The 54724-nt window shown below is 64.3% G+C and carries 53 protein-coding genes, 11 pseudogenes and 1 riboswitch (2 of these 65 only partly in view); of the genes and pseudogenes, 33 read left to right on the top strand and 31 right to left on the bottom strand.

Annotation, left to right across the window (positions count from 1 at the left end; all coding sequences use genetic code 11):
* Positions 1-761: pseudogene (locus ACVWW3_RS16850) on the top strand (tetratricopeptide repeat protein); it begins 2930 nt to the left of the window's first position.
* A gap of 75 nt (positions 762-836) precedes the next feature.
* Here ACVWW3_RS16850 and fliP read toward each other — a convergent pair.
* Complete coding sequence (gene fliP / locus ACVWW3_RS16845; RefSeq protein ID WP_247351949.1) at positions 837-1595, bottom strand: flagellar type III secretion system pore protein FliP; 759 nt, start codon at positions 1593-1595, stop codon at positions 837-839.
* Positions 1592-2549: pseudogene (locus ACVWW3_RS16840) on the bottom strand (flagellar biosynthetic protein FliO). Before ACVWW3_RS16840 ends, fliP begins: the two are co-directional and overlap by 4 nt.
* Positions 2550-2896: 347 nt before the next feature.
* On the opposite strand from ACVWW3_RS16840, the gene flgB reads away from it, so the two are divergent.
* The 10 genes and pseudogenes from flgB (at position 2897) to ACVWW3_RS16790 (ending at position 11422) form a co-directional block, all read left to right on the top strand.
* Positions 2897-3301 carry a flagellar basal body rod protein FlgB gene (gene flgB, locus ACVWW3_RS16835; protein WP_247351945.1) on the top strand — a complete coding sequence of 135 codons (405 nt, stop codon included), beginning with the start codon at positions 2897-2899 and terminating at the stop codon, positions 3299-3301.
* Between the two features lie 15 nt (positions 3302-3316).
* Positions 3317-3742 (top strand): flagellar basal body rod protein FlgC, encoded by a 426-nt coding sequence (gene flgC / locus ACVWW3_RS16830; RefSeq protein ID WP_027567607.1) that lies wholly within the window; start codon positions 3317-3319, stop codon positions 3740-3742.
* Between the two features lie 16 nt (positions 3743-3758).
* Positions 3759-4067 carry a flagellar hook-basal body complex protein FliE gene (gene fliE, locus ACVWW3_RS16825; RefSeq protein ID WP_007612285.1) on the top strand — a complete coding sequence of 103 codons (309 nt, stop codon included), beginning with the start codon at positions 3759-3761 and terminating at the stop codon, positions 4065-4067.
* A gap of 134 nt (positions 4068-4201) precedes the next feature.
* Positions 4202-4465 carry a flagellar biosynthesis protein FliQ gene (gene fliQ / locus ACVWW3_RS16820; protein ID WP_129268713.1) on the top strand — a complete coding sequence of 88 codons (264 nt, stop codon included), beginning with the start codon at positions 4202-4204 and terminating at the stop codon, positions 4463-4465.
* A 17-nt stretch (positions 4466-4482) separates the two neighbouring features.
* Positions 4483-5254: pseudogene (gene fliR / locus ACVWW3_RS16815) on the top strand (flagellar biosynthetic protein FliR).
* An 11-nt stretch (positions 5255-5265) separates the two neighbouring features.
* Complete coding sequence (flhB, locus tag ACVWW3_RS16810; RefSeq protein ID WP_456649296.1) at positions 5266-6345, top strand: flagellar biosynthesis protein FlhB; 1080 nt, start codon at positions 5266-5268, stop codon at positions 6343-6345.
* 154 nt (positions 6346-6499) lie between these two features.
* A complete protein-coding gene (gene cckA / locus ACVWW3_RS16805) occupies positions 6500-9070 on the top strand; it encodes a cell cycle histidine kinase CckA (RefSeq protein WP_456672026.1) in 2571 nt (856 codons plus the stop codon).
* 191 nt (positions 9071-9261) lie between these two features.
* On the top strand, positions 9262-10254 hold the full coding sequence (locus ACVWW3_RS16800) for a Tim44 domain-containing protein (RefSeq protein WP_456649297.1): 993 nt from the start codon (positions 9262-9264) through the stop codon (positions 10252-10254).
* 127 nt (positions 10255-10381) lie between these two features.
* Positions 10382-10631, top strand: a pseudogene (locus ACVWW3_RS16795) (lectin); the annotation flags it as partial.
* 83 nt (positions 10632-10714) lie between these two features.
* Complete coding sequence (locus ACVWW3_RS16790) at positions 10715-11422, top strand: glutathione S-transferase (protein ID WP_456649298.1); 708 nt, start codon at positions 10715-10717, stop codon at positions 11420-11422.
* A gap of 158 nt (positions 11423-11580) precedes the next feature.
* On the opposite strand, the gene ACVWW3_RS16785 is transcribed toward ACVWW3_RS16790, so the two are convergent.
* From ACVWW3_RS16785 to ACVWW3_RS16775, 3 genes are all read right to left on the bottom strand, one after another.
* Positions 11581-12255: a methyltransferase family protein gene (locus ACVWW3_RS16785; protein WP_354046200.1), complete on the bottom strand. Its 675-nt coding sequence runs from the start codon at positions 12253-12255 to the stop codon at positions 11581-11583.
* Between the two features lie 116 nt (positions 12256-12371).
* Positions 12372-12545: a hypothetical protein gene (locus tag ACVWW3_RS16780; protein ID WP_247351930.1), complete on the bottom strand. Its 174-nt coding sequence runs from the start codon at positions 12543-12545 to the stop codon at positions 12372-12374.
* A gap of 206 nt (positions 12546-12751) precedes the next feature.
* Positions 12752-13225 (bottom strand): hypothetical protein, encoded by a 474-nt coding sequence (locus tag ACVWW3_RS16775; protein WP_456649299.1) that lies wholly within the window; start codon positions 13223-13225, stop codon positions 12752-12754.
* Between the two features lie 247 nt (positions 13226-13472).
* Between ACVWW3_RS16775 and ACVWW3_RS16770 the strand changes: the two genes are divergently transcribed.
* A complete protein-coding gene (locus ACVWW3_RS16770) occupies positions 13473-15128 on the top strand; it encodes a fumarate hydratase (RefSeq protein ID WP_456649300.1) in 1656 nt (551 codons plus the stop codon).
* 134 nt (positions 15129-15262) lie between these two features.
* Here ACVWW3_RS16770 and ACVWW3_RS16765 read toward each other — a convergent pair whose 3' ends face one another.
* The 6 genes and pseudogenes from ACVWW3_RS16765 to ACVWW3_RS16740 form a co-directional block, all read right to left on the bottom strand.
* On the bottom strand, positions 15263-15412 hold the full coding sequence (locus ACVWW3_RS16765) for a hypothetical protein (protein ID WP_456649301.1): 150 nt from the start codon (positions 15410-15412) through the stop codon (positions 15263-15265).
* Between the two features lie 76 nt (positions 15413-15488).
* Positions 15489-15785: a hypothetical protein gene (locus ACVWW3_RS16760; RefSeq protein ID WP_247351923.1), complete on the bottom strand. Its 297-nt coding sequence runs from the start codon at positions 15783-15785 to the stop codon at positions 15489-15491.
* A gap of 104 nt (positions 15786-15889) precedes the next feature.
* The gene (locus tag ACVWW3_RS16755; protein ID WP_354103892.1) at positions 15890-16444 is read right to left on the bottom strand and encodes an inner membrane-spanning protein YciB; all 555 of its coding nucleotides are present in this window, start codon (positions 16442-16444) and stop codon (positions 15890-15892) included.
* A gap of 12 nt (positions 16445-16456) precedes the next feature.
* A pseudogene (locus ACVWW3_RS16750) lies at positions 16457-17031 on the bottom strand (hypothetical protein).
* Between the two features lie 77 nt (positions 17032-17108).
* Positions 17109-17372 carry a hypothetical protein gene (locus ACVWW3_RS16745; protein ID WP_456649302.1) on the bottom strand — a complete coding sequence of 88 codons (264 nt, stop codon included), beginning with the start codon at positions 17370-17372 and terminating at the stop codon, positions 17109-17111.
* A complete protein-coding gene (locus ACVWW3_RS16740) occupies positions 17372-18811 on the bottom strand; it encodes a carotenoid oxygenase family protein (RefSeq protein ID WP_456672025.1) in 1440 nt (479 codons plus the stop codon). Before ACVWW3_RS16740 ends, ACVWW3_RS16745 begins: the two co-directional genes overlap by 1 nt.
* 106 nt (positions 18812-18917) lie before the next feature.
* On the opposite strand from ACVWW3_RS16740, the gene ACVWW3_RS16735 reads away from it, so the two are divergent.
* Positions 18918-19652, top strand: coding sequence for a TetR/AcrR family transcriptional regulator (locus ACVWW3_RS16735; protein WP_354046211.1), 735 nt, complete (start codon positions 18918-18920; stop codon positions 19650-19652).
* Positions 19653-19681: 29 nt separating this feature from the next.
* On the opposite strand, the gene ACVWW3_RS16730 is transcribed toward ACVWW3_RS16735, so the two are convergent.
* Entirely contained in the window at positions 19682-20287 is a 606-nt protein-coding gene (locus ACVWW3_RS16730; RefSeq protein WP_456649304.1) for a hypothetical protein, read from the bottom strand.
* Between the two features lie 164 nt (positions 20288-20451).
* Between ACVWW3_RS16730 and ACVWW3_RS16725 the strand changes: the two genes are divergently transcribed.
* Positions 20452-21015, top strand: coding sequence for an SET domain-containing protein (locus tag ACVWW3_RS16725; protein WP_456649817.1), 564 nt, complete (start codon positions 20452-20454; stop codon positions 21013-21015).
* 157 nt (positions 21016-21172) lie between these two features.
* On the opposite strand, the gene ACVWW3_RS16720 is transcribed toward ACVWW3_RS16725, so the two are convergent.
* On the bottom strand, positions 21173-21571 hold the full coding sequence (locus ACVWW3_RS16720; protein WP_456649305.1) for a hypothetical protein: 399 nt from the start codon (positions 21569-21571) through the stop codon (positions 21173-21175).
* A 37-nt stretch (positions 21572-21608) separates the two neighbouring features.
* Positions 21609-21839, bottom strand: a complete 231-nt coding sequence (locus tag ACVWW3_RS16715) for a hypothetical protein (protein ID WP_354046215.1) — start codon at positions 21837-21839, stop codon at positions 21609-21611.
* Positions 21840-21940: 101 nt separating this feature from the next.
* On the opposite strand from ACVWW3_RS16715, the gene ACVWW3_RS16710 reads away from it, so the two are divergent.
* Both ACVWW3_RS16710 and ACVWW3_RS16705 read left to right on the top strand, forming a co-directional pair.
* Positions 21941-22762: a helix-turn-helix domain-containing protein gene (locus ACVWW3_RS16710; protein WP_456649306.1), complete on the top strand. Its 822-nt coding sequence runs from the start codon at positions 21941-21943 to the stop codon at positions 22760-22762.
* 84 nt (positions 22763-22846) lie between these two features.
* Entirely contained in the window at positions 22847-23512 is a 666-nt protein-coding gene (locus ACVWW3_RS16705) for a DsbA family oxidoreductase (protein WP_354046219.1), read from the top strand.
* A gap of 7 nt (positions 23513-23519) precedes the next feature.
* Here ACVWW3_RS16705 and ACVWW3_RS16700 read toward each other — a convergent pair whose 3' ends face one another.
* On the bottom strand, positions 23520-24689 hold the full coding sequence (locus ACVWW3_RS16700; protein ID WP_456649307.1) for a GNAT family N-acetyltransferase: 1170 nt from the start codon (positions 24687-24689) through the stop codon (positions 23520-23522).
* Positions 24690-24860: 171 nt separating this feature from the next.
* On the opposite strand from ACVWW3_RS16700, the gene ACVWW3_RS16695 reads away from it, so the two are divergent.
* Both ACVWW3_RS16695 and ACVWW3_RS16690 read left to right on the top strand, forming a co-directional pair.
* Positions 24861-25289 (top strand): YeeE/YedE family protein, encoded by a 429-nt coding sequence (locus ACVWW3_RS16695; protein ID WP_456649308.1) that lies wholly within the window; start codon positions 24861-24863, stop codon positions 25287-25289.
* Positions 25290-25294: 5 nt separating this feature from the next.
* A complete protein-coding gene (locus tag ACVWW3_RS16690; RefSeq protein ID WP_456649309.1) occupies positions 25295-25762 on the top strand; it encodes a DUF6691 family protein in 468 nt (155 codons plus the stop codon).
* A 71-nt stretch (positions 25763-25833) separates the two neighbouring features.
* Here ACVWW3_RS16690 and ACVWW3_RS16685 read toward each other — a convergent pair whose 3' ends face one another.
* Together ACVWW3_RS16685 and ACVWW3_RS16680 are read right to left on the bottom strand one after the other, a co-directional pair.
* Positions 25834-26163, bottom strand: coding sequence for a hypothetical protein (locus ACVWW3_RS16685; RefSeq protein ID WP_456649310.1), 330 nt, complete (start codon positions 26161-26163; stop codon positions 25834-25836).
* Between the two features lie 114 nt (positions 26164-26277).
* Positions 26278-26682 carry a hypothetical protein gene (locus ACVWW3_RS16680; RefSeq protein ID WP_247444437.1) on the bottom strand — a complete coding sequence of 135 codons (405 nt, stop codon included), beginning with the start codon at positions 26680-26682 and terminating at the stop codon, positions 26278-26280.
* 162 nt (positions 26683-26844) lie between these two features.
* Between ACVWW3_RS16680 and ACVWW3_RS16675 the strand changes: the two are divergent.
* Positions 26845-27079 (top strand): annotated as a pseudogene (locus ACVWW3_RS16675) (hypothetical protein).
* A complete protein-coding gene (locus ACVWW3_RS16670) occupies positions 27080-29128 on the top strand; it encodes a pyrroloquinoline quinone-dependent dehydrogenase (protein ID WP_456649311.1) in 2049 nt (682 codons plus the stop codon).
* Positions 29129-29172: 44 nt separating this feature from the next.
* On the opposite strand, the gene ACVWW3_RS16665 is transcribed toward ACVWW3_RS16670, so the two are convergent.
* Positions 29173-29415: a PilZ domain-containing protein gene (locus tag ACVWW3_RS16665; RefSeq protein WP_456649312.1), complete on the bottom strand. Its 243-nt coding sequence runs from the start codon at positions 29413-29415 to the stop codon at positions 29173-29175.
* A 180-nt stretch (positions 29416-29595) separates the two neighbouring features.
* Between ACVWW3_RS16665 and ACVWW3_RS16660 the strand changes: the two genes are divergently transcribed.
* A complete protein-coding gene (locus ACVWW3_RS16660; protein WP_247444439.1) occupies positions 29596-29889 on the top strand; it encodes an HdeA/HdeB family chaperone in 294 nt (97 codons plus the stop codon).
* Between the two features lie 111 nt (positions 29890-30000).
* On the opposite strand, the gene ACVWW3_RS16655 is transcribed toward ACVWW3_RS16660, so the two are convergent.
* Positions 30001-30465 carry a PaaI family thioesterase gene (locus tag ACVWW3_RS16655; protein WP_456649313.1) on the bottom strand — a complete coding sequence of 155 codons (465 nt, stop codon included), beginning with the start codon at positions 30463-30465 and terminating at the stop codon, positions 30001-30003.
* Between the two features lie 370 nt (positions 30466-30835).
* On the opposite strand from ACVWW3_RS16655, the gene ACVWW3_RS16650 reads away from it, so the two are divergent.
* Complete coding sequence (locus tag ACVWW3_RS16650; protein ID WP_247444440.1) at positions 30836-31147, top strand: hypothetical protein; 312 nt, start codon at positions 30836-30838, stop codon at positions 31145-31147.
* 101 nt (positions 31148-31248) lie between these two features.
* A pseudogene (locus ACVWW3_RS16645) lies at positions 31249-31504 on the top strand (hypothetical protein).
* 8 nt (positions 31505-31512) lie between these two features.
* Here the strand turns inward: ACVWW3_RS16645 and ACVWW3_RS16640 are convergent.
* The gene (locus ACVWW3_RS16640; protein ID WP_247351877.1) at positions 31513-31746 is read right to left on the bottom strand and encodes a DUF6894 family protein; all 234 of its coding nucleotides are present in this window, start codon (positions 31744-31746) and stop codon (positions 31513-31515) included.
* 248 nt (positions 31747-31994) lie between these two features.
* Between ACVWW3_RS16640 and ACVWW3_RS16635 the strand changes: the two genes are divergently transcribed.
* Entirely contained in the window at positions 31995-32252 is a 258-nt protein-coding gene (locus tag ACVWW3_RS16635) for a DUF2798 domain-containing protein (protein WP_354046556.1), read from the top strand.
* Between the two features lie 833 nt (positions 32253-33085).
* On the opposite strand, the gene ACVWW3_RS16630 is transcribed toward ACVWW3_RS16635, so the two are convergent.
* Positions 33086-33250 (bottom strand): hypothetical protein, encoded by a 165-nt coding sequence (locus tag ACVWW3_RS16630; RefSeq protein ID WP_456649314.1) that lies wholly within the window; start codon positions 33248-33250, stop codon positions 33086-33088.
* A gap of 710 nt (positions 33251-33960) precedes the next feature.
* On the opposite strand from ACVWW3_RS16630, the gene recA reads away from it, so the two are divergent.
* On the top strand, positions 33961-35049 hold the full coding sequence (recA, locus tag ACVWW3_RS16625; protein WP_456649315.1) for a recombinase RecA: 1089 nt from the start codon (positions 33961-33963) through the stop codon (positions 35047-35049).
* Positions 35050-35225: 176 nt separating this feature from the next.
* Here recA and ACVWW3_RS16620 read toward each other — a convergent pair whose 3' ends face one another.
* Positions 35226-35678: a hypothetical protein gene (locus tag ACVWW3_RS16620; RefSeq protein ID WP_456672024.1), complete on the bottom strand. Its 453-nt coding sequence runs from the start codon at positions 35676-35678 to the stop codon at positions 35226-35228.
* Positions 35679-35925: 247 nt separating this feature from the next.
* On the opposite strand from ACVWW3_RS16620, the gene ACVWW3_RS16615 reads away from it, so the two are divergent.
* From ACVWW3_RS16615 to ACVWW3_RS16600, 4 genes are all read left to right on the top strand, one after another.
* Positions 35926-36141: a hypothetical protein gene (locus ACVWW3_RS16615; protein WP_456672023.1), complete on the top strand. Its 216-nt coding sequence runs from the start codon at positions 35926-35928 to the stop codon at positions 36139-36141.
* A 10-nt stretch (positions 36142-36151) separates the two neighbouring features.
* The gene (locus tag ACVWW3_RS16610) at positions 36152-37012 is read left to right on the top strand and encodes a hypothetical protein (protein WP_456672022.1); all 861 of its coding nucleotides are present in this window, start codon (positions 36152-36154) and stop codon (positions 37010-37012) included.
* Entirely contained in the window at positions 36999-37154 is a 156-nt protein-coding gene (locus ACVWW3_RS16605) for a hypothetical protein (RefSeq protein WP_456672021.1), read from the top strand. Before ACVWW3_RS16610 ends, ACVWW3_RS16605 begins: the two co-directional genes overlap by 14 nt.
* A 141-nt stretch (positions 37155-37295) precedes the next feature.
* Complete coding sequence (locus ACVWW3_RS16600; protein WP_456672020.1) at positions 37296-38000, top strand: hypothetical protein; 705 nt, start codon at positions 37296-37298, stop codon at positions 37998-38000.
* A 325-nt stretch (positions 38001-38325) separates the two neighbouring features.
* Here the strand turns inward: ACVWW3_RS16600 and gcvP are convergent, their stop codons facing one another.
* The 3 genes and pseudogenes from gcvP to gcvT all read right to left on the bottom strand — a co-directional run bounded on the left by gcvP (position 38326) and on the right by gcvT (position 42736).
* A complete protein-coding gene (gene gcvP, locus ACVWW3_RS16595; protein ID WP_456649317.1) occupies positions 38326-41190 on the bottom strand; it encodes an aminomethyl-transferring glycine dehydrogenase in 2865 nt (954 codons plus the stop codon).
* Between the two features lie 17 nt (positions 41191-41207).
* Positions 41208-41576: a glycine cleavage system protein GcvH gene (gene gcvH, locus ACVWW3_RS16590; protein WP_247339164.1), complete on the bottom strand. Its 369-nt coding sequence runs from the start codon at positions 41574-41576 to the stop codon at positions 41208-41210.
* Between the two features lie 10 nt (positions 41577-41586).
* Positions 41587-42736: pseudogene (gcvT, locus tag ACVWW3_RS16585) on the bottom strand (glycine cleavage system aminomethyltransferase GcvT).
* Positions 42737-42902: 166 nt separating this feature from the next.
* Positions 42903-42994: riboswitch (glycine riboswitch) on the bottom strand.
* 222 nt (positions 42995-43216) lie between these two features.
* Between gcvT and alaS the strand changes: the two are divergent.
* Positions 43217-45890 (top strand): annotated as a pseudogene (alaS, locus tag ACVWW3_RS16580) (alanine--tRNA ligase).
* A 20-nt stretch (positions 45891-45910) separates the two neighbouring features.
* On the opposite strand, the gene ACVWW3_RS16575 reads toward alaS, so the two are convergent.
* Entirely contained in the window at positions 45911-46405 is a 495-nt protein-coding gene (locus ACVWW3_RS16575) for a DUF3455 domain-containing protein (RefSeq protein ID WP_456649319.1), read from the bottom strand.
* Between the two features lie 92 nt (positions 46406-46497).
* On the bottom strand, positions 46498-47709 hold the full coding sequence (locus tag ACVWW3_RS16570) for an NADP-dependent isocitrate dehydrogenase (protein WP_456649320.1): 1212 nt from the start codon (positions 47707-47709) through the stop codon (positions 46498-46500).
* Between the two features lie 336 nt (positions 47710-48045).
* Between ACVWW3_RS16570 and ACVWW3_RS16565 the strand changes: the two genes are divergently transcribed.
* Positions 48046-49245 (top strand): TrmH family RNA methyltransferase, encoded by a 1200-nt coding sequence (locus tag ACVWW3_RS16565; RefSeq protein WP_456672019.1) that lies wholly within the window; start codon positions 48046-48048, stop codon positions 49243-49245.
* 147 nt (positions 49246-49392) lie between these two features.
* Here the strand turns inward: ACVWW3_RS16565 and ACVWW3_RS16560 are convergent, their stop codons facing one another.
* From ACVWW3_RS16560 to mddA, 4 genes and pseudogenes are all read right to left on the bottom strand, one after another.
* Positions 49393-50145, bottom strand: coding sequence for a PaaI family thioesterase (locus ACVWW3_RS16560; RefSeq protein WP_456649322.1), 753 nt, complete (start codon positions 50143-50145; stop codon positions 49393-49395).
* Positions 50146-50169: 24 nt separating this feature from the next.
* Positions 50170-51147, bottom strand: a complete 978-nt coding sequence (locus ACVWW3_RS16555; RefSeq protein WP_456649323.1) for an NADPH:quinone oxidoreductase family protein — start codon at positions 51145-51147, stop codon at positions 50170-50172.
* Positions 51144-51815, bottom strand: a complete 672-nt coding sequence (locus ACVWW3_RS16550) for a helix-turn-helix transcriptional regulator (protein WP_456649324.1) — start codon at positions 51813-51815, stop codon at positions 51144-51146. Before ACVWW3_RS16550 ends, ACVWW3_RS16555 begins: the two co-directional genes overlap by 4 nt.
* Positions 51812-52581, bottom strand: a pseudogene (gene mddA, locus ACVWW3_RS16545) (methanethiol S-methyltransferase). The gene ACVWW3_RS16550 and the pseudogene mddA overlap by 4 nt, the downstream one beginning before the upstream one ends.
* 147 nt (positions 52582-52728) lie before the next feature.
* Between mddA and ACVWW3_RS16540 the strand changes: the two are divergent.
* Positions 52729-54298, top strand: a pseudogene (locus tag ACVWW3_RS16540) (alpha/beta fold hydrolase).
* Between the two features lie 88 nt (positions 54299-54386).
* A protein-coding gene (gene cynS / locus ACVWW3_RS16535) for a cyanase (protein WP_456649326.1) crosses the window boundary here: on the top strand, positions 54387-54724 show its 5' portion. Its footprint extends 151 nt past the window's final position; the window shows 338 of its 489 coding nt (coding positions 1-338); it begins with the start codon at positions 54387-54389; the stop codon falls past the right edge of the window.

The following is a 54724-nucleotide window of genomic DNA, read 5'->3' as shown; positions in this document are numbered from 1 at the left end:
TCGCCGACCGTCTCGCCTCGATCGATCTGCTCGACCAGGCCGCCGAACTCCTGCAATACCAGGTCGACCACCGCCTCGAAGGCGCGGCGCGTGCACAAGTTGCCGCGCGCCTCTCCATGATCTATCTCGCCAACCGCAGACCCGACATGGCGATTACGGCGCTGCGCGCGAGCCGCATCAGCGACCTCTCCGGCGAGCTCAGGCAGCAGCGCCTGCTGCTGGAGGCGCGCGCGCAGAGCGACGTCGGCCGCCACGATCTCGCGCTCGACATCGTCTCCAACGTCTCGGGACGCGAAGTGTTGCGCTTGCGCTCCGACATCTTCTGGGCCGCGCGGCGCTGGCGTGAATCCGCCGAGCAGATCGAGCTCTATTACGGCGAGCGTTTCCGTGACTTCAAGCCGCTCAACACGGTGGAGAAAAGCGACATCATTCGCGCTGCCGTCGGTTATGCGCTGGCTGACGACTCGATCGGCGTGTCGCGCTTCCGCGAGAAATACGCGCCGCTGATGAGCGAGAGTGCCGATCGGCTCGCCTTCGACATCGCGAGCAAGCCGTCCGGCGCCTCCAGCGCCGAATTCGCCGAGATCGCCAAGCTGGCTGCCAGCGTCGACACGCTCGACGGCTTCCTGCGCGAGATGAAGCAGCGCTTCCCCGACGCCACCGCCCGCGCGCCGGCCTCGCCGCAGGCCAAGGACGAGTCCGACCACACCGGTTCGCTGCCCACGATCCCCGTCGTGCGGCAGATCAAGATGACGCGGTAGGAGTCCTGCTACCTCTCGCCTCACGACAGGTGCCGCGCGAGGCGGCAACCTTCGCGGGCATGACGGCGGTGGAGATCACCCCCCGTAGCTCTGCACAAGGCTTCCCGCTACCAGCGACCAGCCGTCGACCAGCACGAAGAAGATCAGCTTGAACGGCAGCGAGATGGTTGCCGGCGGCAGCATCATCATGCCCATCGACATCAGCACGGAGGCGACGACGAGGTCGATGATCAGGAAGGGGAGGAACAGCAGGAAGCCGATCTCGAAGGCGCGCTTCAGCTCGGAGATCATGAAGGCGGGGACCAGGATGCGTAAGCCGAGTTCGTCGGGGGTGGCGGGTGGCGGCTCGCCGGAGAGATCCAGGAACAGCTTGAGGTCCTTCTCGCGCACGTTCTTCTGCATGAAGCCGCGCAGGGGAACGGAGGCGCGCTGAAGCGCGTCCTCGACGCTGAGCTGATTGGCGACGAGCGGGCGGATGCCCTCGTCGTAGGATTTCTGCAACACCGGTCCCATCACGAAGAAGGTAAGGAACATCGCCAGCGCGATGATCACCGAGTTCGGCGGAGCGGTCGCCGTGCCCATCGCGGTGCGCAGCAGCGACAGCACGACCACGATGCGCGTGAACGACGTCATCATGATCAGGATCGACGGTGCGATCGACAGCACCGTCAGCAGCGCGATCAGCTGAATCGCACGCTCGGTGACGCCGCCGCCGCCCGGACTGCCGCCGAGATTAATGCTGATGTCCTGCGCATGCGCCGGCATCGCGAGCGATGCCGCGCCGATCAGGATAGAAAGAAAAAAAACTCTACGCGGGAGGGCCGGCAGCCTCACGAAGACGGCTTTGGACGGCCAAGCAGCGAGGCCATTTCGTCTTCGAGATTTTCAAAGCTGGTCTTTTCCGGGGCCGGCTTTGCGGGTGAGGCCGGTGGTGCCGGCGGTTCGCTGCGGGCCGCACGCGGGGGCTCCGGCGCGACCGGAGGGGCAAGCGTCTCGCCGGCAGGGCGGCGCAGCGCAGCTTCGAGCCGCTGCGCCATCTCGGCGAGATTCTGCTCGGCGCTCGATGGCGCCGCAGGAGCGGGCGCCGGCGGCGGAACGGGCGGAGCCTGCGGCACAGGCGGAGGAGGCGGCGGCGCGGCTGCGCGCTCGGGAGGCACCTTCACGGGCTCGCTCTGGCGCGGCGGACGCGGCATCAGAGGGGGTTCGTTGCGGGCAACGCGCGGCGGAATAGGTTCGGGACGCAGCTCGCGCTCGGGGCGCGGCGCGAGCGGCTCGGACATGAAGCCGCCCCGCGGCGGCTCGTTGCGGCGTTCGGCCATGGCGGGAGCGGGCCGGCGCACTTCGTCGGCGAAGGACGGGCGCGCGGGCCGCGGCGGCGGCTCGGGCATCTGCGGTTCGGGATGATCGAGCAGTTCGGGCCGCGGTGCTTCGTCGGCCCAGCCGCTGGTATCAGGCATTGGCGCAAGACGCGGCGGCTCGGCGGCATTGGGACGCTGCGGGAGCTGGTCGCGGCCGGGCGCTGCGCGCACGATGTTGGGCTCGACGACGATGTCGGTGGGGCCGCCGATCATCAGCAGATGCTCGACATTGTCACGCCGGACCAGCACGAGGCGGCGGCGGCCGTCGACCGCGGCGGCATCGATCACGGCGAGCCGGGGGCATGCGGCCGCGCTGGGTGTTGGCGCCGAGCCGGCTGGTGGCGAATCGGCGAACCAGCCATGCAGCGACGCCGATCAACGCCAGAACGACGATGAACGCGACGATGAAGGTGATAGGGCTGCCTTGCATACTTGTCCCCGACAATGGCGCTTCTCTCGTGCCCGTGGTCAGATGCGCCAACCACCGGCATACGATGCCCCAAACTGCGATTTCTTAACGTCCCACGGCAAGTTTTGCCGTCCCCAACTCTTAATAACCTATGAATCGCTCGATCCAAAACGACTTCTTGGCCTGTGCACGCGCCGCCAAGGGGTTGGGTTAATGCCGTTTTGGAAGGCGTAGAATCACGGGGGCGCGCATTCGTGTTCCGGCGGGGGACATCCGCCCGTGACGTCCTTAACCAGCTGTTAACCATACACGCGGCAAATTCTGCCTAGCTTCGGACTTTGGTCCGTGAGGCGGAAGGAGCCGCAACGATGTCAATCAACGATCTCCCGGTGCTGTCGGCGCTTCGCACCAAGATGCAATGGCACCAGGAGCGCCAGCGCGTCCTGTCCGAGAACGTCTCCAATTCCGACACGCCCAAATTCCGGCCACGCGACCTGGTCGAGCCGAAACTGGACAAGGCCGGCGCCGTCACGGGTTCGATGGGCCCCCTGGCGCTCACCCGCACCAGCGGTTCCCACATCGCGCCATCAGGCGGGGCCTCCGGATTCGACCAGAACAAGAATGCGGGTTTTGAGACCCGCCCCGCGGGCAACGCCGTCAATCTCGAAGAGGAGATGATGAAGGCCGCCAGCAACCAGATGGATTATGCGGCGGCGACCTCGCTCTATTCGAAGAGCCTGCATCTGCTCAAGACCGCGATCGGCAAAGGCTAGGGCTGGAGGTAGATCATGGCGAATGACAGCAGCGACTTTGCCCGCTCCATGGCGATTGCGACCTCCGGTCTGCGGGCGCAGGCCGGGCGCATGCGGGTGATCTCGGAGAACATCGCGAACGCGGATTCGACGTCGCAGAGTGCCGGCGGCGATCCCTACCGGCGCAAGGTGCCGACTTTCTCCTCCGCGCTCGACCGAACGCTCGACGCGCAGGTCGTCACCCTCGGCCGGATCAAGCCCGACCAGTCGAACTTCCGCACCAAATACGAGCCGAACAATCCGGCGGCGGATGCGACCGGCAATGTCAAATATCCCAACGTGAACTCGGTGGTCGAGATGACCGACATGCGCGACGCGCAGCGGTCCTACGAGGCCAATCTCAACATCATCAGTGCGACGCGCCGGATGATCCAGCGCACCCTCGACATCCTCAAGAGCTGAACAGGACATTTGAGCCATGGCAACACCGACAATTGCCGCCAACGCCTACGCAAACCTCGCCCGCGTGCTGGAGAACAGCGGTGCCGGCAAGGGCAGCGAGCCGAGCGGGCAGTCCTTCGCCTCGCTTCTGAAAGACACCGTCGGCAGCGTCCTGGAGTCCGGCCGCAAATCCGATGCGCAGACGGTGGCGATGGCCGCTGGCAAGGCCAACGTGATGGACGTGGTGACGGCGGTCGCGGACACCGACGTCGCGGTGTCCACGCTGGTCTCCGTCCGCGACCGTGTGATCGCGGCCTATGAAGACATCATGAAGATGCCGATCTGATTTCGACCTCCGTCGTCATTGCGAATCTTTCCAGGGCGGCAGCCTGGATTGCTTCGCTGCGCTCGCAATGACGGGGAGGGGGCGTTCGATCACCGCGAGGCGCGGAGATGAGACTTGAACAAAGGAAGTTTGCAATGACCGGACCGGAAACCCTCGACGTCGCGCGTGATGCGATCTGGACCATCGTGATCGTGTCGTCGCCCCTGATGATCGTGGGGCTCGTGGTCGGCGTCGTCGTGTCGCTGTTCCAGGCGCTGACGCAGATCCAGGAGCAGACGCTGATCTACGTGCCGAAGATTTTGGCGATCTTTGCCACAATGCTGCTGGCACTGCCGTTCATGGCCGACGCACTGCATTCCCACATGCTGCGGATATCGTCGCGAATCATCGGCGGCTGAGGCACAATGCGCCGGTCATGCGCATCGACGTCTCGCTGCTGCCGGCGCTTGCCGCCTCCTTCATGCTCGCCTTCGCCCGGGTCGGCGCGATGGTGATGCTGTTGCCGGGCCTGGGCGAGACCAATATCCCGACGCGGATCAAGCTGTCGATCGCGCTGCTGCTCACGCTGATCATCCTGCCGCTGCATCGGAGCGCCTACCACGTCGACATGGAATCGATCGCGGCGCTGCTCGTCCTGATGCTGCATGAGATCGTGATCGGCATCGTGCTTGGGGCGACCGCGCGGGTGACGTTGTCGGCGCTGCAGGTTGCCGGTGCCGTGATCGCGCAGCAGATGGGGCTCGGTTTCGTCACCTCGGTCGATCCGACGCAGGGGCAACAGGGTGTGCTGGTCGGCAACTTCCTGACGATGCTGGGGGTGACGCTGCTGTTCGCCACCGACAGTCATCATTCTGGTGATCGCGGCGCTGAACGACAGCTACGCGATCTTTGCGCCCGGCGAGACCGTGTCGAGCGGCGATGTCGCCGCGCTGGCGACGCGCGCCTTCGCCGCCGCATTCCGCTTGGGTTTGCAGCTTTCCGGCCCGTTCCTGGTGTTCGGCCTCGTCTTCAACATCGGGCTTGGCGTGCTGGCGCGGCTGATGCCGCAGATGCAGGTCTATTTCGTCGGCGTGCCGCTCTCGATCTTCGCCGGTTTCCTGGTGCTCGCCGTGGTGCTCACGGCGATGATGGGCACCTATCTCGACTATTTCATCGGTGTCATGCACCAGATGATGCCACTCAAGTGACCGGGTGATCGATGGCGGAAGACAACGATCCAGAGAGTCAAACAGAAGACCCGACGCAAAAACGTCTCGAAGATGCGCTCGAACGCGGTGACGTTGCCAAGAGCCAGGAGATCAACACCTGGTTTATGATCGCGGGCGCTACGCTCGTGGTATCGAGCTTCTCAGGCTCGGTCGGCAGCGGGCTGATGACGCCGATGCGCAACCTGCTTGCCAATTCCTGGATGATCAAGACCGACGGCCGGGCTCTGCTCGCCCTGATGCAGCAGATCGAAGTCGCGGTGCTCGCGGCGGTCGGCGTGCCGCTGCTGATGCTGGTGCTGGCGGCAATTGCGGGCAACATGCTGCAGCACCGCCTGGTGTGGTCGGCCGAATCCCTCAAGCCCAAATTCAGCAAGCTGTCGCCCGCCGAAGGCCTCAAGCGCATCTTCGGCAAGCAAGCGGCTGCGAACTTCCTCAAGGGTCTGGGCAAACTGATCGTGCTCGGCGCGGTCATGACCACGATCCTGTGGCCGGAGCGGCATCGTATGGAGGCGATGGTCAGGCTCGATCCGGCCGCCATGCTCGGCGCCACCACCAGCCTGACCATTCATCTGCTCGGCGCGGTGGTCGCGGCGCTCGCGATCATCGCCATTGGCGATTATTTTTTCCAGTATCGCAGCTGGTTCCAGCGGCAGAAGATGTCGCTCCAGGAGATCAAGGAAGAGTTCAAGCAGTCCGAAGGCGACCCGCACATCAAAGGCAAGCTCAGGCAGCTGCGCCAGCAGCGCTCCAAGAAGCGCATGATGGCGGCGGTTCCCAAGGCCTCCGTGATCATCACCAACCCGACCCACTATTCGATCGCGCTGTCCTACGAGCGCGGCATGTCGGCGCCGATCTGCGTCGCCAAGGGCGTCGACAACCTCGCTTTCAAGATCCGGGAGATCGCGCGCGAGCACGACATCCCGATCGTCGAGAACGTGCCGCTCGCCCGCGCGCTCTACGCCACCGTCGAGATCGACCAGGAAATCCCGACCGAGCACTACCATGCAGTCGCCGAAGTCATCGGCTACGTCATGCGTCTGAAGAGCGGATTCGGCGCCAGCCGGCAATAAAACCCCTGAAAAGTACTGGAAATGGCCGTAATCTGGGAATCAGCGTACCTTTCGCCCCTGCTGCCCTTGCGCCTGCGGGTCCGATTCAGGCAGGGAGGACCCCACGCGCCCTGTAGCGCGTTGATTCTCTGCCGACAGGCTGCGCCAGCTTGAGATGACTGCTGAGACCGACCACGACCTCACACGCGAGCCCGTTGCGGCGCCCGAACCGTCGCCGCGCTCGGGTAGCATTGCGCTGGTGCTGCTGGTGGCCGCCGGCCTCGTCGCCGTCGCCATCGGGCTGATGACGCTCGGGCGCGCGCAGGCGCAGCCCTATATCCTCGGCATCCTCGCCGTGCTGGCGATGATCGGCCTGTTCAACCTGTTCGCCTTTGCGGCCGGCATCATCCGCTTCGTCGATCGCAATCTCGACGACCCCGTGATGGGGCGCATCGCCGACCACGCCTTCGATGGCCTGGCCGTGACCGACCCGCGCGGCCATGTGGTCTATTCCAACGCCGCCTATCTGACGCTGACCGGCGCCACCGGCCCGCAGGAGGTGCGCCCCGTCGAGCGCGTCTTCATCGGCAACCCCGACGTCTCCGAAGCCGTGTTCCGCCTGTTGAAAGCCGCGCGCGAAGGCAAGCGGCAGCAGGAAGAGGTGCGGATCTCCGGCCAGGACGGCAGCCAGGGCCGCTGGCTGCGCATGCGGGTGCGGCCCCTTGGCACGGGAAAGCGCGAGACGAAATACGCGGTGTGGTCGATCGCCGACATCACCCGCGACCGCGAGCGCCAGGAGGACGTGTTCCAGGAACTCCAGCACGCGATCGAATATCTCGATCACGCGCCCTGCGGCTTCTTCTCGGTCAATCCGGCCGGCGAGCTCGCTTATGTCAACGCGACGCTGGCGAACTGGCTCGACCACGACCTCGCCGAGATCGGCTCGGGCGGGCTGAAGCTCACCGACATCGTCTCCGGCGACGGCGCTTCGCTGCTCACCGCGATCGTGGCGGTGCCGGGCGAGGTGAAGACCGAAGTCTTCGACATCGACCTGCGCATGCGCACCGGCAAGACCATGCCGGTGCGGCTCTATCACAAGCTCGCCTTCGGCGCCGACGGTGCGCCGGGGCCGTCGCGCACGCTGGTGATCAGCCGTGCCCGCGATGAGCGCAGCGATCCGGACCGCGCCGCCGAAGTGCGCTTCATGCGCTTCTTCGACCATACGCCGATGGCGATCGCGACGGTGGACCGCGGCGGCAACGTCGTGCGCTCCAATGCGCGCTACGCCAAGCTCGGGCAGGCGCTGGGGCTCGACAGCGCCAGCAAGTCGATCTTCCGCGCAGTCAGTTCGCGCGACCGGCACCTTTTGATCGCGGCCATCAACCAGGCCGCGGAGGGACAGGCCGATGTCGCGCCGGTCGAAGTCGCACTCGAAGGCACCAAGGAGCGCTGGGGCCAGTTCTTCGTTACGCCGGTGGACGCGGCCGAGAACGACGCCGAAGCCGCCATCGTGCACATGCTCGAGACCACCGAGCGGCGCGCGCTGGAGAACCAGATCAACCAGTCGCAGAAGATGGAGACGGTCGGCCAACTCGCCGGCGGCATCGCTCACGACTTCAACAACGTGCTCTCCGCCATCATGATGGCGAACGACTTCCTGCTGAACGCGCACAAGCCGACCGATCCGTCGTTCCAGGATATCATGCAGATCAAGCAGAACGCGACGCGCGCCGCCACGCTGGTGCGGCAGTTGCTGGCGTTCTCGCGGCGACAGACGCTGCGGCCGCAGGTGCTCGATCTCGGCGACGCACTTTCCGACCTCGCGATGCTGCTGCGTCGGCTGATCGGCGAGAAGGTCAAGCAGGAGACCATCCACGGCCGCGATCTCTGGCCGGTCAAGGTCGACGTCTCCCAGTTCGAGCAGGTGGTCGTCAATCTCGCGGTCAACGCGCGCGACGCCATGCCGGAAGGCGGCAAGCTGATCATCCGCACCGCCAACGTCACCACAGAGGAAGCCGCCAGGCTCGCCTACAAGGGCATGCCGGCCGCGGACTATGTGCGGATCGAGGTCGCCGACACCGGCACCGGCATTCCCGCCGACATCCGCGACAAGATCTTCGAGCCGTTCTTCTCGACCAAGGAAGTCGGCAAGGGCACCGGCCTCGGGCTCTCCACCGTCTACGGCATCGTCAAGCAGACCGGCGGCTTCATTTACGTGGACTCCGAGCCGGGGCAGGGCACCTCGTTCCACATCTTCCTGCCGCGGCATCACGCCGAGCCTGAAGAGCAGGTCGAGCAGCCCGCGGCGGTCGTTGGTGCGGCGAAGGAGGCCGGGCTTGCGGCGGAAGCCAAGCCCCGCACCGATCTCACCGGGCAGGGCACCATCCTCCTGGTCGAGGACGAAGAGGGCCTGCGCGCGCTCAACGCACGCGGCCTGCGCTCGCGCGGCTACACCGTGGTCGAGGCCGAGAATGGCGTCGAGGCCATGGAGTTGCTGGACGAGCAGAGCGGCGGCATCGATCTCGTCGTCTCCGATGTCGTGATGCCGGAGATGGACGGCCCGACCCTGCTCAAGGCGATGCGCGAGAAGAATCCCGACATCAAGTTCATCTTCGTCTCCGGCTATGCCGAGGACGCGTTCGAGAAGAGCTTGCCCCAAGGCCAGCAGTTCGACTTCCTGCCAAAGCCTTTCACGCTCAGCCAACTCGTGGCGGCTGTGAAGGAGACGATGACGAAGGTAGGGTGAGGCTTTGAGGAAAAAGCGGAATTCTCCCCTCCAAGCCGCCGGTAACCCGTGACCACAGTTCCTCGCACACCCGGCCAAGCGCCCGCCAAATATGGGCTTTTGCCACATCCCCGCGACTGAGGGCCGCAGCCATAAGTTCCGAAACCATCTTCACTTTTCGGGAAGTCTGCCCATCTTAAGGACACGTCCCCATGCCGGGGATTTGGGAAACGCACATGAAGTTCTCGCAACGCTCCCGCAGTCTCTTCAAGACGATCGCTGTCGTGCTGGCGCTTGCGCTGCCGACCGCGCTGGCGATCTCGTCAGCCGACGCGCGCGTCGGCGGCGGCATGTCGTCCGGTTCGCGCGGCTCGCGGACCTATTCGGCCCCGCCGTCGACCACGACCGCGCCGGGTTCGACGTCGCAGTTCAATCGCACCTACACCCAGCCCGGTGCAGGCATGAATTCGGCCGCAACCGCGCCTGCGCGCGGCGGCCTGTTCGGCCGCGGCGGTGGCTTCCTGGGCGGCCTTGCGGCCGGGTTCCTCGGCGCGGGCCTGCTCGGCATGCTGTTCGGCGGTGGCCTGTTCGGCGGCCTTGGCGGCCTGTCCTCGATCCTGGGCCTGATCATCCAGATCGTGCTGGTGGTAGTCGTGGTGCGGCTGGCGATGTCGTGGTGGCAGCGCCGCCACACGCCGCAGGCTGCCTATGCCAACGCGAATGCCGGTGCCGGCCCGGGACCTGATACGAACTCCCGCATTGGTCTTGGCACTGGCTTCGGCTTTGGTGCCAACAACGCGCCGCTCGAGATCAAGCCGGCGGACTATGAGGCGTTCGAGCGTCTGCTCGGCGACGTCCAGGCCGCTTGGTCCAACGAGGACGTGGCCAAGCTGCACACGCTCGCGACGCCGGAAATGGTCTCCTATTTCGAGCAGGACCTCGGCCAGAACCGCGGGCGCAACGTCGTCAACAAGGTCAGCGATGTGAAGCTGTTGCAGGGCGACCTCGCGGAATCCTGGCGCGAAGGCGAGACCGACTACGCGACAGTGGCGCTGCGCTTCGCGCTCACGGACAAGACGCTCGACCGCAACACCGGCGCGATTGTCGCCGGCAGCGAGCAGCCGGGCGAGGCCACCGAAGTCTGGACCTTTGCCCGACGCCCGGGCAGCGGCTGGGAATTGTCGGCGATCCAGCAGACCAACTGATCGCAGACGACATGAAAAGCCAAGGCGTCGTGCTTCTTGCACGGCGCCGTTTTCTTTTGGGACGTCTCGTATCGCGGAACCGGAATAAGCGGGCGCGCCTCGGGTTGAAATCCGGCGGCCAACGATAAACATCCTCACGGCCTCGCAAGCTGACGGCACCCGATTTTCCCGCGGGTGACGACAAGATCTGCAAGAACTGGACGTCGAGCACGCAAGGCGCGGCGGTTGTCGGCCGCGCCGATCGTCAAGGCCTGTGCGATGACGAACCATCGAAATCGTGGAACAGTTCGCATCCCTCGCGCGGCCCCGATGGCGGCTGCTCGCAGGCCGATCTGAAGAGCACCGGCGGCGACGGCTTGCTGTATTGCTTCGCGGCGATTGAGACGCGGAACTCTCTCCCCCGTCATGGCGTTCGTGGTTGCGTGCTACACTCGCCGCAACGCAATCACGGACCCCTCCCATGAAGTACGAACTCTACTATTGGCCCGAGATCCAGGGCCGCGGCGAATATGTGCGGCTGGCGCTGGAAGAGGCGGGGGCGGCCTACGTCGACGTGGCGCGCGGTCCGCACGGCATGGCTGCGATGATGAAGATGATGGACGCGCACAAGGGCACGCCGCCCTTTGCGCCGCCGTTTCTCAAAGCGGGAAAACTCATCGTCGGCCAGACCGCCAACATCCTGCTCTATCTCGGCGCCCGCCACGCCCTCGCCCCGAAGACGGAGGCCGGCCAACTCTGGCTGCATCAGCTTCAGCTCACGATCACCGACCTTGTGGTCGAGATTCACGACACCCATCATCCGCTCGGACCCTCGCTCTATTACGAAGACCAGAAGCCGACGGCGAAGAAGCGCACGGCGGATTTCTGGGGCGAGCGCGTGCCGAAATATCTCGGCTATTTCGAAGACCTTTTCGCCGGCAATGGCGGCGCCTATATCACCGGCCGCAAGCTGACCTATGTCGATCTCTCGCTGTTTCAGATCGTCGACGGCCTGCGCTACGCGTTCCCGAAGCGCATGAAGGCGTTCGAGAAAGATATCCCGGGCCTCGTCGGCCTGCGCGATCGGGTCGCCGCGCGGCCGAACATCAAGGCTTATCTCGAAAGCGAGCGCCGTATTCCCTTCAACGAGCAGGGCATCTTCCGTCGGTATAAAGAGCTCGATAATTAGCCGGTCCGGAGGGAGGCTGGCGGCAGCCCCCGTTCCGGACCGGCCGTTTCGGGCGCGATCAATCGCCCGAACACGTCGTGGCTTTCGAGCGCTTGCCAACGCTTCGGAACATCGTCGCGTCTTCCTTCCGTGCATCGCACAGGAGAGTGATGCGCAACTCACCACGCGCCGGGCAACAAGCGATAGCGCACGCGCGTCATATAATCGGAGTAGCCCGGCAGGCCTTCGCGCAACGTGCGTTCCTCGATGCGAATGCGGGCTGCAAACAATACGAGGACGAGCGGCACCATCAGAAGTCCCCACCACGAGCCCAGCAGCAGCGGCACGCCGGCGAAGAACAGGATCATGCCGCTGTACATGGGATGGCGCACATGCGCGTAAGGCCCCGTCGAGATCACGCGCTGCGCGCGCTCGGCTTGCAGCTTCACCACGGGCGCGGCGAACGAGTTCTCGCGGAAGACCCAGAGGATGAAGAGCGTCGAGAGCAGGAACAGTGCGAGGCCGAGCATCTGCAGCGCGAGCGGCATGTCGGAGGATAGCGTGCGCCGGTCGAGCCCCATCGCGGCCAGCCAGACCAGCATCACGACGACGAAGGCGATCATGAACACCTTGTCGGCGGCCGGCTGGTCCTTTTGCAGGACAGGCCGCAGACGTTCGGCGAGCAAGGCAGGGTCGATCCGGTAGAGCCACCAGCCGCAGAGCGGGCCGAGCAGGGCGCAGGTGGCAAGGAACACCCAGGCCGAAGGCCAACGCATCGTCCCGGCGCAAGCGAACAGCAGCGCGCCCATTGCGACAGTGGTAATCGTGTTCTGTAGCAGCAGTTTTGCGATCATGCGCAGGTCTCAGGGTAGACGCGCACGATATTGGTCCCATTATCCGGCAAAGATGCGGCCGGACGCGCGAAAGGCCCGATCGAGCGGATCGGGCGCTTTATTGCGAAACGGACGGATCAGGCGAGCTGATCGATCCGCGTACCCTGACCCGGCGGCAGCGGCGCAGGCGGCGGCGGCTTATAGGTCGGGTCGTTGTCCTTGGTCTTGGTCTGATCGTCCTGCTGCTTGGTCGCGTCGTAGCTCGGCACCACGATCGCGATCGGCGGCGGCGAAACGGTAGAAACGCTCATCCACAAATCCTCACGCATGGAAACAATTGACCTTGCACCGCGAGGCGCGAAATTTCCTTCAAGGCAATCGTTAAAATGCGAACGATCCGGCGCGCTGGGATGTGCTCTCGGACCTCTCCTCGTCATTGCGAGGAGCCCTTGCGACGAAGCAATCCAGTCTGTCACCGCGGAGACAGTTTGGATGTGCTTCGCTACGCTCGCCCCGCCTATTCGTCCTTGCCGCGCGTGATCGTGATGGACGCGTCGGTTTTGGTGCGGGTGCATTCCATGTTGAGACGCCGATAACGCATGCTGATCTTGTCGCCGCGCAGGAGTCCCATCCGCTTCAGGCAGCGTGTCGCGCCCGTCGTCGTATCGTCCTTCGTCACGGTGAAGACGATCGCCGCCATCGACCCCACCAGCGCGAAGAACTCCGGCTTGGGCTTGCGATCGCCTTTGGCATAGAGCTCGATCGAATATTTGTCGCCACGGCAGGCCACAGACAATTCCTTGGCCGCGGGGTGCGTCAGGTAGACGACATTGGCGGCGCGGAAATTCACCTTGAGGCGATCGACCTGGTTCGCCAGCTCCTTGGCGCTGTCGTCGCAGCGGTCGGCGCGTGCGGGCGAGGCGAGGGTCACAAGGCCGGTGATGGCGGCGGCGACCAGGATCGCGCCGCGGACGTTCAAGTTCAATGCCATGATAAAAAGCCCCTTATGGGCGTATTCAAGCGTCGTCCCGCGCGTAGCGCAAGGGGTGCGCCCAGGGTCTTCACCGGCATCATGAGGGACACGTGTCCGCCCGAGAGCCGCCGAAAAAGGATCGCCATGCCGCCGAATCGGGATGCCCCGACCGCACCAGACCGCCTTCCCTTTGCGGCAAAAAAGCTTAGAACGCTTCTATGAAAGGGGCCCATGCGAGGGCCCCAAAACCTCGAGATTTCAGCCCATGAACGCTCCTACCGCCTTCCCCGACCCGTCAAAACCCGTTCCGCCCTACAAGCACACGCCGCTGTTTCCGCTGGGCAGGGACGAGACGCCCTACAAGAAGATCACGGCCGAGGGCGTGCGGGTCGAGAAGGTCCTGGGGAAAGACATGCTGGTGGTGTCGCGTGAGGCGCTGCGGGCACTGTCCGAGGCGGCTTTCGGCGACATCAACCACTATTTGCGGCCGGGGCATCTGAAGCAGCTCCGCGCGATCCTGGAGGACGGCGAGGCGAGCCCGAACGACAAGTTCGTCGCGCTGGATTTTCTGAAGAACGCCAACATCGCGGCCGGCGGCGTGCTGCCGATGTGTCAGGACACCGGCACCGCGATCATCATGGGCAAGAAGGGCTGCAACGTCATCAGCGACGGCGACGACGAGGCCGCGCTCTCGGAAGGCGCGCGCGATGCTTACCTGCGCCGCAATTTGCGCTACTCGCAGGTCGCGCCGCTCTCGATGTACGAGGAGAAGAACACCGCCAACAACATGCCGGCGCAGTGCGAGATCTACGCCGAGGGCGATGACGCCTACAAGTTCATGTTCATGGCGAAGGGCGGCGGCAGCGCCAACAAGAGCTTCCTGTTCCAGGCCACGCCCTCGGTGCTGACCAAGGACCGGCTGCTCGCCTTCCTGAAGGAGAAAGTGTTGACGCTGGGCACTGCGGCGTGCCCGCCCTATCACCTCGCCATCGTGATCGGCGGCACCTCGGCCGAACTCTGCATGAAGACGGTGAAGCTCGCCTCGGCTCGTTATCTCGACGCGCTGCCGACCCACGGTTCGCCCGACGGCAACGCGTTCCGCGATCTCGAAATGGAGCAGGAAATTCTGAAGATGACGCAGTCGCTCGGCGTCGGCGCGCAGTTCGGCGGCAAGTATTTCTGCCACGACGTGCGCGTGATCCGTCTGCCGCGTCATGGCGCCTCGTTGCCCATCGGGCTCGGCGTGTCCTGCTCCGCTGACCGCCAGGTGCTCGGCAAGATCACGAAGGACGGCGTCTATCTCGAAGAGCTCGAGCACAACCCGGCGCAGTATCTGCCGCAGGTGGAGCAGGCGCTCGGCGGCGAGGTCGTCAAGATCGACCTCAACCAGCCGATGAAGGATATTTTGGCGACGTTCTCGAAGTATCCGACCAAGACACGGGTCTCGATGAGCGGCACCATGATTGTCGCGCGCGATTCCGCGCATGCCAAGCTGCGCGAGCGGTTGGATAAGAGCGAGCCGCTGCCGGACTATTTCAAGAACCACCCGGTCTATTACGCCGGGCCCGCCAAGACGCCCGAGGGCTACGCCTCCGGCGCGTTCGGCCCGACCACCGCAGGCCGCATGGATTCCTTCGTCGACCAATTCCAGGCTGCCGGCGGTTCGATGGTGATGGTCGCCAAGGGCAACCGGGCACCTGCCGTGCGCGAGGCCTGCAAGAAGTATGGCGGCTTCTATCTCGGCTCGATTGGTGGCGCCGCGGCGAACCTTGCCGAGCACTGCATCAAGAAGGTGGAGGTGCTCGAATATCCCGAGCTCGGCATGGAAGCGATCTGGCGCATCGAAGTCGTCGACTTCCCGGCGTTCATCATCATCGACGACAAGGGCAACGACTTCTTCAAGGAGTTGAATTTGGGCTGAGGCGGCGTTCCCCGGATGCTGCGCAGCATGAAATGATGCGCTGCTGATCCGGGGTCCATTTTGGCAGCATGGGTCCCGGCTCTGCGACGCACCGCTTCGCGCTGCATCGCGTCCGAGACACGAGACTTACGCGCTCAGCTACAATTGGTGACCTGGTTGGAGCACAGCGCGCGCCACCAGCCACGGACGCCGTCCTGGCTCTCGACAAGGCCCCGGAGGCTGCGCTTCGGCCCGCCGTCGGTGGTCCGATAGGCCGTGCCGGCGACATAGCCTGCCGGCACCATAGCGAGCGCGCTTGCCTGCCACGCCGGTTCGGCATCGTCCGCGCGCGCCGAGTGCGCGCACGGTTGCCGCGCAACCTTACGCGCGCGTGCCGGTGAACGGGAAGCTGCCCATCGGGCCGATGCCCATCTCCCCGCTCATGCTGTCGCCGGAGACGGTTCCGATGAATTCGAGCGTCAATGGCATCGGATTGGTGATCGAGACCTTCCAGTTGACGGCATCTCCGCTGACGGCGCCGTCGAAAATCTCGGCGGTATTGCCTTCCGCACCCTGCGTGCCGTTGAGCGTGCCGCCGGCGGCCGTGAGGCTCAGCGTCGCCTTGCGCTCGCCCATGGGCGTCGTCATGGTCAGAGTCCAGTTGCCGTCCACGGCCATTCGGGTCTCCCAAAATTCCGGCGGACCGCGACGATCCGCGGGCCAGTCCCGGGTCGAGCGTATAGCGCAACTCGCAGCAGCTGCCTACGCTCCGTTGGAGGCATTCAGGCGCGGGCGGCCGCGCGTCGTCGGCTGGTGACGATGAGGCGAAGCACGACATACTGCACGGCAAAGGCGAGGATCTTGGCGCCGCCTGCGACCACCGTGATGTAGAACACCCACAGCTTCAGATCGCCTGTGGAGGCGACCGCGATCATGCCGGCACCGATCACGAACATCAGCCCCGCCCAGGCATAGCCCGCGGCCGTCACATATTCCGGGACGGTCTCGACGACGATCGCCGGCATGTAGCGCAGCATCCAGCCGCGCTTGAGCATGATGAGGCCGATCGCGAAATGCGCGATCGAGGGCTTCGCCAGCATGAAGCGGGGATCGTTGGTCAGCAGCGTGACCGTGCCCAGCACCACGACGAGCGCGACGCTCGCATAGGTCATGTAGTTGAGCTGCTGTCCCTTGACGCGGGCGTAGATCACCTGCGCGATTGCTCCGGCAATCGCAGCCGACGTTGCCAGGACGATGTTGTCGGTGATGAGGTAGATGACCAGGAAGACGATGGCGGAGAGGAAGTCGGAAGCGAGGCGGGCGAATACGTCCTTCATCGTCGATCCTGTTCAGCGTGTGTGGAGCATTGCGCTGGATGGCGTAGCGTACTTGATCTGGCGATACTCCGGATACCATTTTGTGAAATAGATCGCGCTGTTGCGGGCCGCGAAGGCGACCGCAAGGCTCGACCACAGCGGCAGGCCGGGGACATAGAGCAGCACGAGATTGGCGGCCGCCATCAACAGCGCGGCCGCGGTCCATGCGCCGGTGATGACGTAATTGGCATTGAGAAAGACGGGCAACGCCGCGGTCTCGGCCGGCACGGACTCGAGCGCGTATTGCAGCGTGAAGGGACGGCGGACCAGCATCGAACCGAGCGAGATGACGAAGATGCCGATGTCGACCGACAGCTTGACACCGAGCGTGCCGAGCGCCGGGTCGAACAGCGCGAGGTGGAGGCCGATCGCGGCAAACAGCAGCGCCGAGCCCATGGCCAGGATCTTCACGGAGCGGCCGCGCACGCATCGATCGCGACGGTGGCGAGACAGATTGCCGCGGCCACGAACACGCTGATCGTGGCCGATGTCGTCAGCATCAGGAAGGTGTAGGCGCCGTAGGGCGCGAGGATCAGGAAAATCGCCATGGTCCGCCTCGGTCAGGCCAAATCTTTACGATGTAAAGATAAATAGTTCAGGGACGAAGCAGGGTCAAGCGATATCTTTACAGTGTCAAAATTACGTAAGCGACTTCCAAAAACTGAATTGTTGCAACGGCTTGCTCGGTGATTTCGTCAGCGAATTCCGCCCAGGGCAGGCGCGATAGGACGGGTAGCGCGCAGGCGATCGAGAGGCCGAGGGCGAGCAAGATACCGCCGTTGAAGATGGTTTGGCCGCTCCGCCTCAGCCGGATCATCTGGAGTGAGAGCGCGGCGCAGATCAGGATGAGGACGACGAGACAGTCCGCAGTGATCGAGGGCATGTGCATCAGAGACCTCTACGGTGATATCCGCGATGACGAGGGATAGCTACTCGCGCGCCGACCCAATTGCCGTGAAAGCCATCGGGCACGCGGTGGCCGAGCTGCACCAGTGCGACGGGGCCGGCCTCGACATCGGTGGCATTGAAGGCGGCGAGGTCGCTGCGGTTCTCTCGCGCACGCCAGACCACTGCGAGCAGCCAGCCGTCGCCTTCCGCTGCATCCGTCGATCGCTCGACGAACACCGGTTCGGAAATGGTGTCGCCGGCCGGCAGCAGATAATGGCCGAGGCGCTTTCCATTGCCGTCGACATGGACGATGCCGGACAGCGCGCCGAACATCGGCAGCCGCGGATTGGCGCAGGCGTACCAGCCGTGACGGTTCATCAGTCCGGCGCGGCGGTCGTCGATGCGCGGGAATTCGCCGGTGAGATCGTCGAGATAGGTCTGCTGGAAGCGGTCGGTATTCCCCGAGAGATCGAAGGTCCAGCGGCAGTGCCGGGCAAACGATTTCTTGGGATCGGTGGGTGTGCCGTCGGGATGGGTAAATAGCGGTGCTTCCTCGAACTGCATGACGTCGGCGATGATGCGGTCGCCGTCCTCCCACGCATTCATGACGTGGAAGACGTAGCAGGCTTCAGCGCGAAACCAGACGATGTCCTTCGCGCTGCCCTTGCGCTTGACCACGCCGACATAGGCGCCCTTGTCCGGCTCCCAGGCATAGGGCGGCCGCCCGCTCATCGCACGCTCCATGCTGCCGGTGACGGGCAGGATCGGAAACAACACATGGTTCGCGGTGACGATGAAGTCGTGTACCATGCTGGCATAAGGCGCTTCGAACCGTTCGAAGCGCGTCGCCTTGCCGGACGCGTCGATCGACCCGTAGGAGAGGGCAGGCGTCAGCGGTCCCGCGGCGTTGTAGCCGAAGAACACCAACTCGCCGGTGACGGGATCGACCTTGGGATGGGCTGTAAAACTGCCCGCGACGCGGCCCTGATAATTGTGATAGCCGCGCGTCGCGAGCGTGCCCGGCTCGATCTCGGTCGGCAGGTGCGCTTCTTCCAGCGCCAGCAGCTTGCCGGCATGGAAGATGATGTTGGTATTCGCGACGCCGCCGTCGATGAGGTTCGCTGGCGCATCCGGCAGCTTGCGGCCGAAGCCGCCGAACAATGCGCGGCCGGCATCGTGCTCGGCCAGCCATTTCGGCGTGCGGACCCAGCGGTTGCGATAGCTGGCGCGGCCGTGATCGAGGTGAAAGGCGTGCAGCATGCCGTCGCCGACGAACCAGTGCGCGCCGGGCGCGTCGAACTGGGGATTGGGGCCGTTGCGATAGAGCGTGCCGTTCAACTCGCGCGGCAATTCGCCGATGATCTTGAGGAACGGTGCGTCGGCCTCGAATGGAATCGGCGCGAGGTTGTGGCGGCGTTCGGCAACGGCGTCCTGCTGCACGGTCTATCCCTCCGTATCTTTACATCGTAAAGATGAAATAGTTCCGATCGTCGCGGCCGTCAAGTGAAATCTTTACACTGTCAATATTGCGTCTTATAGCTTGCTGATGGGCAAGAGCGATACCAGGACCGAATCCCCGCGGCGCGCGCGCACGTCGCGAAAGACATCGTCGGCAGCGACACCGCCGCGTTCCGCGCGACGGCCGGCGAGCGTCAAGACCGAGGCGCCATATCACCACGGCGCGCTGCGCGAGGCGCTGCTCCGGGCCGCCGAACGGGTGCTGGAGCGCGAGGGGCTCGCCGGCCTGACATTGCGCGCGGTGGCGCGCGAGGCGGGCGTCTCGCATGCCGCGCCCACCCATCATTTCGGCGACCTCACGGGACTTCTCAGTGAGCTCGCGGCGGTCGGCTTCCGCCAGTTCAATGCGGCGATGGCGTCATCCTGTGACGCCGCTACCACGCCGCTCGCGCGCGCGCTGGCGCGGCCGAAAGCCTATGTCGCCTATGCCCAGGCTCATCCCGGCATGTACGGCATCATGTTCCGCACCGAGCGCCTCGACTATTCCAGGCCGTCGCTGCACGAGGCGGCCGAGGCTTCTTTCGCCGGGCTCGCCAATGCCGTCGGCATGATGCGGCAGGAGCAGATCAGCGGCGATGCGCTGACGCTCAATCAGGGCGCCGCGATCGCACGCGCCTGGTCGATGGTGCACGGTTTTACCACGCTGCTGCTCGACGGACGGCTTTCGGACATTCTGGGACGGCTGCCCGAGGGGACGACGGCCGAACGCCTGCTCGAGGCGATGCTGATGGCACCCATAACCGGGAAGCCGCCGGGTCCCTGATCAATTGGGACATGATGCCAGGCGAACGCCTAGCGCATCGTCGCCAGCTCCACGGCGCGGCCGCGGGCGCCGATGATCTTCACCTCGTCCTTGCCGCAGCGAAAACTGCGGGCAGAATCGTCTGCGGCCTTGCGGGCGAGTTCATTGCTGTTCGGGTTGGCGATCGCGTCGATATAGGCGACGTGGCAGACCGGTCCCGGCGGCAGCCGGGTCACGACGAGCATGGCCTTGGTGTTCGGCCGCCCCTGCTTGTCGGGGTCGGTGCCATCGGCGATGTGCCAGCGCTGAATGATCGCAAACGGTTTTGCGGCCGCTGTGCGCCACTCGACGGTGGTTTCGGACGAGTTGAACGGGCCGAACCAGACTTTTGCCGCCGGTTCCTCGGCCGCCGCCTTGCGATTGCGGCCGACGGAAACGATTTCGCGAAGATCGTCCTCGGCGATCAGGACCACGAGACCATCCTTGCCCTTGCAGACCCGCGTGGTGCTGCCGTCGAGCTCGCCGGGCTTGCCGATTTGACGGCAATCCTTCGGCGCCGTCGAGGTGTAGGCGCTGCCTATGGATTGGGCTGCGGCGCAGTCGAGACCGGTGCACAACAGCAACACGGCCATGCCTGCGGTGGTGATGTGGTTCATGACAACGCCTTTGATCGAGCGGGAACTCCGTACCATCAGACGTCTTGATTGTGGGCAAGGTTCAAACAGCGTCGACAGACACCTGACAGCGGCGCGGAATCGTTCTAGAAGGGCGGCTTCGCTTGAGGCATCGGGCCTCGTTCGCGGTCCTCTTTCTCCTGATCATGACAGCCATCTCCTCGCAAAAATCCTATCGTGTCGGCCGCTCGAAAACCGGGCTCGGCCTCTTCGCCACTCAGCCGATCAAGAAGGGCACCCGGATCATCCGTTATTACGGACCGATCCTGGACTCGCGGATTCCCGAGCAGGACGACATCGAGAACAAATACCTGTTCGAGCTCAACGGCCGCTGGACCATCGACGGCTCGGTGCGCAAGAACCTCGCGCGCTACATCAACCATTCGTGCCGGCCCAACGCCGAATCCGACGTCCGGCCGCGCGAGCGCAAGGTCTTCATCCGCGCCATCAAGAACATCGAGCCGGGCGACGAGATCAACTATGACTACGGCACCGACTATTTCAAAGCCTATCTGAAGCCGATCGGCTGCAAATGCGCCTCGTGCGAGAAGAAGCGCAAGAAGCTTCGCGCGGAAGCGCGGGTCGAGCGCGCCAAGGTGAAGGCGCGCGCGGAACGTAAAGCGCAGAAGGCGGGGGCGAAGGCCGCCAAAAAGAAGAAGCTCAACGGCCACGCGGTTGGCAAGAAGAAGAACGGCCGCGCGCGGGCGTAGCCTGCACTTGCGCAGCTGGCTCCGCTGTCATGCCCCGGCTTGACCGGGACATCCAGGGCGCCGCGGCTTATCCGCATACGTCCACTGTCTCTGGAATACTGTCTCTGGAAGAATGCGTCGCCCGGTTAAACCGGGCGACGACTGGCAGCGATAAGCCTTACGCCGCCACCACGCTGCCGCTCTTGCGCAATCCCACATACTGCAGCTCGGCAAACACGCCGGTCGCAATCGCCTGCGCCACGACCATGAGCTCGCCGGCAAGGTTCGGCGATACCGCGCCTGAGAACAGCAACGCGATGCTGCCGACCGTCCAGGCCGCGTTGCCGACCACGACCAGCAGCACGAGCGGCTTCGCCACAGAGGCGCGCGAGGCAAGCCAGCCGACGAGCGCGGCATAGGCGATCAGGAACAGGCCGGCCTCGCGCAGCAGCGCTTCGGGCAGGTTGAACAGCGACGCGAATGCGCCGGCGCCGAAAGTGAGACCGAGAGCGGAGACGCCGCTGAAGATTGCGTCGGCAAGAAGCGCGCGGCGGAGGAAGCTGGATGCGTCGATCATCGTGGTCTCCATGGTTGGGTTGGGCTCGAGGTGAAACTCAGTGCAATCCGCGCCACCAGGCGCGGAGCAGGCGGGCGAGGCGGAACGGGCAGAGCGTCCTGCCGACGCTGTGCTCGAAGGCTGTGACCTGCGCGACGACATAGTCGCCGGTCGAATGCACCAGCGGCTCGGGCATGTTGAGGCTGCGCGCCAGCATCCGGGTTGCGAACGCCATGGCCCAGGGAACAAGGTGGTCTGCGACGGTCCGGTAGAGCAGCAATGCGATCATGGTCGTCTCCTGTTGCGACCGAAGATGCGCCGGCCCGTGGCCCAATTCGATTACCTCCGACGTAATGGAAGAGCCGAAATCCGCGTGCTAGGTTTTCGACCATGAACGCACATGCATCCACAGCACAGGCCGAACCCAACCAGCCAGTCCATATCGGCGACCATCTGCGCGAATGGCGGCAGCGCCGCCGCATGAGCCAGCTCGATCTCGCGGGCGAAGCCGAGATCTCGGCGCGGCATTTGAGTTTCGTCGAGACCGGCCGCGCCGCACCCTCGCGTGACATGGTGCTGAGGCTCGCCGAACGCCTCGACGTGCCCTTGCGCGAACGCAACGTGCTGCTGGTCGCGGCCGGCTATGCCCCGGCCTTTCCGCAGCGCCCGCTGGAGGATCCCGCCTTGAAATCAGCCCGCCAGGCGATCGACCTCGTCCTCAAAGCGCATGAACCCAACCCGGCGCTGGCTTATGACAGGCACTGGAATCTGGTCTCCGCCAACCGCATGCTGGCGCCGCTGCTCGCCGGCATCCCGGAGCGGCTGCTGGGCCCGCCCTTGAACGTGCTGCGGCTCGCCTTGCATCCCGAGGCGCTGGCGCCGCGCACGGTCAACCTCGCGGAATGGTACGGGCATCTTTTGGAGCGGCTGCACCGGCAATGCGAGGCAACCGCCGATCCCGAGCTGATCAGGCTCCACAACGACCTGAAGAGCTATCCGATCCCGGCGCGCGCGGCGCCGCTGTCGAGCGACAATGTCGCGATCCCCTTCAAGCTGCGCCATGATGGAGAGATACTAAGTTTCTTCTCCACCACCATGGTGTTCGGCACGCCCGTCGACATCACGCTGTCGGAGCTGGCGCTCGAGACGTTCTTTCCGGCCGACGAGCGCACAGCCGAACGGCTGAAGCAGATGGCGGCAGCCATGACCTAGCACCCATGACCTAGCACCCTTGCCTCGGGGCGGGTTCGGCTTATCTTGGGGCGAACCCGCGAAGTGCCCGAAGGAGGCCCTGATATGAGCACGCTAAAGCCGCTCCAGATCGACGTCGTCTCCGACGTGGTGTGCCCCTGGTGCTATATCGGCAAGCACCGGATCGAGAGCGCGCTGGCGCTGGTGCCCGACGTTCCGGTCAAGCTGCAATTCCGCCCCTTCTTTCTCAATCCCTGGGTGCCGCGCGAAGGCATCAGCCGCGAGGCCTATCTCACCCAGAAATTCGGCTCGGTCGAGGCTTATAAGGGCATTGCCGGCCGTGTGGTCGCGGCCGCAAGCGAAGAGGGCCTCACTTACAAGCCCGAGCTTGTCGCGCGTCAGCCCAACACGACCGACTGCCACCGCCTGATCCTCTGGGCCGAGACGATCGGCAAGGCACCCGAGATGAAGCAGCGCCTGATGGAGCTGTACTTCCGCGACGGCGGCGACCTCACCGATGTGAGCGTGCTGGTGCAGGCGGCTGCCGATGTCGGCCTCGACGCCGACGACGTGCGCAAGCGCCTTGCCACCGACGAGGACGTCGCGCGCGTTTCGGCGGACGCACAGGAAGCCGCCGAGAAGGGCATCTCCGGCGTGCCGACCTATGTGTTTGCGCAGAAATACGCCGTCTCCGGCGCACAGGATCCCAACATGCTCGCGCGTGCCATCCGTGAGGTCTCGGCGGAGATCAACGCCCAGGCGGCGGAGTAGCTTTCTCTTATTTGCGGAGCAGGCGGACCGCGCGTCGCGCGGTCTCGTGCGCGACGTTGAGGCCGATCAGCGCTCCATGAACAAGCGCCACGATCGGATCGTTCCGCCGCAGCGGGATCAGCACATCGCCGATTGCGAAGCGCCCGCGCCAGATCGGGTTGATCATGGGGTGGTCAGCGCTCGCGGTCGAATCCGCGCTGGCGATGGCGGGATCGGCGCAGAGGTGGCGGGTGAGCTCGAGAGTGAGCTGCACGCCTGGCGAATATTTTGCAAAGCGTTCGTCGATGCCGAGCTTGAAGAAGAAGGCGCGGTCCTGATGACGCAGCACGATGCCGGCGGCCACCGGTATCGCACCGGCGCGCAAGGTCACAATCTCGCACTGCGCGGTCTCTGCCAGCGCCGCTACGGCACGGCGGATGAAGGTCGCATCGCCCGCATGCTGGATCAGCGCGGTGCCGCGCTTGCCTTTCCAGCCGCTGGCCTCGAGCTGCAGGAACGTTTCGAGCGCAGGTCCGATCTCGTCGGGCCGCCGTGCGACGTCGAACGCGACGGCGCCATGCTCTTCGAGACGATGGCGCTGGCGGCGCAGCTCCTTGAGCTTCCTGGCGCCGTGCGCCTCGCGCAACAGCGTCTCGCCATCCTGCGTCGCATCGAGGCTGGCGCGGATGTAGGAGCTGAGGATTTTCGGCTGCAGGCCGTCGCGATGCAGGACCTGATTGAGGGCGGTCATCGCCGCCCCGTCGAGCGCGACGTCGTTGAGCACGAGCGCATGCGCTCCGGCTTCGCGCGCCCGCTGCAACAGACGCGTGGCGGCTTCCATCGGAGCGTCGCGGTCGATCAGCGGGCTGCACAGCGTCCCATAGGGATGCGCGCTCACCAGCGCAGGCAGGGGGATATTCCACGCGCGCCAGAGCGAGGTCACCGGCATCAGCCCGATCAGCCGGGCCGAGGCTCCGTCGAAAGCGGGAAGCGCCGAGGCATCCGTGCGGCCGCGCGCGGATGCGCTCACGGCGAGCTCCCAGCCCGGCAAATAATATCCATTCGGTTCGATCGCGCGCTGCGCGAGTGCGCGCCATTGGCCGGGTTCGATCGCCGTAACAGGGACGCGCGCGTGCGACGCCGCGGCATGCTTTGCCGATGCCGGATTGATCGCAGCCTGGTGCGCAATATCGACCACGTCCCGTCGTCCCCGTTCAGGAGGCCATGTTTAGCGCAAAGATTGGAAAATACAGTTGGGACGCCGCTTCAATTCGAGTGGTAATATTAACGTCTGATTGAGCATGAGGGCGCTCGGCGGCCGGACGCCCCGATGGATACGCCGGAATTGCTCTCGACCCGGAGGATCATCATGGTTGCCACACCTTTCACGCCGATTGCGTCGCTCCTTGGTGGCGCATTGATCGGTCTCGCCGCCGTGCTCCTGATGTGGGCGGCGGGTCGGATCGCCGGAGTCAGCGGTATCGTGGCGCGGCTGTTTCCGCCTTACGAGGATCGGCAATTCGCCGGCCGGCTCGCCTTCGTCGCTGGCCTCGTCATCGCGCCCATCCTGGTGCGCCTAGTCACGGGAAGCCTGCCGGCGCAAACGATCGCGGCGGCAACGCCGCTTCTGATTGTCGCCGGATTGCTCACCGGCTTCGGCGCGGTGTGGGGCAGCGGCTGCACCTCCGGCCATGGCGTCTGCGGCCTGTCGCGGCTGTCGGTGCGCTCGCTGGTCGCGACCATCACCTTCATGGCGACCGGCGTGGCGACGGTTTTCGCGATGCGGCACTGGAGCTGATCGCGATGGCCATTCTCGTTCAATTCGCGATCGGCCTGATCTTCGGCCTCGGCCTCATCGTCTCCGGCATGTCGAACCCGGCAAAGGTGCTGAATTTTCTGGACGTCGGCGGCATTCCCGCAGGGACCTGGGATGCGAGCCTCGCTTTCGTGATGGCCGGCGCGGTCGCGGTGACCTTCATCGGCTTCAGCCGCGTCTTGAAGCTCGCGCGGCCTGTCTTCGCCGACCGCTTCTACATTCCCACGCGAAGAGACATCGACCCCAAGATTATCGCCGGTCCCGCCATCTTCGGAATCGGCTGGGGCCTTGGTGGCTTTTGTCCAGGGCCGGCTTTGACCGCGCTTGGATTCGGTTCGGCCTCCGCGTTCATCTTCGTCGTTGCGATGTGCGCCGGCATGGTGCTCGCCCGCTTCATCGCGCAGCTCACGTCGTCAACGCGCATCGTCGCGCCGACCGATCCGCTCGAAACCTGAGCTCGAAACCTGACATGGAACAGGACCGGGCGAGTTGTCTCGTCCGGTCCTGCCCATTTCAATCTTATTGACTACCAGCGGTCCCCGCCGACACCGACGCCCACGCTGACGCCGGGTGTGCGAATGCCGACGCCGCCGCGCGGACCATCGTCCCAGTCGCGATGGCTGCGGCGCTCGTAATAGCGCTCGCGCGGCATGGTGTTATAGGAATCGCGCACGATCACGCGCGCACCGCCACGGCTGCGGTAGCAATTGCCGGAATCATCGCAGACGAGCCGGACCTGCTGAACGAGATCGGGGCTGGTGTATTCGCTGGTCGTGTAGATGTCGGCGGCCTTCGCGCCGCTCGCTGTGGCCAGGGCCCCGACGCCGGCCAGCAGTGCAATCGTGAATATCCTCATCGTGTCCTCCTCCGAAACTGCCCTCGGCGGTAACAAGAAGGGGAGGCGGTGATCGTTCCCGGCCGTCATGCTGGTTTTTCCCGGAACCGGATCGCGTGTCGGCGTGATTTGTTCCTAGATCGGCTGGTAGCTTTCCGACCCGCAGATGTCGTCCGCTTCAGCGCGCCGGCGATCGACCACTTTTCCGCCGGTGATGGTCACGATGTAGGTCTGGGCGCCGAGCGCCGAGCCGGTCGCGGAGGTCAGCTGGGCGCGGACGCAGGCTGTCCAGCCTGGTCCCCTCACCTCACGATGGGGCGTGGCGACATGCACCTCGCGGGGATTGGACGTGCTGAGGAAAACGAATTCGATCTGCTCGCGCACGACGCGCTTGACGTCGGGCGGCGATTCGGGTGGCGCCTGCTCGGCTTCTTTGATGCGCATGAACTCCGGCACCGGTGCGCGGCTATCGGCAAAGCCGCACGCACCGAGCGCGAGCACGCCGGCCAGCAGCGCTGCTTGAGCAATAATCCGCAACATCCGTGAAGGTCCCCTGCGGGCCAACAGATAGGCACGAATGCGATCCGACGAAGTCCCGGCCGATCAAGATTTCCTGAAGGCAAGATTCCTGAGGGCCTGGAACCCGTAGTATTTGCTATTCCGGGATTGCAGGCTAGTTTGTACCCAGACGGTGGGGAGCCAATGAGGATTTTGGTCATAGCGGCCGCGGTGCTGGCGCTGACGGTTGTCTCGGCGCAAGCGCAGATGGGCGGCGGGCAGACGCCAGCCTAACGAGGGCGGGCAGAAGGCGGACAACAAGCCAAAGGTCGACGAGAAGGCCTACAAGGCCGCGCTCGAACGCATTCCCGAGTCCAAGGAGAAGTATGATCCGTGGAGCGGGGCGCGTCCGCCTGAACCTGCCAAGAAGCCGAAATAGATGCGGCGGGCGTTGGCGACCCGCCCCTGCTATTTGGCCGCTCTCATCACGCTCCTCCTGTTTTCGTCGCGGCCAGGCATCGCCTGGCAGAGCTGGGGTGGCGATCCCGGCGGCTCGCGCTTCTCGCCATTGCGAGAGATCACGCCCGACAATGTCGGCAACCTGGTTCGGGCCTTCGAATTCCACACGGGCGATCTCGCGGCGCGGCCGCCCGGGGTGATGCGGCGGACCAAATTCCAGGCGACGCCGCTGTTCGTCGAGGACAGCCTGGTCTTCTGCTCGCCTTTCAACGAGGTGATCGCGCTCGATCCCGGCACGGGCGCGCAGAAATGGCGTTACGATCCGAAGATCGCGATCAACCAGCGTCCCGCCAATCGCTACGTCTGCCGCGGCGTCACCTACTGGATCGACGATGAGGCGCCTGTAGATGCCGCATGTCGATCGCGCATCTTCATGGGCACGAACGATGTCCGCCTGATCGCGCTCGATGCGAAGACGGGAATCCCCTGCGCCGGCTTCGGCAAGGGCGGTGAGGTCAGGCCCGATATCGGCACGAAGCTGGAATGGCCCGGCGAATTCCAGATCACCTCGCCGCCGGCGGTCGGCCGCGGTGTCGTCGTGATCGGATCCGCGATCGGCGACAACCGCCGCGTCGACGCGCCGAGTGGAATCGTGCGCGCGTTCGACGCGCGCACCGGTCAAATGCGGTGGACATTCGAGCCGCTGAAGCGCGACGGTATCGAAGCCGGTCACGCCAATGTCTGGGCGCCGATGTCGGTCGACGCCACGCGCGGGTTGGTGCTCCTGCCGACATCCTCTCCATCGCCGGATTTCTGGGGCGGCAAGCGGTCGGGCAACAACGAGCATGCCAATTCGGTGGTCGCGCTGCGCATCGAGACCGGCGAGCTCGTATGGGCATTCCAGACCGTGCACCACGACGTCTGGGATTACGATCTGCCGGCGCAGCCGACGCTCACGCGCATCGACACTGGAGAAGGTCAGCGCGATGTCGTGATCCAGCCAACCAAGCAGGGCTTTGTCTTCGTGCTCGATCGCGATACCGGCAAGCCGGTGTGGCCGGTCGAGGAGCGCAGCGTTCCGCAGGGGGCCGCGGAAGGTGAACGGCTGTCGCCCACGCAGCCATTCCCGACACATGTGCCGGCGCTGACGTCGCAGACGATCTCGGCAGATGATGCGCTCTCGTTCTTGCCCGGCTTGCGCCGGTCTTCTTGCGAACGCCAGTTCGCGGAAGCGCGCAACGAGGGGCTGTTCACACCTCCTTCAACGCAAGGCACGCTGGAATACCCCTTCACCGGCGGCGGCGTGAACTGGGGCAGTGCGGCCTTCGATCCCGTCAACCAGATCCTCTATGCCAACACCAGTCGCGCCGTTCATCTGATCAAGCTGATTCCGCGCGCGGAGGCTGCCGGATTCAATCCGCCGCCCGGCCATGATTTTGGCCAGCAGAATGGCGCGCCGTTTGCGATGTCGCGGGCGATGGTGACATCGCCGCTCGGTTTTCTTTGTAACAAGCCGCCCTGGGGCGAGATGGTCGCGGTCGATCTGAAGGCCGGCAAGATCCTCTGGCGTTCGACCGTCGGCACAACCGAGGAGCTGGCGCCGCTCGGCGTGCCGCTCCCCTGGGGCGCTCCGCTCCTCAACGGGCTCGCGGTTACCGCAGGCGGGCTCGTCTTCACCGGCGCGATGGACGCCTATTTGCGCGCCTTCGATGCGCGAAGCGGAAGCGAACTGTGGCAAGGCCGGCTGCCGGTGCCCGGCGTCGCCAATCCCATGACCTATCTCTGGAAGGGCGAGCAGTATGTCGCCATCGGCGCCGGCGGCCACTCCGAAGCAGGCACCTCGATCGGCGACAGCGTCGTTTCCTTTCGCCTGGCTCGGCCGGGCGAGGGGCCGTCGCTATGGTCGCGTACCATCGATCGTCCCGGTGGACGATTTTTTGCGGCATCGTCGGCGGTCGCGCTCGCGATCGTCGCGCTCGTGGTCGCAAGCCTGCGCTGGCGCCGCCGGCGTCGTATCGCGCGAACATGACCCGGCATCGCGCGCGATGCGAACGTTCATTCACATCATATGCACTACTGTACGAAAGCGAGGCCGATGCGCCTGTCGCTACGCCAGACGGTGCGGCAATTCCGCACGAAATTGTCGCGCGCGATCGCGAGCGTGAACGATTGCGGTAATGTGACGGCGGCGTCTAGGTCGATCGCGGCGCCGTTCGCCGACATGTTTCGCACCGTGCACGCGATGCCGTTGTTTTCAAAGGTGATCGCTCCACCCTTGAAAACACGGTAGCGCTGCGCTGCACGTTTCTCGATCATCGCGTTAATCCATAATGACGTTTGTGAAATAGCGAATAGAAATTACGTTGAAATAAACTCAATAGTGGCGCTACTTGCACTGCGCTTCAGACTTCGTTTACGACGTCGAAGCGGAGGTCACTTTTCCGACTTTCCCCACAAGCCTTTCCTTTATGGCGTTACGCGCCGATGGAGATATTGATGAAGACCACGCTTTCGCTTCTGTTCGCCGCGGCGCTCTCGCTGTCGTCGATGCCCGCGCACGCCACCAAGCTCGATCTTGCGACCATGAGCTGCAAGCAGTTCCTCGAGAGCGGCGACGACACCATCAAGATGGTGCTGACCTGGATGGACGGCTGGTACAAGGGCGACGAAGAGAACGCGATCATCGACACCGACGTGTTCGTCGAGAACGCCAAGCAGTTCGGCACATATTGCGGAAAAAATCCGAACGTCAGCATCGTCACTGCGGCCGACGAGGTGCTCGGCAAGTAACTTCTCGTGTGCGACGGCGCGACGCGCGATCGCGTTTCGCCTCGCGGCATAACTCCATCGAAAGCCGCGGTGCGCCTTGCGCTCACGCGGCTTCTTCTTTTCGACTGATGCTCACCCCGGCAGCATCGCGAACGCGCTCGACACCATCGCCACCGGCTTGTTGTCGGTGGCCGAGAGCAGTGTGACGCGGCCAAAGCTCATGGTGCGTCCGAGTCGCACCACGCGGGCGTCGGCCAGCACGTCCGACGAGGAGACGGCGCGCATGAAATGCGTGGTCTGGTCGACCGTCGTCATCGGACGATAGCCGCGGTTGGCGGCGAGGTTCGCGATCACCATCGCCGTGTCGGCGAGCGCCATCAGCGCTTGGCCGCAGACCACGCCGCCGTTGCGGCACAGCCGTTCCGAGAACGGCATGCGCAGGAGCGCTGCCGGCTGCCAGTCCGGCATGCCCGGCGGCGGCACGTGCTCGATGCTTTCGACCGACAGGTTGAGATCCTGGACCCAGGGCGCAAAGACCTCGCCGAGGATGCGTCTGGCGTCGGTGATGCCGAACTCGGCTTCTGGCTGCGATGGCATTGCTGTCGTTCCCTCCGTGTTGCCGGATATTTCGGCCATGTGAGCGGATCGGCGCGGCAAAGTCACCCGGTCAGCCGCGGGTCCTGTCGGCTTGAAAATGCCTGACTTCGCCCGATATGATGGCCCGGAGTGGGTATGGGTGGATGATGTTGCGTCGGTATGTCCTCGTGTTTGGTCTGGTCGCGCTCGGCCTCGCGCTGAACGGGTGCACCAAGTGCGGGCCGATCTGGGACGACTGGCTACAGGCGCCGAAATCGTGCAAATCGGACCGGCTCTAGGGCCGAGCGGTCCCCGCGGTCGCGACCCGGCTGCGACAAGGGTGACAAGGCGCGGGCGATCCGCGGCGCCATGGATGATCAAGGAGTCGATGATGAAGCTTTTCCGTATGGCCGCGGTGCTGGCTGTCCTGGCGGTACCGGCCGTGCTGGCGGGACCGGCCTATGCGCAAATGCCCAATCTCAATTTGCTGCAGGAAGGGCCGAGCAAGACCCCCGAGGAGAAGGCCGCGGAAGCCGAGCGTGACAAGGCCTACAAGGAAACGCTGAAGAAGATTCCGGACTCCAAGGCGTCTAACGATCCATGGGGCGGCATGCGCTCCGATCCGCCGAAGCAGCCGGCGGCGCCAAAGGCCTCGGCCGCAACCGGTGCGCCGAAGAAGAAATCCGGCACGACTGCCAATTGACCGTCTGACCGATCGGAGGCGGCTGACGCCTCCGGCCGGGACTCCTGTTCGACCGGCCTGCTTCCTACATCTCGTGAGAGCGTATTTCGAGGAGGCAGGACATGGCCGATCGTCCGCGGGATCTCGCCGAGCGGATGGCGCGCCGGCGCAAGCTGGGCGGCAAGCCCGGCCCGACGGCCGGCGACGGCTATCTGCGCGAGACCTTCACGCTGCCGCGCGCGGCGGCGCGGGAGAGGGCGCAGGCTTTCTTCGCCCGCTACCCCAAGGCCCGGCTATATGAGCGCGGTCGAGAACTGGCGCGAGCTGCCCGGCGGCGACATCGAATTCACGATGCGGCGGCTGCCCAGCGCGGATTAGGGCCAGCCCTATTCGAAGGTTTCGGATGTGATGCGGATCCGGAACACGGGCTCCTTGGCCTCGTCCAGCAGCTCCATGTGCCATTCGGAATTTTCCTGGAGCTTGCGGGCGATGCCGGCGGCCATGTCGGCGCAGACGCTGGTCATCTCCTTCCAGGCCAAATCGCGATCGGCAAATTCCGACGCCTGGTCGGCACAGCCGGAATAGCGGCCGTTCCGGATTCGGAAGAAGTAGAGCGGCATGGTTGGCACCGATTGCGCGTTACATCCCCCAGGGAAGGCCATCCCTCAAGGCCATCCCTCAAGGTCACGGGCGCGCGCACTCCAATCCCAAACCATCCTGAGATCAATTCCGGGCGGCTACGGAATACATCCGGGGCGCCCGTGCCCGTGGTTCTCCGACCATGAACAAAGTTCCTGGGCCCCGCAGGGGCGCTGCGACGGCATGTGGCTTGCTTGGCCTGATGACGGCCAAACAACATGGGCGCGTCATGCTCGGCATCCCTCGCCGCTACTCTCATTTCGTCTTCGGTGTCATCCAGTCCGGCTTGACCTCGCTGATCGCGGCGGGGATTGCCAGCTTTCCCGCAGGGACCGCGATGGTCTTCCTCACGCACTGGATCGTGTCGTGGCTGATCGCATGGGTCGCAATGCTGCCGATCGTGCTGCTCGCAGCGCCGGCGATCCGCGCCTTCTCGCTGCGGCTGACGCGGGAAGAGGGGGGCTCGCAAACCGGCCGGCCGGCATGAAAAAACCCCGCTTGGGGAGAGCCAAGCGGGGCAGAAGGTTATTGGAGGCTGAGGTGCTGGGCTGCAACACCATAGCCAGATAAGCCTAGCCGGCTCAGCTTACGACAGCCTGACAAAGACGCGAATCGGATCCAGCCCGCTGCGTTCGCCCGCGCCCGCAAACAGGAAAACCCCGCGCGGGGAGAGCGGGGTCGTCGTCTGGGTATGGAGGGCCGGTGTTGGTCAACCGGACACGACCAGAGCTTGCGCGCGCCTGACAGTGGCGGCGAAAGTCGAGGCCGCAGACTGGCCCCGCACCCGTCCCAATTTCGACATCCGTTCGCACAACTCAGAACACAAGGGCGGGCGAGATTTCGCACCGACGGTGCGGCCATGGGGGAAACGTGGCGCGCCGGCAACGGGGTGGCATCATGGACAACGTAGAGCGGTCATTCGCCGCCGCGACGGCGGCTGGCTTCGTGGTGCTGGTGATCGGCATCGGGTTGCTGGTTCTGCTGTAGGGGTGGTGCAGGCATGCCGTGAGACGGCGGCCGGCCCGATCCAAATTGCGCTCCAGTGGTGGAAGACGCATGCGCGCCTTTCAAAAAACGCGAAAACAACCCCATGCACAGTAGCTCTCTGGGAAATGTCCGCGTTCCATCAATGAGTTACAGGTAGTATCTTGATACCATACCGTGCTCGGATTCGCCTCCAGGATATGCGAATCCCGATTCCCGTGCCGACCGCTCCCGGCGGGCATTGTCTCCGGTGCGGACCGGGCGGCGGGCACCGCCACCGCCTGCCGCGTCCGGCAGCGTGTCCTTTCGTCAGCGCCGAAGCCCGTCCTGTGCGGATTAATGAACCCTGATCGCGTCCAGCGGCAAACGGAGCTCGGCGGCCCGCTCTTCGCGGTCCTTCTTGCGAAACTCGTTTTCCTTGCGCTCGAACTTGATCATCTCTTCCCGCGCGGCCTCCAGCAGGGGATTGTGCCTGGTCGTATCGTGGTGCGTGTCCGTCATGACTGAGGTCCCCGGAGTTGCGGTCCCGTGTCCCGGAAGAAGGCCGCAGACCGCAAAAAGGTTCGGTGCCGCAGGATTACGGAATTCTGACGGCGTGCAGGTCATCGGTCTTTGATGTGCGTCAGCTTTGGTCGAGGAGGGGCGCCGGAATTACGATGGAACGAAAGAGGCCGCCCACTGAGGCGGCTCTTCCTTCGACTATCGCTTATCAGCTTGCCCGTGATTTGTTCCGCTATCCGGACCAATGTATGTGCCGGTCCGCATACATTGCTTCCAAGCCCCCTCGCACTTCTTTGAGCCCTTAGACAGGCAGATATTTTTGTAGTCTGAGCATGACATTGCTTGAGCAGGATGCGCCGTGACAATCCCGATTGAAGCAGCAATCCACAAAACCAACCACTTGTTCATTACGTCTCCCCCATTCAATCCGGCAGATCATACATACAATCCGAGGGAAATCGCCTCTCTCTCGTATGGGCGAACAATCAGGAAAGCGGAGAGAGTTGCGATAGGAAAAATTGCTCGTTTTCAAAACAGGCCACGGGACCTTTTCAAACTGGGCCGCCAGGGGTCGAAACAGGCCAGCACCCAAATCTGCAAAAGAACATATTGCGAACCTAGAACAAATGGGGTACATTGTCTTTATCGACGGACCGCCTCGCCAATCGTTTGTCCCTCACGCGAATCCTCGTCATAAGGAGCACGACCCGATGTCCACCACTGCGCTGCGTATCGTCGAAGGATCCTCCATGGACAAGAGTAAAGCCCTGGCCGCCGCGCTTTCCCAGATCGAGCGGCAGTTCGGCAAGGGCTCGGTGATGAAGCTCGGCAAGAACGACCGCTCGATGGATGTCGAGGCGATCTCCTCGGGCTCGCTTGGGCTTGATATTGCGCTCGGGATCGGCGGCTTGCCGAGGGGGCGCGTCGTGGAAATCTACGGGCCGGAATCCTCGGGCAAGACCACGCTGGCGCTGCACACGGTGGCGGAAGGGCAGAAGAAGGGCGGCATCTGCGCCTTCATCGACGCCGAACACGCGCTCGACCCGGTCTATGCGCGCAAGCTGGGCGTCAACATCGACGAGCTCCTGATCTCCCAGCCGGACACCGGCGAGCAGGCGCTGGAAATCTGCGACACGCTGGTGCGCTCGGGCGCGGTGGATGTGCTGGTGATCGATTCGGTTGCGGCGCTGGTACCGAAAGCCGAGCTCGAGGGCGAGATGGGCGATGCGTTGCCGGGTCTGCAGGCCCGCCTGATGAGCCAGGCGCTGCGCAAGCTGACCGCGTCCATCAACAAGTCCAACACCATGGTCATTTTCATCAACCAGATCCGGATGAAGATCGGCGTGATGTACGGTTCGCCGGAAACCACCACCGGCGGCAACGCGCTGAAGTTCTACGCCTCCATCCGTTTGGACATTCGCCGCATCGGCGCGATCAAGGAGCGTGACGAGGTGGTCGGCAACACCACGCGGGTCAAGGTGGTGAAGAACAAGCTGGCGCCGCCTTTCAAGCAGGTCGAGTTCGACATCATGTATGGCGAAGGCGTCTCCAAGATGGGCGAGATCCTCGATCTCGGCGTCAAGGCCGGCATCGTCGAAAAATCCGGCGCATGGTTCTCCTATGACAGCCAGCGTCTTGGCCAGGGCCGCGAGAATTCGAAAGCGTTCCTGAAGGCCAACCCCGACATCACCGCCAAGATCGAAACCTCGATCCGCCAGAACTCCGGCCTGATCGCCGAGCAGATTCTCGCCGGCAGCCCCGAGCGTGACGCCGACGGCGACGAGCCGGCGGACGAGTAAGCGTCAAGCCTAGAGTTTTTCGCGAGGAGCGGGCGCTGAAGACGTTGAGTTGCCGACGTCGTCAGTGCCCGTTTCGTTTTGCGTTGCATTGATCAGGTGGTGCGATGAAGCGTCTGATCTTGACCAGTTCGTCCGGAAGCGCGCTCGCCCGATCGGGGTTGGCGGAGCTTGTCATTTCATTCTCGTTTCACTTCGAGTGGGGACCGCTGCCCTCGCCCGAAAAGCTCGCAGCCTATTTCGCGGCGCGCTCCGCGAATCTCGGGCCAGGTGATCATTGGTCTGATTGGGGCATCCGGTGGCCCAAGGGCATCAAGGATCGCAAAGATTTGCCCCTTGCGGACTTCTGCGAGCGATATGACGTGATCGAACTTTGGTTCGATCCAGCTCCCAGCGATCAATTGCAGCTCGTCTGCTTGCTGGACTACCTCAGCTCCTGCTCCTCGCTGGTGCGAAAGCTTAGACTTCGACTTGTGGCATCCGATCTGATGATAGAAAGCGGTGAGGATCTCGCCGCGTCCGAGCCGCACATTCATGTCGCGCGTATCACGGCCCGAGAGTTCGAGACTGCCAAGTTGGCGTGGTCGGCCTACCGCGCGGCGACCCCTGAGGCTTGCGTCGATCTCGTTCATCAAGATCTCAGTGCGTTGTTGATGCTGCGCCCGGCCTTGCTCGATCTCTTGGCAGAACTCCCGTCGCCTTCGACGGGACTCGGTGCGACCGAGATGCGATTCCTGGAGATGCTTGCCGGAGGATTTGCAAACACGAATGCGTTGTTTCACCTGCGTTCGCATCGGCGGACGTTCGTGTTTGGAGAGACTGAGTTAGGCCGGTTGCTCGACGGGCTTGCGCTTGGCCCCAGTCCTGCAGTGGGCCGGATTGGACGACGAGCTGCGCACGATCTATCGCGAGAATCACAGAGATCGGCACGCCGCATATCTACGCAGCCGGTTGTCGCTGACGGAGTTTGGCGAGGCAGTTCTTGCAGGCAAGGAAGATTTCAGTCGCCACAATCCGATCGACCGCTGGTGGGGCGGCACGCGGCTGACCAACGACCGGCTGTGGCGTTACGGCTCTGTTTTAACCAAGCCTTGAGGCCCCGAGCATGACGCGGCTTGTTCTGACAACAGACTCTTCCGCTGCCGGCGCCCTCGAACAGGCCAGCCTGGGCGATCTCGTGCTCGCGATCAATCGTCGATTTGTCTGGGGTGCGCCGCCATCCGGCGCAGAGCTTGAAGCGTTCTTTGCTCCGCATACGACACAGCTACCCGGCCTTCATTGGCTGGATGACACGCCGGCTTGGCGCCTCGATAAGCCGGGAGTGAAGGGGCGGGGATTGATCGAGCTGTTGTTCGAATGCGAATCGGCCGAACTGTGGATAGAGCCAAACCCAAACGCACAATTGCTTCTGCTCTGGCTCCTCGACCATTGTGGCGGCGAGAGAGTGGCGGTTTCCAGATTCGTGATACGTCAGCTGGACGTTGCCGCTGGTGATGTTGATCCGGAGCGACTTGCGGAGCAAAATCCGCGGACTATTAATCCTTCGCAAGGTCACGTTGAACTGGCCGGCCGTGCATGGCGGGCTTATCGTTCCCCGACGCCGCGGGCTTGGGTCGACCTCCTCAAAACGGATCTAAGCCTGCTTCCGCAGCTGGAGCAGTCCGCAATTGGCCTGCTGGAAGAGCTTCCGAGCGTCACAACTGGTCTTGGAGCTACGGAAACGCGGATTCTAGAGTTAATCGCACCGGGCGAGGTACAGCCGTTTGAAGTTTTTCCGGGTGATCAGAAGCGCAACGAGCGGCGCGTTTTCGATTACTGGGAGGTCGGCACGCTGCTTGATGGTCTCGCACGTTGTCCGGTGCCGGCCATATCGGTCGGGGTTGGAGGAGGGACCGTTCTCGCTGGACATGCATGTCGATCCCTCCCGTCACGCGCGGTACAAGCAATCCCGCTTGTCGCTCACTGACCTCGGGAAAGCGGTGCTGGCGGGAGAAGAGGATTTCTGCCGCCATAACCCGATCAGTCGCTGGTGGGGCGGCACCCACCTGACCAGCGATCGGCTCTGGCGTTGGGATCGCGACAGCCGGGCATTGCTTTCTCCTGTCTGATGCGTGCGTGCTGCTCGAGGTGTTTTGGTATTGCTTGTTAATCGCGAGGCCACTGTGTCACATCTGATCCTGACTACGAACCATCTTGCGGCAGCTACGCTTCGGCAGACCAAATTGGCGAATATCGCGCTCGGCTTCTGCATGCGCTTCGTCTTCGGCCAATTGCCCTCCGCAGAGCAGCTTTTGATGGAGCTGGAGCGGCGGTCGGCAAAGCACTGCAATCCAGGCGATCACTGGCTCGACGAGGTTTGTCGAGACTGGCTGGAAGGTTTCGGCACGCGCGATATCGGTTTCTTAGAGCTCTGTGCGAAGTTCGACTCGATCGAAGTGTGGATCGATCCTCAGCCCAACGATCAGCTCGTGCTTGTCTGGTTGCTCGACCTGCTTCGCCCTTACAAGGAGATCACGACGAAGCTGAGCCTGGTGCATACGGATGACAGTGTTGCGGACTATGCTGCGGAGTCCGTCGCAAAATGGAAGTTGCCGGCCTTCGAGGTCGCCGACGATCATTTGGTGATGGCAAGCCGCGCCTGGCGCGCCTATCGGGCTGAAACGCCAAAATCCTGTTTCGATCTGCTGATGACGGATCTGATGATCTTTCCGAGACTTCGATCGGCGCTCATTGCGCTGCTTGAAGAGCTTCCGGACAAGGTGACGGGGCTCGGTGCCAGCGAGATGGATATGCTGGGCTGTGTGAATGAAGGGCACACCGACCCAAAATACATCTCCGAAGCGAGGTGGTATCGCGATGTGTTCGAAGAGGGTGAGGACGAGCGATGCCTTGATCGCATTGGCGGAACATTCGGCGCCGCCCGTTCTGTTGGGCGATCCGGCGTTCGACAATGAGGATCGCTACTTCGGCAGGAGCGAGTGGAGGGTCACGCTAACTGAACTCGGACGTTCCCTTGTCGCCCGAGAAGATGACTTGTGGCGCCACAACCCGATCAAGCGTTGGTGGGGCGGGACTGAATTGACCAACGAACGGCTCTGGCGGTGGGATCGCGAAACCCGATTGCTGATTGCGCCGTAAATCATTGCCGTAGGGTGGATTAGCCGAAGGCGTAATCCACCATCTTTGTCGCCGCGGAAGCTAAAGCGGTGGGTTACGCCGGCGGTCTGCGCCTTCGCGCAGCCGCCCGCTAACCCACCCTACGAAACCTCCGTCGGGGTCCTACTCCGCCGCTTCCGCGTAATCGCTCACCGGCGGGCACGAGCACACCAGGTTGCGGTCGCCATAGACGTTGTCGACGCGCCCGACCGGGCTCCAATATTTGTCGGTGCGCGAGGTGCCCGCGGGGAAGCAGCCCTCGGCACGGGTGTAGGCGCGATTCCAATCGTCATCCGCGATGTCGTGCACCGTGTGCGGGGCGTGGCGCAGCGGCGAGGCCTCGATCTTGAAGCGGCCGCCCTCGACCTCGGTGATCTCCTTCCGGATCGCGATCATCGCATCGCAGAAGCGGTCCAGCTCGGCCTTGGATTCCGATTCGGTCGGTTCGATCATCAGCGTGCCCGGCACCGGGAAGCTCATCGTGGGCGCGTGGAAGCCGTAGTCGATCAGGCGTTTGGCGATGTCGTCGACGGTGACGCCGGACGTCGTCTTCAGCGCGCGGGGATCGACGATGCATTCATGCGCGACGCGGCCCTTCTCGTTCTTGTAGAGCACCGGGAAATGCGCATCGAGGCGCGCGGCGACATAGTTGGCGTTGAGGATCGCGATCTCGGTGGCGCGCTTCAGGCCTTCGCCGCCCATCATCAGGATGTAGATGTAGGAGATGGTGAGGATCGAAGCTGAGCCGAACGGCGCGGCCGAGACCGGGCCGACCGGCGCATCCCCATTCGCCGCCGGATGACCTGGCAGGAACGGCGCGAGATGCGCCTTCACGCCGATCGGGCCCATGCCCGGGCCGCCGCCGCCATGCGGGATGCAGAAGGTCTTGTGCAGGTTGAGATGGCTGACATCGGCGCCGTAGTCGCCGGGCCGGGACAAGCCGACCTGCGCGTTGAGGTTGGCGCCGTCGAGATAGACCTGGCCGCCATGGCCATGCACGATGTCGCAAATCTCGCGAATGTGCTCCTCGAACACACCATGCGTCGAGGGATAGGTAATCATGACCGCAGCGAGGTCGTTGGAGTGCTTCTCCGCCTTCGCCCTGAGATCATTGACGTCGACGTCGCCATTCTTTTCGCAGGCGACCACCACCACGTCCATGCCGACCATCGCAGCGGAAGCCGGGTTGGTGCCGTGGGCGGAGGAGGGGATCAGGCAGATCTTGCGGTGCGTCTCGCCGCGCGCGGCGTGATAGCCGCGGATCGCGAGCAGCCCGGCATATTCTCCTTGCGCGCCCGAATTCGGCTGCAGCGAGATCGCGTCATAGCCGGTGATGTCGCACAGCCACTTCTCCAGGCGCGCGAACAGCGCGTGATAGCCGCGTGCCTGCTCGCGCGGGGCGAAGGGATGCAACGAGCCGAATTCCGGCCAGGTCAGCGGCATCATCTCGGTGGTCGCGTTCAGCTTCATGGTGCACGATCCCAGCGGAATCATCGCGCGGTCGAGCGCGAGGTCGCGGTCGCTGAGCTTGCGCATGTAGCGCAGCATCTCGGTCTCCGAGCGATGCGCGTGGAACACCGGATGGGTGAGGAAAGAGGTCGCGCGCTTGAGCGTCTCCGGCAGCGCCTCGCGCGTGGTGGCATCGATCTCGGCGTAAGCAAGCGTGCCGCCGAAGGCGCGCCAGACCGCTTCCACCGTCGCAGGCGTGGTGGTCTCGTCGAGCGCGATACGCAAAGCGCCATCACCGATGCCGAGATTGATCTTCTCGGCGACCGCGCGAGCGACGATCTCGGCACGCTTCGCACCCGCATCGACGCAGAGCGTGTCGAAGAAGTTTTCGCTACTCGGCGCAAAGCCGAGCTTGCGCAGGCCGGCGGCAAGCACCGCCGTGCGGCGGTGCACGTTACGGGCGATCTGCGTCAAGCCTTCGGGGCCGTGATAGACCGCGTACATTGAGGCGATCACGGCGAGCAGCACCTGCGCGGTGCAGATGTTGGAGGTCGCCTTCTCGCGGCGGATGTGCTGCTCGCGGGTCTGGAGCGCGAGGCGATAGGCGGGCGCGCCGCGGGAGTCGACGGAGAGGCCGACGATGCGGCCGGGCAGCGAGCGCTTCAGCGCATCGCGCACCGCCATATAGGCCGCGTGCGGCCCGCCATAACCCATCGGCACGCCAAAACGCTGCGCCGAGCCGATCGCGATGTCGGCGCCGAGTTCGCCCGGCGAGGCGAGCAGGGTCAATGCCAGCAGATCGGCAGCAACGATCGCGAGTGCGCCCTTCGCCTTCAGTGCTGCGATCGCGGGCCTGAGGTCGCGCACAGCGCCCGACGTTCCAGGATATTGCAGCAGCGCACCAAGCACGTCGGTCTTGTCGAGATCGGTGAAGGGATCGCCGACGACCAGGGTCCAGCCCAAGGGCTCTGCGCGGGTGCGCATCACCGCGAGCGTCTGCGGATGCACGTCCTTGTCGACGAAGAAGGCCTTTGCTTCGACCCGCGAGTGCCGCTCCGCGAGCGCCATCGCCTCGGCGGCAGCCGTCGCCTCGTCGAGCAGCGAGGCGTTGGCGACATCGAGCCCGGTGAGATCGCAGATCATGGTCTGGAAGTTGAGCAGCGCCTCAAGCCGGCCCTGGCTGATCTCCGGCTGATAGGGCGTGTAAGCCGTGTACCAGGCCGGGTTCTCCAGAATGTTGCGCTGGATCACCGCAGGCAGAATCGTGCCGGAATAGCCTTGGCCGATCAGCGAGGCGAAGACCTGGTTCTGGGCGGCGAGCTCGCCCATATGCGCGATCGCCTCGGTCTCGCTCAAGGGCTTGCCGAGATCGAGCGGGGCCGCCTGCCGGATCGAGGCCGGCAACGTCTCCGCCATCAGCGCATCGACGCTTTTCGCGCCGACGGCCTCGAGCATTGCAGTGACGTCGCGTGCCGAGGGGCCGATGTGGCGGCGAACGAAAGCGGCGGTATCGTCGTTGGATTTGCGGTGCGCGGTCATCGCTTGCTCCATCGTCTTTAAGCCGTGTGGGCCTTGTAGGCGGCGTCATCCATGAGGCCGCCTAGCTCGCTCTTGTCGGCAATCTTGATCTTGAAGAACCACGCCTTGCCTTGCGCATCCGAATTCACCAGCGCCGGCTCGGCGGCGAGGGCGTCGTTGATTTCGGTGACCTCGCCCGTAACAGGCGCGTAGATGTCCGAGGCGGCCTTCACGGATTCCACGACGGCTGCGGCTTCCGTCTTCTTCAGGGCGCGGCCGAGCTTGGGCAGTTCGACGAACACGACGTCGCCGAGCTGGGACTGCGCGTAGTCGGTGATGCCGACGGTGGCGACATCGCCGTCGATGGCGAGCCATTCGTGGTCGGAGGTGTACAGCGTCGTGGTCATTTTCTTGTCCTCAGCGTTTGTAGGTGTTTTTCACGAAGGGCATGGTGGCGATTTGCACGGCCAGGCGTTGGCCGCGCACCTCGGCGAAGAGTTTTGTGTCGATCGCGCTCGATGCGGTGGGCACATAGCCCATCGCGACCGGCGCATTCAGGCTCGGGCCGAAGCCGCCCGACGTAACCTTTCCGATCGGTTCGCTGGATGTCGTGTCCGCAAACAGCAGCGCGCCCTCGCGCACCGGCGCGCGGCCCTCGGTGCGCAGGCCGACACGTCGGCGGGATGCGCCGTGGTCGAAATGGGCCAGAATCTTCTCCGCGCCGGGAAAGCCGCCGGCGCGCGCGCCGCCGGTGCGGCGGCTCTTCTGCACCGACCATTCCAGTGCGGCCTCGACCGGCGTGGTCCCGGTATCGATATCGTGGCCGTAAAGACAAAGACCGCCCTCGAGCCTCAGGCTGTCGCGTGCGCCGAGCCCGATCGGCAGCACGTCGGGATTGTCCAGCAGTGTCTTGGCGAGGCGCTCGGCGTCGCCAGCAGGAACGGAAATCTCGAAACCGTCCTCGCCAGTGTAGCCGGAGCGCGAGACGAAGCAGTCGATGCCGGCGACCTTGCGCGGGCCGGAATCCATGAACTTCATGGACGGAGCCTCTGCACATAATTTCGCCAGCGCCGATTCCGCGTTCGGGCCCTGCAACGCGATCAGCGCGCGGTCGGCAAGCGAATCGATGATGCAGTCGTCCGACAGCTTCGCGCGCAGATGCGCCTCGTCCCCGGACTTGCAGGCGGCGTTGACGACCAGGAACAGATGGTCGCCGAAATTGGCGACCATCAGATCGTCCAGAATTCCACCCCTCGGCATTGGTGAACTGGGCGTAGCGCTGCCGCCCCGGCGCAATAGCCACGATGTCCTGCGGCACCAGCCGCTCCAGCGCGCGCGCGGCGTCCTCGACCTTGCCCGACTTCGGCCGGAGCGCGATCTGGCCCATGTGGGAGACGTCGAACAGGCCGGCGGACGAGCGGGTATGGAGGTGTTCCTTCAGCACGCCCGCGGGATATTGCACCGGCATGTCATAGCCCGCGAACGGCACCATCTTGCCGCCGAGGGAGACATGAAGCCCGTGAAGGGGCGTATGTCTGAGGGAGTCTTGGTCGTCGCGCGCAAGCATCACAGGGGCCCTCGGCGGTTCCCCGGGGATGATTCCCCGGAAGCAACCAGTCGAAGCCCCATCTGTCGCTGTGCCTGAGAGTATTATCCCGTCGGCGGACGCTGTCCGGACCAACCCTTTCTTTTAAAAGGTCTAGGTCCGTCGGCGCCTCTTTCCAGATGCTGTCAAAGCCACGCGGTCCTTTTTGCCTGAGAGTTTCCGGGGCGGTTGCTCCTTCGGCGCCGGCTACCCAAAGCCGGTCTCTCCCGACGTGGCCGTACGATACAGATGGGTAGAGACCACAAGCTGGCCAAGCCTGTCAACGCGGCATCAGCGGCTTTCCAACGGGATTGCGCGCCTGCGGCAACCCACTGATCCGGTTGCACAGTTTCTGGACAGCGAAGCTGGCCTTGTCTAAAAGCGCTTTGGCCCGCAGATATCAGCCCAAACTCGCGGTTTGGATGGCGTATGGCGGGTCCAAGCACACCCGATTGGATGAACATGAGCGGCGTCAACGAGATCAGGTCGACCTTTCTGAACTTCTTTGCCGAGAACGGCCACGAGATCGTGTCGTCCTCGCCGTTGGTGCCGCGCAACGACCCGACGTTGATGTTCACCAATGCCGGCATGGTGCAGTTCAAGAACGTCTTCACCGGCGTCGAGAAGCGGCCCTATCAGCGCGCCACCACCTCGCAGAAATGCGTGCGCGCCGGCGGCAAGCACAACGACCTCGACAATGTCGGCTACACCGCGCGCCATCTCACCTTCTTCGAGATGCTCGGCAATTTCTCGTTCGGCGACTATTTCAAGGAGCGCGCGATCGAGCTTGCCTGGACGCTGATCACGAAGGAATTCGGGCTGAAGAAGGACAAGCTGCTCGTCACGGTCTACCACACCGACGACGAGGCGGCGGGCCTCTGGAAGAAGATTGCGGGCTTCTCGGATGACCGCATCATTCGCATCCCGACCTCGGACAATTTCTGGGCGATGGGCGACACCGGCCCGTGCGGTCCGTGCTCGGAGATCTTCATCGATCGCGGCGAGCACATCTGGGGCGGCCCTCCGGGCTCACCGGAAGAGGACGGCGACCGCTTCCTCGAGTTCTGGAACCTGGTGTTCATGCAGTACGAGCAGGTGACGAAGGAGGAGCGCGTGGCGCTGCCGCGTCCCTCGATCGACACCGGCATGGGCCTGGAGCGCATGGCCAGCATCATGCAGGGCGTCGACAGCATCTTCGAGACCGATCTGTTCCGTCATCTGATCGACGCGACCGCGTCCGCTCTTGGAAGCGGACCGGACGAGAAGACCGTCGCCTCGTTCCGCGTCATCGCCGACCATCTGCGTTCGTCGGCCTTCCTCGTCGCCGATGGCGTGCTGCCCTCGAACGAGGGCCGCGGCTATGTGCTGCGCCGGATCATGCGCCGCGCGATGCGCCATGCGCAACTGCTCGGCGCGAAAGATCCGCTGATGCATCGCCTGGTCTGGGCGCTGGTGCGCGAGATGGGCCAGGCCTATCCCGATTTGATGCGCGCGGAAAACCTGATCGAGGAAACGCTGCGGTTGGAAGAGACCCGTTTCCGCAAGACGCTGACGCGCGGCCTCGCCATCCTCGACGAGAAGAGTGCGTCCTTGAAGAAGGGCGACATGTTCGACGGCGACGTCGCCTTCACGTTGTACGACACCTACGGTTTTCCGCTCGATCTGACGCAGGACGCGCTGAAGTCGCGCGGCATCAGCGTCGACCAGGCTTCCTTCGCCGATGCGATGGAACGTCAGCGCGTGAAGGCGCGCGCGTCCTGGTCGGGTTCGGGTGAGGCGGCCTCAGAGGCGATCTGGTTCCCGCTGCGCGAGAAGCTCGGCGCGACTGAATTTTTGGGCTACGAGACCGAGATCGCTGAGGGCGTCATCTCGGCTCTGATCAAGGATGGCAAGGAAACCGACAGCCTCAAGGCCGGCGACAGCGGTGCGCTGCTGCTGAACCAGACGCCGTTCTATGCGGAGTCCGGCGGCCAGGTCGGCGACACCGGCGTGCTGGTCGGCGAGGGCGGCATCAAATTCCGCGTCACCGAGACGCAGAAGAAGCTCGGCGATCTCTTCGTTCATGTCGGCACCTTGGAGAGCGGCGAGCTGAAGCCCGGCACCGCGCTCCAGCTCGAGGTCGATCACAGCAGGCGCTCGTCGATCCGCGCGCATCATTCGGCCACGCATCTCATTCACGAGGCGCTGCGTCAGGTGCTCGGCGATCACATCGCCCAGCGCGGCTCGATGGTTGCGCCTGACCGCCTGCGCTTCGATTTCGTGCATCCGAAGCCGATCACCGCGGAAGAACTCGCGCGCGTCGAGGACATCGCCAACGACGTGGTGCTGGAGAACGACGAGGTCTCGACCCGCGTCATGGGCGTGGACGAGGCCCGCGAGGCCGGCGCGCGTGCGCTGTTCGGCGAGAAATACGGCGACGAGGTTCGCGTCGTCTCGATGGGCCGGACCGCGCGTGAGCGCGGCACCAACGCGCTCGGCTGGTCGGTCGAGCTCTGCGGCGGCACCCATGTCAGGCGCACCGGCGACATCGGCCTGATCACGCTGACGGGCGAGAGCGCGGTCGCCTCCGGCGTGCGCCGCATCGAAGCGCTGACCGGCAACTACGCGCGCAAGCATGCCAACGACACCATGGCGCTGGCGAAAACCGCGGCCAACGAGCTGCGCACCCTCGATCGACGACGTGCCGGCGCGCATCAGTGCATTGATGGACGAGCGCAAGAAGCTCGAGCGCGAGCTCTCCGACGCCCGCAAGAAGCTGGCGATGGGCGGCGGTGCCGGCGACGGCGGAAATTCCAACGTCGTGGAAATCGGTGACGTCAAGTTTTACAAACTTCACGTGACGGGATTGCCGAGCGACGAACTCAAGTCCCTCGTTGATCAAGCCAAGGCAGAGATCAAGTCGGGCGTTGTCGCGGTTGCAAATACGACGGCTGACGGAAAAGCCAGCCTCGTTGTCGGCGTGACCAAGGATCTATCAACCCGTTTCGACGCCGCAAGCCTTGTCAAGATTGGCGTGCCTGTCGTGGGCGGAAAGGGCGGCGGCGGCCGAGCCGAAATGGCGCAAGGCGGCGGGCCTGATGGGGCAAAGGCTCTGGACGCCCTGTCGGAGATCCAAAAAGCCATAGCCGGCGCGTAAGGGCCGTCTCTCCTCGTTCCTCAGCCCTTCTTCAGGAAGACGTATTCGGCCGAATAGGGCGCGCTCTTGAACTCGCCGGCCTTGTCGCAGGCGCCGTCGAGCTTGCCGCCATGGGTGTTGATGCGCTGAACCGTCGTGGCTGATGTGAGGACGCCGCTGCCGCGGTGGGCGTTCACTTCCAGCTTCAGCCAGGGAATATCGGCCGGCGTCGCGCCCGGCGCGTTGCCGGCGGCCTTGGCGGCCACGGCGCTGCCGTCGGCATGCTCCCAGTTGGGCCCGGCATAGTGCCGGCCGACCGTCTTGCCCTCGGAAAGCAGGGTGGCGATCGGCTCGCGAAATGCCCAGGCGAGCTTGCCGTCGGTGCCGGCCTTGCACTCATAGACCTGCGCGCCTTCGGCGTGGACGCTGAGCACCACGGTTTCGCCGGGGGCGGCGATGGTGGCGGGGAGCGGGTCCGCGGCCGCAGCCGGTCCGGCAAGCAACAGAAGGCAGGGCACGGCAAGCTTGATCGACATGGTCGCGTCTCCAAGGGTCTCAAAAAACGACGGGCCGCGCTTTGGCGCGACCCGTGAGATGTCCGGCCCAGTCGGGCGACATTGCGAACGACTTACGCCGTCGCCTTTTCGAGGTTCTCGGCGACCTTGTCGAGGAAACCGGTGGTCGAGAGCCAGCGCTGGTCGGCGCCGACCAGGAGCGCGAGGTCCTTGGTCATGTAGCCGTCCTCGACGGTGTCGACGCAGACCTTCTCCAGGGTGTTCGCGAACTTGGCGAGCTCGGCATTGTTGTCGAGCTTGGCGCGGTGGGCGAGGCCACGGGTCCACGCGAAGATCGACGCGATCGAGTTGGTCGAGGTCTCCTTGCCCTTCTGGTGCTCGCGGTAATGGCGGGTCACCGTGCCGTGGGCGGCTTCGGCTTCCACGGTCTTGCCGTCGGGGGTCAGCAGCACCGAGGTCATCAGGCCGAGCGAGCCGTAGCCCTGCGCGACCGTGTCGGACTGCACGTCGCCGTCGTAGTTCTTGCAGGCCCAGACATAGCCGCCGGACCATTTCAGGGCCGAGGCCACCATGTCGTCGATCAGGCGGTGCTCGTAGGTCAGGCCCTTGGCCTCGAATTCCTTCTTGAATTCGCGGTCGTAGATGTCCTGGAAGATGTCCTTGAAGCGGCCGTCATAGACCTTGAGGATGGTGTTCTTGGTCGAGAGATAGACCGGGTAGTTGCGCAGCAGGCCGTAGTTCAGCGAGGCGCGTGCGAAGTCGATGATGGAATCGTCGAGATTGTACATCTGCATGGCGACGCCGGCGCCGGGTGTCTTGAACACTTCCCTCTCGATGACGGTGCCGTCCTCGCCGACGAACTTCATCGACAGCGTGCCCTTGCCCGGGAACTTGATGTCGGTGGCGCGGTACTGGTCGCCATAGGCGTGGCGGCCGATGATGATCGGCTTGCTCCAGCCGGGAACGAGGCGCGGCACGTTCTTGCAGATGATCGGCTCGCGGAAGATGCAGCCGCCGAGAATGTTGCGGATGGTGCCGTTCGGCGACTTCCACATCTGCTTGAGGTTGAACTCCTTCACCCGGGCCTCGTCCGGGGTGATGGTGGCGCACTTGACACCGACGCCGACCTTCTTGATCGCCTCGGCGGCGTCGATGGTTACCTGATCGTTGGTCTGGTCGCGGTACTCCATCCCCAGGTCGAAATACTGCAGCTCGACATCCAGGAACGGGTTGATCAGCTTGTCCTTGATGTACTGCCAGATGATCCGGGTCATCTCGTCGCCATCGAGTTCGACGACGGGGTTGGACACCTTGATTTTTGCCATGTTCGGGGAAGCCTCTTGGGAACGGCGCTTTTGGTGCGCCACGGGAATATCCGCCGCCTCTTAGCACCGGGACGCGGCCGGCGAAAGCCAAGGGATTATGCACTTTTAGCTCATCCAGCCTCCGCAGATGGGGGCGGAAAGCGGCCCTGCCGCGAGGGGCCGGGGTGAAGTTTCAGGCGAGATTTAAAAGTCGAATCCAACCTGTTATTTCCCCTTGAGAATTCTGTCAGGACAGGCAAACGACGGGCGCGGAGGGGCAGCCGGCCGGGTCGGCCTGAATCAATTCCTGAGGCGGCTCCCACAAGGCCTTGAGAAGCAGCGTGAAAGCGAGACGAGATGTCGGGGACTGACAAGAGCAAGGCCGGCCTTTCCCTCGACGGTCCCATCGTGATCCTGGTCGAGCCGCAGTTGGGCGAAAACATCGGCATGGCCGCGCGCGCCATGGGCAATTTTGCGCTCGGCGCCTTGCGCATCGTCAACCCCCGCGACGGCTGGCCCAACATTGCCGCCCAGCGCGCCGCCGCCGGCGCCGATCACATCCTGGAAAAGGTCGAATTGTTCGACACGGTCGGCGAGGCCGTCGCTGATATCGACCTCTTGTTCGCCACCACCGCCCGGCCGCACGACCAGGCCAAGCCCGTGGTCGGGCCGGAGGCCGCCGCGGCCGAGATCGCGGGGCACGTCGCCACGGGCGGCAAGGCCGGTATCCTGTCCTTCGGCCGGGAGCGCTGGGGCCTGACCAATGAGGAGGTCGGGCTCTCCAATCGCATCATCACCTTTCCGGTCAATCCGGGCTTTGCCTCACTCAACCTCGCCCAGGCGGTGCTGCTGGTGGGCTACGAATGGTTCAAGCGGGCGACCTCTGGCGAGCTGCCGCACAGCATGCCGGAACGTTCGGAGCGCGCCTCGCAGCACCAGATGCAGGCCTTCTTCGACAACCTGATCCGCGAGCTCGACCGGGTCGAATTTTTGCGCCCGGCCGAGAAGCGCGACACCATGCTGGTGAACCTGCGCAACATCTTCAGCCGGATGGAGCCGACCAAGCAGGACATGCACACCCTGCACGGGGTGGTGATGGCGATCGCCGAGGGCCGCAAGGGCCCGGCCAAGGGTGGCGTGCTCGACGGCGAGCAGGCCACGCGGCTGCGCGCGCTCCTGGCCGAGCACGGGCAGGGCGGCGGCCCCGACAGCGGCTCCACGGTCCGCGGCCTCGCGCGTCTGCTTCGTCGCAACCCGACCGATGCGGAGCGCCTGCTCTGGCAGGCCCTGACCCGCGATCGCCGCTTCGCAGGAGCGTTCAAGCGCCAGACCCCGGTCGGCCGCCACATCCCTGATTTCGTCTCGTTCCCGCACCGGATCGCGATCGAGCTGGTGAACCCGGGCGAGGGCGAGGCCATCGCCGCCGACCGCGCGTCGCGGCGGGCGTGGCTGGAAGCGCGAGACTATCGGGTGATCGAGATGCGGGCGGCGGATGTGGAGCGCGATATCGAGGCGGAGCTGGTGCGCTTGCAGGGGATGATCGAGCAAAGCGCATAGGTCTCGTAACGGGTCGAGAATAACTGATCGCGCTATTACAAGGGTGGGCAAAGCGAAGCGTGCCCACCATGTCGCGCAACAAAGCTGAGACAGAATAGTGGGCCCGGCGCTACGCGCCTTTGCCTACCCTACGAGATCGAGCTTATATCACTCCCGCCCGAGCTGCACTTCGCGCTCGACCGCAATCCAAGTCGCCCTCGCCACCGCCAGCAACCTCCCGGCTTTATCATGCGCGGCCGCCTCGGCTGTGCGTTTGCGGCCGTCGCGGCCTGTGGGCCAGGCTGTGATGATGCAGTGCTCTCCCGGGCGCGGGCGGGCTTCGATCCGCGCTGACATCCGCCCCAGCAGGAGCGGTGTCTTGTCGAACACGCCGCTCTGCTGATCGCAGTTGCAGGCAAAGCCGGTGGGGCAATCGAGTGCCGACCAGAGAAATTCGGGCGCGACCAGGCCGTCATCGGCGGCCAGATTTGGATCCGGTATCCAACTCGCTGCGAGGACGGCGCTCTGCAAGGGACGCGCGAGCGATCCGGCGAAGATGCGCAAACCATCTCCCTTCGCCCTTGCGGGACCGCAGACGAAGCAGGTCGGCAGGGGATGCTCGTGCGGTTTGACCGGGGTCAGCAATTCTGCGGCGCAGGCTTCCTCGAAGCTGGCTTTTTCCAGACGCGCAAGCTCGACATTTGCCGGTCGCCCGGTCGCGACGATGTTGCCGTCATCGCGAAGCTCCCATGTGCCGTCGTCCGTCGCGATCGCATCGAGCGGCTTTTCCAGCGGAGGCGGTGCCCGCAACGTCACTTCCGCGCCGCCGGGAATGTGGCGGGCCAGACGGCCGCAGACATAGCCGCCATTCCCGGAGTTTGGCGGGCCGCAATAGCGTTTGTCGATGATGATCGGTGTCATCGGTCTTTCTCTTCCCGGTGCACTTTACCTGATCTTGAGAACGATTCGTCCCTGAACCGTTCGGTTGGCCACGGCACGCATGGCTTCTCCGGCCTCCTCCAAAGGGAGGACGCGATCGATGTGCGGACGGATTTTTCGCTCGGCCAGCAATTGCATCAGCGTGGCGTTCATGCGCGCGGCATCGGCGGAAAATTTCTCCGCCCAGGCGCCGACGAAGACACCGAGGATGGAATAGTTCTTCAGCAGCGGCAAGTTCATCGGGAGCTGTGGAATCTCGCCGCTGGTGAAGCCGATCGGCATCAGCCGTCCGCCCCATTTCATCAGCCGGGCCATCTGCTCGAAGATCGCACCGCCAATATTGTCGAAGCCGATGTCGATGCCTTCTCCTGATGTGATCGACTTGATCCGGTCGCGCAGATCTTCGCTGCGATAGTTGACGATTTCGCCGGCGCCGTAGCTTCGCACCAGGGCGGCCTTGTCGTCGGAGCCGATACCGGCGACGACGCGCAAGCCCAGATGGCGGCCGAGGTCGACGGCGGCAAGCCCAACTCCACCGGCCGCGCCGGTAATGAAAACGGTTTCGCCGCGTTGCGCCCGTGCCCGCTCGACCAGCGCATAATAGGCCGTGCCGTAATTGTGCAGGACGGTCGCCGCGACTTCGAACGCGACGCCGTCAGGCAGAAGCACGCTCTTCGAGTCCTTCGCTGTCATCCGTTCGGCGTAGCCGCCGGTCCAGGCGCTGCATGCCACACGATCGCCGGGCACGAATGTCGTAACCTTGTCGCCGACCGCGACGACGACGCCGGATGCTTCCGTGCCGGGCACGAAGGGCGTCGGCGGACGCATCTGGTAGAGGCCCGAGACCAGCAACTGGTCCATGAAACTGACCGAGGCCGCGTGGACGTCGATGAGAATTTCGTCGGCGGCCGGCTTCGGCTCGTCGATCTCGCCGAGGCGCAAATCGCCTGGTCCGGTGAATGAGCCGCATAGAACTGCTCTCATCTTGTCGCTCCAGCGGATTGCCTATATTCGGCAGGTTCTCTCAACAGCGTCGCATATCCCGCCACGAGCTTGACGAAATCGGCCTGTCGCGCTGCACCGGTTTTTTCAAACAAATGGCGGACATGCGTCTTGACCGTCGTGCCGGCAACGCCGAGCGCTGCAGCGACTTCGGGAACACTGCCGAGCTCGACGATCGCGAGCAGCACGCGCAACTCGGTCGGCGTCAATTTGAATGCCTTGGCGATCAATTCGGAACGCGGCGGTATCGTCAGCGCCGTCTTGCGAACGAACAAGGCCGCCACGGCGCTGTACGCTACGCCCGCACTTCGGCGCGTACCGGAAGTCAACGGCAAAGCGTGGGCGACATGACGTTGCCCATCCCTCCCGAGCATCGGCACTCCGCTGGTGCCCAGGATGGCGTTTCCTTGCCCGGCCACCGTGAAAAAATGTTGCAAAGTCTGGTTGACCGCTGGATCGCTGGCCACGAGGTGCCCGCGGATCTCAAGCAGGATGTCGCGCGCATCGAGGATGGCTTGGCCGGCCGTATTGGCGTGAACGAGCCGCGCGTGCGCGTCGACGAGATATAGGCCGACGTCGAGCCCGTCGAGCGTGTCGGCGAATGTGGCGGCATCCACGGACATTCGGGGGAAAGGAAACAGCGCGTTCATCGCGGAGCTCCAGCAGGCCGACGATCTTCCGTCCGGCGACGAGCGAAAGGACGCGGCACCAACATGGGAACGCGGCGGCGATACTCTTGATAAGTCGCGCCGAACTCGGCGATCAGATCCCGCTCCTCGAACTGCAACCCGACCAGGATGTAGACTGTATTCCCTAGCGCGAACAGCAAATGACCGGCGGTCATCTCAGGCGTGGCCCAGAACGCGAGCAGAAAGCCCAGCATGAGCGGATGCCGCACGATCTTGTAGAGCAGCGGCGTCCTGAACGATTGACCCGGCATCTCCGCCCCGCGGAGCGCGACGAAAGCCTGGCGCAGGCCGAACAGATCGAAATGGTCGATCATGTGGGTCGAGGCAAACGCGATCAACCAGCCGAGCCAATGGATGCGATCAGCAACCAAGCCGCAATTCCACCGATCTGCCAGACCGGTGTCGGGATCGGACGCCATTGCCAGAACAGCAGCAGCAGGATCAGGCTGGAGAGCAGCACGTAGGTGCTGCGCTGGCTGGCCGCGGGAAGGAATTTTGTCATCCATCGTTTGAAGGATGGACGCGCCATGGCACTGTGCTGGATGGCAAACAGCACCAGCAGCAGCAGGTTGACGACAATGGCCTCGCTCAAATTCGTGTGACTGCCGACGTCAATCGACTTCGGCACGACATAATTGCCGACGAAACCGAGCGCGTAGAGAAATGAAAGGGTGAATACGCCATAGCTGACGATGGCGTAGAGCAGGATTGCGAGGCGCGCGAACATGTTTTTTCCTATTGTGCCGATGGATGCGGTGCCGCATGCAGGAGCGCGAACCGCTCGCTGGCGGTCAGGCTCGATCTGGCCCGACTCATATCGGCGGACCGTCCCCTGCGCGTCCCCCGGGGGACGCCGCGAGGGGAGAGGATCTCCATGACGGCCTTTTTGCTTGGAGCGTTCGGGTTCCCGGAGGTCCACGCTGATGACCGCCCGATCAAGCTGAACCTGCGCAAGGGGCTTGCGCTGCTGATCTATCTCGCGGAGGCCAAGGGCGCGGTCGCGCGAGACGTGATTGCCACGCTGCTGTGGCCCGAAACTGCCCGCGAGACGGGCCTCGCGCGATTGCGGCGCCTGCTTCATCGCATCGAGCTCACGCTCGGCCAGCCGGTTTTCGAGACCGACCGCACCAGCGTGCGATGGTCCCCGGCAGTCGCGCTGAAGGTCGATACGCACCAGTTCGAGAGTGCGTGCGATCGCGGCGCCTTCGAGGAGGCCTGCCAGATGTATCGGGGTGACTTCCTCGCGGGCTTCGCTCTGGACGGTTGCCCTGAATTCGACGATTGGGCGTTTTTTCGCCGCGAGGCGCTGCGGGGACGGCTCGTGCACGCGCTGGAGCGCCTCGTGCAGGACAGGAATGCCGCCGGCGACCATTTTGCCGCCACGGTGCACGCGGGACGTCTGGTCGAGCTCGATCCGTTGAGCGAGGTGTACGGCCGGCATCTGGTGCGCAGCCTTTTGCTGGCCGGCGACCGAAGCGCGGCAGAACGGCATCACGCGGCACTGACGCAGCGGCTGCGCGACGAGCTTGGCGTCGCGCCTGAAGCCGAGACCGAGGCGCTGATGGACCCCCGGCGCGGCGTCGTCGCTCGCCGCCGTTCCGACGACGCGCTACGTCAAGGGTGCCGGCGTGCATCTGGCGTATCAGACCTACGGAAGCGGCCCGCTCGATATCCTGGTCATGCCCGGCTTCGTGTCGCATGTGGAACGCGCCTGGGAGCATCCCGCGAGCCGGACGTTTCTGGCCTCATTGATGAAGCTGGGGCGGCTGATCGTTTTCGATCGTCGTGGCATCGGGCTGTCCGACCGGGTCGGATCGGCGCCTGACATCGACGTCACCGCGGAGGATATCGGCACCGTGCTGCGGGCGGCAGATGCACGCCGCGTCGTGCTGTTTGGCGCGTCCGAATGCGGGCCGGCCTGCATCAAATTTGCGGTCGACAAGCCGCGTCTCGTGGCCGGGCTCATTCTGTTCGGCGCATTGGCCAAGGGTTGCTGGTCACAGGACTATCCGCACGCGTTGCGCGCCAGCCAGTACGATGCCTGGAGCAAGCACCTCATCGCGCAATGGGGAGGTCCGGTGGGGATTGAAACCTTCGCGCCGAGCCTTGCCGGCGATCCCAAGGCGCGCGCCTGGTGGGCGGGGCTGCTGCGCGCGGCGTCCAGTCCCGGCGGCATCTCGGCGGTGCTCGAGGCGTTTCGCGACGCCGACGTGCGGCATCTTCTGGCGCAGATTGCGGTGCCGACGCTGGTGCTGCATCGTCGGGACGACAAGGCCGTACGGATCGCGGCCGGCCGCGATGTGGCGAGCCGGATCCGTGGTGCGGAATTCCTCGAGCTCGACGGCCATGATCATTGGTTCTTTGCCGGCGATCAGCAGCCCGTGCTCGATGCGATCAAGCGATTTGCGGAGGCTTTGCCGCTTGAGGGGAGGTCGAGGCGGTGAAGCCTTAAGCCTCATTTATTGGCACGTTTCGTGCCTCCTAAGCGGCACGAAACGACGTACACAGTGCTTAGCGAAGGGAGATCCTGACATGAAACGCGAAGACCTCACCGAGAAGCTGCTCGACATCAAGCGCGAGAAGGGCTGGAGCTGGAAATACATCTGCGGCCAGGTCGGCGGCTATGCGGAGGTGCTGATCGTCGGCGCGATCCTCGGTCAGATGAAATTGACAAAACCGCAGGCCGCGAACGCCGGCGAGCTGTTCGGCCTGTCGAAGGCCGAGACCGCGATGCTCAACGAGGTGCCGATGCGGGGCACCGGCACGCCGATGCCGCCGACCGATCCCCTGATCTACCGCTTCTACGAGATGGTGGTGGTCAACGGCCCCGCGTGGAAGGCGCTGATCGAGGAGGAGTTCGGCGACGGCAT

This window comes from Bradyrhizobium sp. LM2.9 (assembly GCF_054056555.1).
This window is presented reverse-complemented; position numbering and strand designations above follow the sequence as displayed.

Bases quoted from the DNA above. Each gene is read 5' to 3' on its own strand.
- flgB (WP_247351945.1), top strand. From the start codon at position 2,897: ATGTCAATCAACGATCTCCCGGTGCTGTCGGCGCTTCGCACCAAGATG.
- flgC (WP_027567607.1), top strand. From the start codon at position 3,317: ATGGCGAATGACAGCAGCGACTTTGCCCGCTCCATGGCGATTGCGACC.
- fliE (WP_007612285.1), top strand. From the start codon at position 3,759: ATGGCAACACCGACAATTGCCGCCAACGCCTACGCAAACCTCGCCCGC.
- fliQ (WP_129268713.1), top strand. From the start codon at position 4,202: ATGACCGGACCGGAAACCCTCGACGTCGCGCGTGATGCGATCTGGACC.
- flhB (WP_456649296.1), top strand. From the start codon at position 5,266: ATGGCGGAAGACAACGATCCAGAGAGTCAAACAGAAGACCCGACGCAA.
- cckA (WP_456672026.1), top strand. From the start codon at position 6,500: ATGACTGCTGAGACCGACCACGACCTCACACGCGAGCCCGTTGCGGCG.
- ACVWW3_RS16800 (WP_456649297.1), top strand. From the start codon at position 9,262: ATGCCGGGGATTTGGGAAACGCACATGAAGTTCTCGCAACGCTCCCGC.
- ACVWW3_RS16790 (WP_456649298.1), top strand. From the start codon at position 10,715: ATGAAGTACGAACTCTACTATTGGCCCGAGATCCAGGGCCGCGGCGAA.
- ACVWW3_RS16785 (WP_354046200.1), bottom strand. From the start codon at position 12,255: ATGATCGCAAAACTGCTGCTACAGAACACGATTACCACTGTCGCAATG.
- ACVWW3_RS16780 (WP_247351930.1), bottom strand. From the start codon at position 12,545: ATGAGCGTTTCTACCGTTTCGCCGCCGCCGATCGCGATCGTGGTGCCG.
- ACVWW3_RS16775 (WP_456649299.1), bottom strand. From the start codon at position 13,225: ATGGCATTGAACTTGAACGTCCGCGGCGCGATCCTGGTCGCCGCCGCC.
- ACVWW3_RS16770 (WP_456649300.1), top strand. From the start codon at position 13,473: ATGAACGCTCCTACCGCCTTCCCCGACCCGTCAAAACCCGTTCCGCCC.
- ACVWW3_RS16765 (WP_456649301.1), bottom strand. From the start codon at position 15,412: ATGGTGCCGGCAGGCTATGTCGCCGGCACGGCCTATCGGACCACCGAC.
- ACVWW3_RS16760 (WP_247351923.1), bottom strand. From the start codon at position 15,785: ATGGCCGTGGACGGCAACTGGACTCTGACCATGACGACGCCCATGGGC.
- ACVWW3_RS16755 (WP_354103892.1), bottom strand. From the start codon at position 16,444: ATGAAGGACGTATTCGCCCGCCTCGCTTCCGACTTCCTCTCCGCCATC.
- ACVWW3_RS16745 (WP_456649302.1), bottom strand. From the start codon at position 17,372: ATGCACATGCCCTCGATCACTGCGGACTGTCTCGTCGTCCTCATCCTG.
- ACVWW3_RS16735 (WP_354046211.1), top strand. From the start codon at position 18,918: ATGGGCAAGAGCGATACCAGGACCGAATCCCCGCGGCGCGCGCGCACG.
- ACVWW3_RS16730 (WP_456649304.1), bottom strand. From the start codon at position 20,287: ATGAACCACATCACCACCGCAGGCATGGCCGTGTTGCTGTTGTGCACC.
- ACVWW3_RS16725 (WP_456649817.1), top strand. From the start codon at position 20,452: ATGACAGCCATCTCCTCGCAAAAATCCTATCGTGTCGGCCGCTCGAAA.
- ACVWW3_RS16720 (WP_456649305.1), bottom strand. From the start codon at position 21,571: ATGATCGACGCATCCAGCTTCCTCCGCCGCGCGCTTCTTGCCGACGCA.
- ACVWW3_RS16715 (WP_354046215.1), bottom strand. From the start codon at position 21,839: ATGATCGCATTGCTGCTCTACCGGACCGTCGCAGACCACCTTGTTCCC.
- ACVWW3_RS16710 (WP_456649306.1), top strand. From the start codon at position 21,941: ATGAACGCACATGCATCCACAGCACAGGCCGAACCCAACCAGCCAGTC.
- ACVWW3_RS16705 (WP_354046219.1), top strand. From the start codon at position 22,847: ATGAGCACGCTAAAGCCGCTCCAGATCGACGTCGTCTCCGACGTGGTG.
- ACVWW3_RS16695 (WP_456649308.1), top strand. From the start codon at position 24,861: ATGGTTGCCACACCTTTCACGCCGATTGCGTCGCTCCTTGGTGGCGCA.
- ACVWW3_RS16690 (WP_456649309.1), top strand. From the start codon at position 25,295: ATGGCCATTCTCGTTCAATTCGCGATCGGCCTGATCTTCGGCCTCGGC.
- ACVWW3_RS16685 (WP_456649310.1), bottom strand. From the start codon at position 26,163: ATGAGGATATTCACGATTGCACTGCTGGCCGGCGTCGGGGCCCTGGCC.
- ACVWW3_RS16680 (WP_247444437.1), bottom strand. From the start codon at position 26,682: ATGTTGCGGATTATTGCTCAAGCAGCGCTGCTGGCCGGCGTGCTCGCG.
- ACVWW3_RS16670 (WP_456649311.1), top strand. From the start codon at position 27,080: ATGCGGCGGGCGTTGGCGACCCGCCCCTGCTATTTGGCCGCTCTCATC.
- ACVWW3_RS16665 (WP_456649312.1), bottom strand. From the start codon at position 29,415: ATGATCGAGAAACGTGCAGCGCAGCGCTACCGTGTTTTCAAGGGTGGA.
- ACVWW3_RS16660 (WP_247444439.1), top strand. From the start codon at position 29,596: ATGAAGACCACGCTTTCGCTTCTGTTCGCCGCGGCGCTCTCGCTGTCG.
- ACVWW3_RS16655 (WP_456649313.1), bottom strand. From the start codon at position 30,465: ATGCCATCGCAGCCAGAAGCCGAGTTCGGCATCACCGACGCCAGACGC.
- ACVWW3_RS16650 (WP_247444440.1), top strand. From the start codon at position 30,836: ATGAAGCTTTTCCGTATGGCCGCGGTGCTGGCTGTCCTGGCGGTACCG.
- ACVWW3_RS16640 (WP_247351877.1), bottom strand. From the start codon at position 31,746: ATGCCGCTCTACTTCTTCCGAATCCGGAACGGCCGCTATTCCGGCTGT.
- ACVWW3_RS16635 (WP_354046556.1), top strand. From the start codon at position 31,995: ATGCTCGGCATCCCTCGCCGCTACTCTCATTTCGTCTTCGGTGTCATC.
- ACVWW3_RS16630 (WP_456649314.1), bottom strand. From the start codon at position 33,250: ATGACGGACACGCACCACGATACGACCAGGCACAATCCCCTGCTGGAG.
- recA (WP_456649315.1), top strand. From the start codon at position 33,961: ATGTCCACCACTGCGCTGCGTATCGTCGAAGGATCCTCCATGGACAAG.
- ACVWW3_RS16620 (WP_456672024.1), bottom strand. From the start codon at position 35,678: ATGAACGAGATCGACGCAAGCCTCAGGGGTCGCCGCGCGGTAGGCCGA.
- ACVWW3_RS16610 (WP_456672022.1), top strand. From the start codon at position 36,152: ATGACGCGGCTTGTTCTGACAACAGACTCTTCCGCTGCCGGCGCCCTC.
- ACVWW3_RS16600 (WP_456672020.1), top strand. From the start codon at position 37,296: ATGCGCTTCGTCTTCGGCCAATTGCCCTCCGCAGAGCAGCTTTTGATG.
- gcvP (WP_456649317.1), bottom strand. From the start codon at position 41,190: ATGACCGCGCACCGCAAATCCAACGACGATACCGCCGCTTTCGTTCGC.
- gcvH (WP_247339164.1), bottom strand. From the start codon at position 41,576: ATGACCACGACGCTGTACACCTCCGACCACGAATGGCTCGCCATCGAC.
- ACVWW3_RS16575 (WP_456649319.1), bottom strand. From the start codon at position 46,405: ATGTCGATCAAGCTTGCCGTGCCCTGCCTTCTGTTGCTTGCCGGACCG.
- ACVWW3_RS16570 (WP_456649320.1), bottom strand. From the start codon at position 47,709: ATGGCAAAAATCAAGGTGTCCAACCCCGTCGTCGAACTCGATGGCGAC.
- ACVWW3_RS16565 (WP_456672019.1), top strand. From the start codon at position 48,046: ATGTCGGGGACTGACAAGAGCAAGGCCGGCCTTTCCCTCGACGGTCCC.
- ACVWW3_RS16560 (WP_456649322.1), bottom strand. From the start codon at position 50,145: ATGACACCGATCATCATCGACAAACGCTATTGCGGCCCGCCAAACTCC.
- ACVWW3_RS16555 (WP_456649323.1), bottom strand. From the start codon at position 51,147: ATGAGAGCAGTTCTATGCGGCTCATTCACCGGACCAGGCGATTTGCGC.
- ACVWW3_RS16550 (WP_456649324.1), bottom strand. From the start codon at position 51,815: ATGAACGCGCTGTTTCCTTTCCCCCGAATGTCCGTGGATGCCGCCACA.